At 31.9% G+C, this 57,671-nt stretch carries 52 protein-coding genes (2 of these 52 running past the window's edge); 34 read left to right on the top strand and 18 right to left on the bottom strand.

The window, feature by feature from the left end:
• Positions 1–55, top strand: partial view of a thymidylate synthase gene (locus tag OD917_RS14170; protein ID WP_263524106.1) — the final stretch only. Its footprint begins 797 nt before the window's first position; 55 of the gene's 852 nt are visible here — the last part of the coding sequence; its start codon lies off the left edge, out of view; its stop codon occupies positions 53–55.
• Between the two features lie 37 nt (positions 56–92).
• Here the strand turns inward: OD917_RS14170 and OD917_RS14165 are convergent, their stop codons facing one another.
• A complete protein-coding gene (locus OD917_RS14165) occupies positions 93–389 on the bottom strand; it encodes an isoamylase early set domain-containing protein (protein WP_111288288.1) in 297 nt (98 codons plus the stop codon).
• 239 nt (positions 390–628) lie between these two features.
• Here OD917_RS14165 and OD917_RS14160 point away from each other — a divergent pair, with 239 nt between their 5' ends.
• The 4 genes from OD917_RS14160 (at position 629) to OD917_RS14145 (ending at position 3,504) form a co-directional block, all read left to right on the top strand.
• Positions 629–973, top strand: coding sequence for a 2TM domain-containing protein (locus tag OD917_RS14160; RefSeq protein WP_263524105.1), 345 nt, complete (start codon positions 629–631; stop codon positions 971–973).
• A gap of 12 nt (positions 974–985) precedes the next feature.
• Positions 986–1,468: a dihydrofolate reductase gene (locus OD917_RS14155; protein ID WP_263524104.1), complete on the top strand. Its 483-nt coding sequence runs from the start codon at positions 986–988 to the stop codon at positions 1,466–1,468.
• Between the two features lie 580 nt (positions 1,469–2,048).
• A complete protein-coding gene (ubiE, locus tag OD917_RS14150; protein WP_263524102.1) occupies positions 2,049–2,780 on the top strand; it encodes a bifunctional demethylmenaquinone methyltransferase/2-methoxy-6-polyprenyl-1,4-benzoquinol methylase UbiE in 732 nt (243 codons plus the stop codon).
• Position 2,781: 1 nt separating this feature from the next.
• Complete coding sequence (locus OD917_RS14145; protein ID WP_263524101.1) at positions 2,782–3,504, top strand: porin family protein; 723 nt, start codon at positions 2,782–2,784, stop codon at positions 3,502–3,504.
• Between the two features lie 9 nt (positions 3,505–3,513).
• Here OD917_RS14145 and OD917_RS14140 read toward each other — a convergent pair whose 3' ends face one another.
• The gene (locus tag OD917_RS14140; RefSeq protein ID WP_263524100.1) at positions 3,514–4,242 is read right to left on the bottom strand and encodes a TrmH family RNA methyltransferase; all 729 of its coding nucleotides are present in this window, start codon (positions 4,240–4,242) and stop codon (positions 3,514–3,516) included.
• A gap of 37 nt (positions 4,243–4,279) precedes the next feature.
• Between OD917_RS14140 and OD917_RS14135 the strand changes: the two genes are divergently transcribed.
• From OD917_RS14135 to OD917_RS14120, 4 genes are all read left to right on the top strand, one after another.
• Positions 4,280–6,853: an outer membrane protein assembly factor gene (locus OD917_RS14135; RefSeq protein ID WP_263524098.1), complete on the top strand. Its 2,574-nt coding sequence runs from the start codon at positions 4,280–4,282 to the stop codon at positions 6,851–6,853.
• Positions 6,854–6,913: 60 nt separating this feature from the next.
• The gene (gene fbaA / locus OD917_RS14130; protein ID WP_012023542.1) at positions 6,914–7,981 is read left to right on the top strand and encodes a class II fructose-bisphosphate aldolase; all 1,068 of its coding nucleotides are present in this window, start codon (positions 6,914–6,916) and stop codon (positions 7,979–7,981) included.
• A gap of 104 nt (positions 7,982–8,085) precedes the next feature.
• Positions 8,086–8,940: an acetyl-CoA carboxylase, carboxyltransferase subunit beta gene (gene accD, locus OD917_RS14125; protein WP_026728501.1), complete on the top strand. Its 855-nt coding sequence runs from the start codon at positions 8,086–8,088 to the stop codon at positions 8,938–8,940.
• Positions 8,941–9,037: 97 nt separating this feature from the next.
• Positions 9,038–9,574: an SMI1/KNR4 family protein gene (locus tag OD917_RS14120; protein WP_263524097.1), complete on the top strand. Its 537-nt coding sequence runs from the start codon at positions 9,038–9,040 to the stop codon at positions 9,572–9,574.
• 37 nt (positions 9,575–9,611) lie between these two features.
• On the opposite strand, the gene OD917_RS14115 is transcribed toward OD917_RS14120, so the two are convergent.
• Both OD917_RS14115 and OD917_RS14110 read right to left on the bottom strand, forming a co-directional pair.
• Entirely contained in the window at positions 9,612–10,496 is an 885-nt protein-coding gene (locus OD917_RS14115; protein WP_263524096.1) for a cupin-like domain-containing protein, read from the bottom strand.
• An 89-nt stretch (positions 10,497–10,585) separates the two neighbouring features.
• Positions 10,586–11,833: an ABC transporter permease gene (locus OD917_RS14110; protein ID WP_263524095.1), complete on the bottom strand. Its 1,248-nt coding sequence runs from the start codon at positions 11,831–11,833 to the stop codon at positions 10,586–10,588.
• A 165-nt stretch (positions 11,834–11,998) separates the two neighbouring features.
• On the opposite strand from OD917_RS14110, the gene purH reads away from it, so the two are divergent.
• From purH to rodA, 6 genes are all read left to right on the top strand, one after another.
• On the top strand, positions 11,999–13,525 hold the full coding sequence (gene purH / locus OD917_RS14105) for a bifunctional phosphoribosylaminoimidazolecarboxamide formyltransferase/IMP cyclohydrolase (RefSeq protein ID WP_263524094.1): 1,527 nt from the start codon (positions 11,999–12,001) through the stop codon (positions 13,523–13,525).
• Positions 13,526–13,581: 56 nt separating this feature from the next.
• Positions 13,582–14,610, top strand: a complete 1,029-nt coding sequence (locus tag OD917_RS14100) for a rod shape-determining protein (RefSeq protein ID WP_008466528.1) — start codon at positions 13,582–13,584, stop codon at positions 14,608–14,610.
• A 111-nt stretch (positions 14,611–14,721) separates the two neighbouring features.
• A complete protein-coding gene (gene mreC / locus OD917_RS14095; RefSeq protein ID WP_263524093.1) occupies positions 14,722–15,552 on the top strand; it encodes a rod shape-determining protein MreC in 831 nt (276 codons plus the stop codon).
• Positions 15,545–16,051 (top strand): rod shape-determining protein MreD, encoded by a 507-nt coding sequence (locus OD917_RS14090; RefSeq protein ID WP_111288314.1) that lies wholly within the window; start codon positions 15,545–15,547, stop codon positions 16,049–16,051. The genes mreC and OD917_RS14090 overlap by 8 nt, the downstream gene beginning before the upstream one ends.
• Entirely contained in the window at positions 16,048–18,021 is a 1,974-nt protein-coding gene (mrdA, locus tag OD917_RS14085) for a penicillin-binding protein 2 (RefSeq protein WP_263524092.1), read from the top strand. The genes OD917_RS14090 and mrdA overlap by 4 nt, the downstream gene beginning before the upstream one ends.
• Positions 18,022–18,036: 15 nt before the next feature.
• Positions 18,037–19,272 carry a rod shape-determining protein RodA gene (rodA, locus tag OD917_RS14080; RefSeq protein ID WP_263524091.1) on the top strand — a complete coding sequence of 412 codons (1,236 nt, stop codon included), beginning with the start codon at positions 18,037–18,039 and terminating at the stop codon, positions 19,270–19,272.
• 223 nt (positions 19,273–19,495) lie between these two features.
• On the opposite strand, the gene OD917_RS14075 is transcribed toward rodA, so the two are convergent.
• From OD917_RS14075 to xrtF, 6 genes are all read right to left on the bottom strand, one after another.
• Positions 19,496–20,176: a DedA family protein gene (locus OD917_RS14075; protein ID WP_263524090.1), complete on the bottom strand. Its 681-nt coding sequence runs from the start codon at positions 20,174–20,176 to the stop codon at positions 19,496–19,498.
• A 129-nt stretch (positions 20,177–20,305) separates the two neighbouring features.
• Positions 20,306–20,650 (bottom strand): heavy-metal-associated domain-containing protein, encoded by a 345-nt coding sequence (locus OD917_RS14070; protein ID WP_111288322.1) that lies wholly within the window; start codon positions 20,648–20,650, stop codon positions 20,306–20,308.
• 40 nt (positions 20,651–20,690) lie between these two features.
• Positions 20,691–22,697: a TonB-dependent receptor plug domain-containing protein gene (locus tag OD917_RS14065; protein WP_263524089.1), complete on the bottom strand. Its 2,007-nt coding sequence runs from the start codon at positions 22,695–22,697 to the stop codon at positions 20,691–20,693.
• Positions 22,698–22,815: 118 nt separating this feature from the next.
• Positions 22,816–23,214: an HYC_CC_PP family protein gene (locus OD917_RS14060; RefSeq protein ID WP_263524088.1), complete on the bottom strand. Its 399-nt coding sequence runs from the start codon at positions 23,212–23,214 to the stop codon at positions 22,816–22,818.
• Positions 23,215–23,261: 47 nt separating this feature from the next.
• Entirely contained in the window at positions 23,262–23,708 is a 447-nt protein-coding gene (locus OD917_RS14055) for an exosortase F system-associated membrane protein (RefSeq protein WP_263524087.1), read from the bottom strand.
• Entirely contained in the window at positions 23,698–24,234 is a 537-nt protein-coding gene (gene xrtF, locus OD917_RS14050) for an exosortase family protein XrtF (RefSeq protein WP_263524086.1), read from the bottom strand. Before xrtF ends, OD917_RS14055 begins: the two co-directional genes overlap by 11 nt.
• 70 nt (positions 24,235–24,304) lie before the next feature.
• On the opposite strand from xrtF, the gene OD917_RS14045 reads away from it, so the two are divergent.
• The 13 genes from OD917_RS14045 (at position 24,305) to rpe (ending at position 40,902) form a co-directional block, all read left to right on the top strand.
• Complete coding sequence (locus OD917_RS14045) at positions 24,305–24,760, top strand: GAF domain-containing protein (RefSeq protein ID WP_263524085.1); 456 nt, start codon at positions 24,305–24,307, stop codon at positions 24,758–24,760.
• A gap of 33 nt (positions 24,761–24,793) precedes the next feature.
• Positions 24,794–25,489 (top strand): hypothetical protein, encoded by a 696-nt coding sequence (locus OD917_RS14040; protein ID WP_263524084.1) that lies wholly within the window; start codon positions 24,794–24,796, stop codon positions 25,487–25,489.
• A 177-nt stretch (positions 25,490–25,666) separates the two neighbouring features.
• Entirely contained in the window at positions 25,667–25,933 is a 267-nt protein-coding gene (gene rpsO, locus OD917_RS14035; protein WP_111288334.1) for a 30S ribosomal protein S15, read from the top strand.
• A 179-nt stretch (positions 25,934–26,112) separates the two neighbouring features.
• A complete protein-coding gene (locus OD917_RS14030; RefSeq protein ID WP_263524083.1) occupies positions 26,113–28,257 on the top strand; it encodes a polyribonucleotide nucleotidyltransferase in 2,145 nt (714 codons plus the stop codon).
• A gap of 424 nt (positions 28,258–28,681) precedes the next feature.
• The gene (locus OD917_RS14025; protein ID WP_263524082.1) at positions 28,682–29,425 is read left to right on the top strand and encodes a hypothetical protein; all 744 of its coding nucleotides are present in this window, start codon (positions 28,682–28,684) and stop codon (positions 29,423–29,425) included.
• Positions 29,426–32,206 (top strand): TonB-dependent receptor, encoded by a 2,781-nt coding sequence (locus OD917_RS14020; protein ID WP_263524081.1) that lies wholly within the window; start codon positions 29,426–29,428, stop codon positions 32,204–32,206. It begins immediately after the preceding gene.
• Positions 32,207–32,210: 4 nt separating this feature from the next.
• Entirely contained in the window at positions 32,211–33,437 is a 1,227-nt protein-coding gene (locus tag OD917_RS14015; protein WP_263524080.1) for a DUF4249 domain-containing protein, read from the top strand.
• A gap of 15 nt (positions 33,438–33,452) precedes the next feature.
• Positions 33,453–35,246: a hypothetical protein gene (locus OD917_RS14010; protein ID WP_263524079.1), complete on the top strand. Its 1,794-nt coding sequence runs from the start codon at positions 33,453–33,455 to the stop codon at positions 35,244–35,246.
• A gap of 139 nt (positions 35,247–35,385) precedes the next feature.
• Entirely contained in the window at positions 35,386–36,702 is a 1,317-nt protein-coding gene (locus OD917_RS14005; RefSeq protein WP_263524078.1) for a DUF1566 domain-containing protein, read from the top strand.
• A 58-nt stretch (positions 36,703–36,760) separates the two neighbouring features.
• Positions 36,761–37,312, top strand: a complete 552-nt coding sequence (locus OD917_RS14000) for an RNA polymerase sigma factor (RefSeq protein ID WP_263524077.1) — start codon at positions 36,761–36,763, stop codon at positions 37,310–37,312.
• Positions 37,302–38,870: a porin family protein gene (locus tag OD917_RS13995; RefSeq protein WP_263524076.1), complete on the top strand. Its 1,569-nt coding sequence runs from the start codon at positions 37,302–37,304 to the stop codon at positions 38,868–38,870. The genes OD917_RS14000 and OD917_RS13995 overlap by 11 nt, the downstream gene beginning before the upstream one ends.
• Before the next feature lie 84 nt (positions 38,871–38,954).
• A complete protein-coding gene (locus OD917_RS13990; protein WP_007804760.1) occupies positions 38,955–39,818 on the top strand; it encodes an RNA polymerase sigma factor RpoD/SigA in 864 nt (287 codons plus the stop codon).
• 421 nt (positions 39,819–40,239) lie between these two features.
• On the top strand, positions 40,240–40,902 hold the full coding sequence (gene rpe / locus OD917_RS13985; protein WP_263524075.1) for a ribulose-phosphate 3-epimerase: 663 nt from the start codon (positions 40,240–40,242) through the stop codon (positions 40,900–40,902).
• Here the strand turns inward: rpe and OD917_RS13980 are convergent.
• Both OD917_RS13980 and OD917_RS13975 read right to left on the bottom strand, forming a co-directional pair.
• The gene (locus OD917_RS13980; protein WP_263524074.1) at positions 40,879–41,664 is read right to left on the bottom strand and encodes a DNA/RNA non-specific endonuclease; all 786 of its coding nucleotides are present in this window, start codon (positions 41,662–41,664) and stop codon (positions 40,879–40,881) included. The two genes, rpe and OD917_RS13980, sit on opposite strands and share 24 nt — an antisense overlap.
• A 94-nt stretch (positions 41,665–41,758) precedes the next feature.
• On the bottom strand, positions 41,759–43,942 hold the full coding sequence (locus OD917_RS13975) for a carboxy terminal-processing peptidase (protein WP_111288356.1): 2,184 nt from the start codon (positions 43,940–43,942) through the stop codon (positions 41,759–41,761).
• 213 nt (positions 43,943–44,155) lie between these two features.
• Here OD917_RS13975 and surE point away from each other — a divergent pair, with 213 nt between their 5' ends.
• The 5 genes from surE (at position 44,156) to OD917_RS13950 (ending at position 48,955) form a co-directional block, all read left to right on the top strand.
• Positions 44,156–44,935 (top strand): 5'/3'-nucleotidase SurE, encoded by a 780-nt coding sequence (gene surE, locus OD917_RS13970; protein ID WP_263524073.1) that lies wholly within the window; start codon positions 44,156–44,158, stop codon positions 44,933–44,935.
• Positions 44,928–45,197, top strand: a complete 270-nt coding sequence (locus tag OD917_RS13965) for a hypothetical protein (protein WP_263524072.1) — start codon at positions 44,928–44,930, stop codon at positions 45,195–45,197. The genes surE and OD917_RS13965 overlap by 8 nt, the downstream gene beginning before the upstream one ends.
• Before the next feature lie 67 nt (positions 45,198–45,264).
• A complete protein-coding gene (lpxB, locus tag OD917_RS13960; protein WP_263524071.1) occupies positions 45,265–46,383 on the top strand; it encodes a lipid-A-disaccharide synthase in 1,119 nt (372 codons plus the stop codon).
• A gap of 2 nt (positions 46,384–46,385) precedes the next feature.
• Positions 46,386–46,871, top strand: coding sequence for a C40 family peptidase (locus tag OD917_RS13955; RefSeq protein ID WP_263524070.1), 486 nt, complete (start codon positions 46,386–46,388; stop codon positions 46,869–46,871).
• Positions 46,872–46,921: 50 nt separating this feature from the next.
• Positions 46,922–48,955: a ComEC/Rec2 family competence protein gene (locus OD917_RS13950; RefSeq protein WP_263524069.1), complete on the top strand. Its 2,034-nt coding sequence runs from the start codon at positions 46,922–46,924 to the stop codon at positions 48,953–48,955.
• 2 nt (positions 48,956–48,957) lie between these two features.
• Here OD917_RS13950 and OD917_RS13945 read toward each other — a convergent pair whose 3' ends face one another.
• The 6 genes from OD917_RS13945 to OD917_RS13920 form a co-directional block, all read right to left on the bottom strand.
• A complete protein-coding gene (locus tag OD917_RS13945; RefSeq protein ID WP_263524068.1) occupies positions 48,958–49,407 on the bottom strand; it encodes a thioredoxin family protein in 450 nt (149 codons plus the stop codon).
• Between the two features lie 254 nt (positions 49,408–49,661).
• Positions 49,662–50,114: a thioredoxin family protein gene (locus OD917_RS13940; protein ID WP_263524067.1), complete on the bottom strand. Its 453-nt coding sequence runs from the start codon at positions 50,112–50,114 to the stop codon at positions 49,662–49,664.
• Positions 50,115–50,341: 227 nt separating this feature from the next.
• Complete coding sequence (locus tag OD917_RS13935; protein WP_263524066.1) at positions 50,342–50,809, bottom strand: thioredoxin family protein; 468 nt, start codon at positions 50,807–50,809, stop codon at positions 50,342–50,344.
• Between the two features lie 47 nt (positions 50,810–50,856).
• Positions 50,857–52,341, bottom strand: coding sequence for a peptide MFS transporter (locus tag OD917_RS13930; RefSeq protein WP_263524065.1), 1,485 nt, complete (start codon positions 52,339–52,341; stop codon positions 50,857–50,859).
• Between the two features lies 1 nt (position 52,342).
• Positions 52,343–54,211, bottom strand: coding sequence for a peptide MFS transporter (locus tag OD917_RS13925; protein ID WP_263524064.1), 1,869 nt, complete (start codon positions 54,209–54,211; stop codon positions 52,343–52,345).
• A 37-nt stretch (positions 54,212–54,248) separates the two neighbouring features.
• Positions 54,249–56,420 carry a S9 family peptidase gene (locus OD917_RS13920; protein ID WP_263524063.1) on the bottom strand — a complete coding sequence of 724 codons (2,172 nt, stop codon included), beginning with the start codon at positions 56,418–56,420 and terminating at the stop codon, positions 54,249–54,251.
• A gap of 182 nt (positions 56,421–56,602) precedes the next feature.
• On the opposite strand from OD917_RS13920, the gene OD917_RS13915 reads away from it, so the two are divergent.
• Positions 56,603–57,671: the 5' portion of a hydroxymethylglutaryl-CoA reductase, degradative gene (locus OD917_RS13915; protein WP_263524062.1), read on the top strand. 245 nt of this gene lie beyond the right edge of the window; only the first 1,069 of its 1,314 coding nucleotides appear in the window; it begins with the start codon at positions 56,603–56,605; its stop codon lies beyond the right edge, outside the window.

Raw genomic sequence — 57,671 nt, 5'->3', positions numbered from 1 at the left:
CACTCTTGTTGACTATGATCCGCATCCTGCTATAAAAGGAAGTGTTGCAGTATAAAAACAAAAAAATCCGCTTTATATAAAGCGGATTTTTTTTATACAACTAAAACACTGTTTTCACTTCCAGCAAAATCATTCCATTTATAAGAATCAGCTTCTGGGTCATTTACATAAGCCCCATCCACTAAATACTTAAATTCGTATATAGCATCTTTAACCAAGTCATAAGTAGCTTTAAAAGTACCGTTTTTCAATTTACTCAAAGCACCTTCTTCCGCATTCCAATTATTGAAATCTCCAACAACAGAAGCAGAACTTGCATCTTTAGCATCTATCGAAAACGTAACTTTACATACTGGTTTCGTTTTCACAAATTGTTTCTTTAAAGACATAACTATTTCGTTTTTAGATTTATACACCTAAAATTAATTAAATTCGACGAAACACTCGCTACTCCTCTAGCCGATTTATTATAATAACAAAAAGAGGGTGTAATTTTCGTTTAATCTGCAATTTAATGCGGTTAAAATTTTGTAATTCAAATTCTTACAATTTTTTAAAGCAAATATTCCACATCCAAAATATTGACTTTCGAAAATAAATTTTAACTTTATAATCTCATTTTTATCTTATGGAAAAAGAAGTACACGAACAATACGAATACGCAAGGCGCCGATTAAGACAAAAAAAGGTTTTATATTTTCATTTTGTTCTTTTCCTTTTAGGAAGTTTATTTTTATTTGTTGCCAATAAATTTTTTGGCTTTGGAGAAGGTACAACTCAAAATTGGTGCATCTGGGGTATTACAATCTGGCTTTTCCTTTTTATTCTGCATTTTATAAAAGTGTATATTACTGACCGCTTTATGAATAAAAAATGGGAAAGAGAACAAATCGACAGATTAGTTGCTTTACAGCAAAAAAGAATCAGTCAGCTTGAATCTTCTATTAATGAAGAGAATGAAAATAAAATTTAGTTTAAGCATACCATGATTATAATGATAGCGGCAGCAGCCGAAAATAATGCGCTTGGAAAAAATAATGAATTAGTATGGCATTTGCCAAATGATTTCAAAAGATTTAAATCGCTTACTACAGGTCATCATATTATTATGGGCAGAAAAACCTTCGAAAGTTTTCCCAAACCATTACCTGATCGAGTTCATATTGTAATTTCTCGCCAAGAAAATTATAACCCTGAAGGATGTATTGTAGTAGATAGCATTGAAAAAGCAATTGCTATTTGCCCTGAAAATGATGATAGCTACATTATAGGAGGCGGAGAAATCTACAATCTTGCTCTTCCGTTTACTGATATTATTGAATTAACAAAAGTTCACCACACTTTTGATGCAGATGCTTTCTTTCCAAAAATTAATAAAAGCGAATGGATTCTGGTAGAATCTGAAGAAAATTATAAAGACGAAAAACATCTTTATGATTATACGTATGAAACTTACATTAGAAAATAAATAAAAAACATCCTCTTATTAGGGAGGATGTTTTTAAAACGATTGATTTTTTTTAGACCTGACTCTCTCAAGAAAAAGTGTTTGTTTAAAAATCACAAATGTTAAGAACACTTGTAAAACTGAATAACATTTAATGTTATTGAGACCTAAATCTCAAAACGCCTTTAATAACAAATACCACTAAGATATTAAAGGCAGAAAATTAAAATTTCCAAAAACAAATTTAATCCTAAGAACGTACTTTGCACTTTAAAATAGTATTTCCCCCCAAGAACAATACTTTACAAAACTCTTTCATGAACAAATGAATTACCAGCGCAAAAAAAGTAATCATTTGTTTAAGTCATTGGCACTACCAATCATTAAAACTTTAATCATTTTTACTTTAGCAAAGTTGCTCATAAAAGACACGACAGGCAATACCAACTTTTAGTGATTTTGACAAAATACCTAGATTTAGGGATGCTTAAAATATCGTATTTTCTAACTTTAATATAAATCTTCCAAAACATTTATTTTACAAATTAAAAAACTCAATTACAGTTAAAGTAGATTGTTTATATTTGCCTAAATAAAAAAAATGTCTGAAAAAATAACTCCGTATAAAGACTCTTCCTTAGGTAAAAAAGAGCAAGTAACCCAAATGTTTGACACCATTTCTGGGAATTACGACAATTTGAATCGTGTAATCTCATTTGGTATTGACGTTAAATGGCGTAAAAAAGTATTAAAAATTGTATCAGACAAAAAACCAAAAGTTATTCTTGATATTGCAACAGGAACTGGAGATTTAGCAATTTTACTTTCACAAACCAATGCCGAAAAAATTATTGGATTGGATATTTCAGCAGGAATGCTTGAAGTTGGAAAAAAGAAAGTCGAAGAAAAAAAGCTTTCAAATGTTATTGAATTAGTTTTAGGTGATTCTGAAAATATGCCTTTTGAGGATAACTATTTTGACGCTATCACAGTTGGATTTGGTGTTAGAAATTTTGAAAATCTTGAAAAAGGTTTTGCAGAAATCTTAAGAGTTCTGAAGCCAAATGGTGTTTTTGTTATATTAGAAACTTCTGTTCCGGATAAATTCCCTTACAAACAAGGTTATAATTTCTACAGCAAAAATATACTTCCGTTAATCGGTAAATTATTTTCTAAAGATAATGATGCATATGGCTATTTATCTGAATCAGCTGCTGCTTTTCCTTATGGAGAAGCCCTGAACAATATTTTAAGAAAAACTGGGTTTATAGATGTTGTGGCAATGCCTCAAACTTTTGGTGTCGCAACGATTTATTCTGCATCTAAAAAATAGTATGAAAAAAGCTGTAATCTTATTTTTATTAGTCTTAGCGGCAAAAGGCCACGCACAATTTGCTAAAAATTTATTTAGTAAGGACCCTATTATTAACCTTGAAAACTGGCAAAAGCAGCGTATTTACTTTGGATATTATCTAGGTTTTAATAGTTTCGACTTTAAATTTGATTACAAAACCCCTGTACAACAAGATATTCAGGTAAAAAAAACTACGGGTTTTAATGTTGGTGTTGTAGCCGATTTAAGATTACAGGAATACATTAACCTTCGTTTTGAACCTGGGCTGTATTATACTAAACGTGATCTTTATTTTCCTGGCGTAGGAAGCTCAGAAACCGACTATTTAAGAGAAGTAAATAGTACTTATATTCACTTCCCTTTATTATTGAAATTTTCTGCCTTACGTACAGGAAACATCCGTCCTTACTTGGTTGGCGGTATGTCTACCACTTTGAATTTATCGAGCAATGCTAAATCTCAAGACGATAACTGGCAGCAAAAATTCAGAGTAAAACAATGGACCGCAGCTTATGAAGTAGGTTTTGGAATTGATATCTTTACTGAATATTTTATTTTTTCTCCTTCTGTTAGAGGTATGTTTGGTATTACAGATGAATTAATTCGTGATAACGTAACGCCAGAGCACCCTGTTAGCCCTTATACAGACAACATCGATTCAATGAAATCAAGAGCGATTTTAATAAATTTCACTTTTCATTAAAACAAAATCTCAACTATTTCGTTTAAATTCACTAAGAATAATTGCTGTTGCGGTAGCTACATTTAAACTTTCGGTTTTTTGAAGCTCTCCAAACCTAGGAATTGTAAGACGGCTGGTTACAGTTTTTTCAATCTCTTCTGAAATACCGTTGGCTTCATTACCCATAATAATGATACCATCGTTTGGTAATTTTGATTGATAAATATTTTCTCCATCCATAAAAGTTCCCAAAACTGGCAGTTTAGTTTGAGCAAGGAAAAGTTTTAAATCAACATAACTTACATTTACTCTGGTAATTGAACCCATTGTCGCTTGTACCACTTTTGGGTTGTAAATATCTACTGTTTCTTTAGAACAGATTACCTGCTTTATACCAAACCAATCACACAGACGCAAAATAGTCCCTAGATTCCCTGGGTCTCTAATATCGTCTAAAGCTAAAATTAAACCCGAATCGATTATTTTCTTTTCGGCTGGAATTTTAAAAACTGCCAAACAAGAATTTGGAGTCGACAAAGCACTTATTTTTTTCAGTTCTTGTTCATTAATAAGAGTTCGTTTTGAAGCGTGAACCGCCTCGAAATCATTTAATGTAGTGTATAAATGTTCTAATTCAAAATTGGATTGCAGCAATTCTTGAATTACTTTTACTCCTTCAGCAAAAAATAATTGATTAGCAAAACGCTGCTTTTTTTGATGTAAACTTGAGATAAGCTTTATTTGGTTTTTACTAACCATAAAATAATGTACTTTTGAATTAAATATTAAAAAACACTTGAAAAATAATTCCACAAAAATAATAGCATTTCTTCTAATAGCAATATTAATTTGCGCTTGTAATGCCGTAAAAAGAGTTCCCGATGGAAAAAGTCTTCTTGTAAAAAATAATATTTTAGTTAACGGAAAATCTACAAATGATGAAACAGCTTCTAATCAAATGTACCAAAAACCAAATGGTAAATTATTAGGTTACAAGCTTCGTTTGAATTTATACAATTTAGCCAATTTAAATCCGGATTCTACTTATCAGGCAAAATTCAAAAATAATCCCGGAAAGTATGAACGAATGTCCAAAATATTTTCTGCTAAACAAGTAGATCGCCTTGGACAGTCTTTTTACTATAAAGGAATTCACGAATTTTTGAAAAATACTGGTGAACCACCCGTAATTATTGACACTTCAAAAACCAGAAAATCATTATTGCGCTTAAAATATTATTATTTTAATAATGGCTATTTTAATGTTCAAACCGATTATACTATTGATACGGTTGGAAAAAAGAGAGCTGCAATAAATTATAATATCACTACAGGGCCAGCTTACAAATTAGATACTATTAGAACTAAAATAATGACTCCTGCATTAGACTCATTATATAGAACTAATAACGAACCTTCTTTATTAAAATCTGGAAATCAATACAAAACTACTGATTTTGAAGAGGAAAAAAACCGTATTACAACTTATTTTAGAAATCACGGTGCTTACTATTTTCAACCTACTTATGTGACTTATGACATTGATACCATTGGCAAAAAAGCAAAGGCAGATGTCACTTTGATTATAAACAACAACACCATACAAGAAAGAGATTCTAGCCGTACAGAACCTTTTAAATTATACACAATAAGCGATGTAAATATTTATACCGATTATTCTGCTGCAAATTCTAAGAAAAAACCAACTGATAGTGTTTCCTACAACAACTTTAATTTATACAGCTATAAAACACTAAAATACAAACCACGCGCTATAACCGATGCTATTTTTATTACAAAGGGAAGTACTTATGCCGATTTTAGAACAACACTTTCTTCTCGATATTTAAATAATTTAAGAATCTTCAACTACCCTTCTATACAATATGAAGTAGACAAAAGAGATTCTACAGCGCAATCACTTATTGCCAATGTTTATTTAACGCCAAGAAAAAAATACAGTTTTGGTGCTACGCTTGACTTGACACATTCTAATATTCAGGATTTCGGAATTGGTGCTAGTGTTTCTGAAACCATTCGAAATGTATTTAACCGTGCTGAAACTCTCGAAATTTCAGCTCGTTTAAACGTGGGTTCTTCTAGAGATATGGCAAATCCAAACAATAATTTTTTCAATGTTTCTGAATATGGTCTAGATTTAAAACTGAATTTTCCAAGAATTCTACTGCCTTTCGGAACAGAAAAAATTATTCCAAAAAGTATGATTCCTTACACCTCGATTACTTCAGGTTTTTCTAAGCAGCGAAATATTGGTTTGGATAAAGAAAACTTTACGGGAGGTATTTCATATAACTGGACTCCAAAGCGCCATAATACAGCGAAACTAGAATTATTAAATGCACAATTTGTTCGCAACTTAAATCCAGACAATTACTTTAATGTCTATACATCTTCTTATGATGACTTGAATGGAATTGGAAAAGATTACAATGTTAACCCAATTAACTGGGGAGATACAACAGAAGAACAAGCGAGAAAAGATCTTACTATACCTAAAGGAACAACAGGATTTACTAATGATGTTTTAACAGGACAAACCGCTTTAACATCTGCTGATTCACAATATCAAGAAGTTGAAAGCATTGAAGAAAGAAGGGTTCGTCTGACTGAAAATGATTTCATTCTAGCAACCAGTTATTCTTTTACCAAAACAACTAAAAAAGATTTGGCCGATAATAATTTCTACCAATTCAGAACAAAAATAGAATCGGCAGGTACATTATTATCTGTGGTTTCGGAAATTGGAAACCTTCAAAAAAATTCTAAAGGAAATTACGAAATCTTTAACCTAGAGTATTCAGAATATATAAAAACTGAATTTGATTATATCAAGCATTGGGATTTTGGGAAAGAAAAAGTTTTAGCGGTTCGAAGTTTCTTTGGAATTGCAATTCCGTTTGGAAATTCAAATTATATTCCGTTTTCACGAAGTTATTACGGAGGAGGTTCTAACGATAATCGTGCTTGGCAACCTTATGCTTTAGGACCTGGAAGCACAAATGCTATAAACGACTTTAATGAGGCCAATATGAAAATAGCGGCGAGTTTAGAATATCGCTTCAAAATTTTCGGAGATGTGAAAGGAGCGCTCTTTGCAGACGCCGGAAATATATGGAATGTACTCGATAATGTCATAGATTCGAAAGCAAGATTTGACAACTTAAACGATTTAGGTGAAATTGCTTTGGGTACAGGATTTGGTTTAAGATACGATTTAAGCTTTTTTGTTGTTCGTTTAGATTTAGGCTTTAAGACCTATAATCCAGCGCATGAGAAGGGAGATAGATGGTTTAAAGAATACAATTTTGGACACTCTGTTTTAAATTTTGGAATAAATTATCCATTCTAATGCTAATTAATTCTTATTTTTGCAACCTAAAAACTAAAAACAACTATAAAAAAAATTACAATGGCACACAATATCAAACCCGGAGTAGCTACAGGAGATCAAGTTCAAGAGATTTTTAACTATGCGAAAGAAAAAGGATTTGCATTACCTGCAGTAAACGTTACAGGATCTAGCACAATCAATGGAGTTCTAGAAACTGCAGCTAAATTAAATGCGCCGGTTATCATTCAATTTTCTAACGGAGGAGCACAATTCAACGCTGGAAAAGGATTATCAAATGCAGGTGAAAAAGCAGCAATCGCAGGAGGAATCGCGGGAGCAAAACACATTCATACATTAGCAGAAGCTTACGGAGCAACCGTAATTTTACATACAGACCACTGTGCAAAAAAACTTTTGCCTTGGATTGATGGTTTATTAGATGCATCTGAGAAACACTTCGCAGAAACAGGAAAACCATTATTCAGTTCTCATATGATCGATTTGTCTGAGGAGCCAATCGAAGAAAACATCGAGATCTGTAAAGAGTATTTAGCTAGAATGAGCAAAATGGGTATGACATTAGAAATCGAACTTGGTATTACAGGTGGTGAGGAAGATGGTGTTGACAACTCTGATGTTGATAGCTCAAAATTATACACTCAACCAGAAGAAGTAGCTTACGCTTACGAAGAATTATCTAAAGTGAGCCCTAAATTTACAATTGCTGCCGCTTTCGGAAACGTTCACGGTGTTTACAAACCAGGAAACGTAAAATTAACTCCAAAAATCTTAAAAAATTCTCAAGATTTCGTACAAAACAAATTCAACACAGGACACAATCCAGTTGATTTCGTTTTCCACGGAGGTTCAGGTTCTACACTTGAAGAAATTAGAGAAGGAATTAGCTACGGAGTTATCAAAATGAACATCGATACAGATTTACAATTTGCATACACTGAAGGAATCCGTGACTATATGGTTAAAAATTTAGATTATTTAAAATCTCAAATTGGTAACCCAGAAGGTCCAGATGCTCCAAACAAAAAATATTATGACCCAAGAAGATGGGTTCGTGAAAGTGAAGTTACATTCAACGCAAGATTGGAACAAGCTTTTGCTGATTTGAATAACGTAAACACGTTATAAAAAAGTATTCAGCTTACAGTTTTAAGTATTCAGTATCTGAGTACTTAAAACTGAATACCACTGAACACTGAAATTTTTATTACTGAACACTGAATACTAGAAAAATGGCTTGGTTTAAAAGACAAGAAAAAGGGATTACGACCGCGACAGAAGACAAGATGGACGTTCCGAAAGGATTGTGGTACAAATCTCCTACTGGAAAAATTATTGATGCTGACGAATTAGCGAGAAATTTATTCGTAAGCCCTGAAGATGATTTTCATGTTCGAATTGGAAGCGCAACCTATTTTGAAATTTTATTCGACAACAACGAATTTGTTGAGTTAGATAAAAACATGACTTCTAAAGATCCTTTGCATTTTGTGGATACAAAAAAATATGCAGAGCGTTTGAAAGATGTAATGGAAAAAACTCATCTTAAAGACGCTGTACGTACGGGAGTAGGAAAATCTAAAGGAAGAGAACTTGTAATCTGCTGTATGGATTTTGCATTCATCGGTGGATCTATGGGAGCTGTAGTAGGTGAGAAAATTGCAAGAGGCATTGATCACGCTATTAAAAACAAACTTCCGTTTGTAATGATTTCTAAATCTGGTGGAGCTCGTATGATGGAAGCTGCTTATTCTTTAATGCAATTAGCAAAAACTTCTGTAAAATTAGCTCAATTAGCTGAAGCTAAATTACCTTACATCTCTCTTTGTACAGATCCAACAACTGGAGGAACAACAGCATCATACGCAATGTTAGGAGACATCAACATCTCTGAGCCAGGCGCTTTGATTGGTTTTGCTGGTCCGCGTGTTGTTCGTGATACTACAGGAAAAGATTTGCCAGAAGGTTTCCAAACTGCTGAGTTCTTATTAGAGCACGGTTTCTTAGACTTTATCACGCCAAGAAAAGAATTGAAAGATAAGATCAACTTATATATCGATTTGATTCAAAATAATGATATTAGATAGTTTTAAAACTACTTAAAATAGAAATCCCAAGAAAATTGCTTCTTGGGATTTTTTTTGGTTGTATATTCGCTTATTGTAATATAAAACTTATTTTTTTATGTTTAAGATTAAATCTATAGAAAAATTAAAACATGAGCTTTTGGCTCAAAAACAACAATTAAGAAACTTTCCTAAATCTGCTCAATTTCCCTTTGACAATCTATATATAGAAATAGTTACTCAAATTAAAACTATCGAAATTTCCGCCGAATGTATATTATTAGACAGCGTTCAGTCTTTTAATGAAAATAAAGAATTTTCAGATGCAGAATATTGGAGAGTAAATTCGACAAATGAAGAAATTTCGAGCTACTGGTTTTTTGCAAATAATGGACAAGGTGACCTTTGGCTTTTTGATAAAGAAAATAAAATTTATTTTTACGATCATGACCAAGAAGAAATGAGTCCTGAAAATTTTTTAGATATGGGTTTAAACTTTGAAAAATGGCTACAATTTGCAGATCTCAACAATCAGCTTGATACTCTTTTCATAAATCTAGATAAAATTGACAAACATCTTATATTAAAATATGAAGAGAAATTAAAAGAAATTAGTATTACTCTATTTAACAATTACCCATTTAACTATTATTAAATCCATAATAGATTAAAATCTGAAGGGAAAACAATATTTATTTTTTCGGCTTGTTATTTCGAAGTTCTTTTTCTGCTATCGTAAAAGCTCTCTTTTCACGCCAAACAGCATAACGCTTTCTAAAAACCACTTTTATACCGCTGTCTACTGCGCCATGCATAAATAAACTCCAAACGCTGGCTACTTTTCTAGACCATGATTTGTCCCATGCGCGAAGTGTTAGAGAAAAAGAACCATCAATGTAACGCATCCAATGCCACATTCCTGTTGGCATAAATAACGTATCTCCGTGTTCAAGAAAAACTTCATACCCTTCTACTCCTTTTAGAGCAGGAAATTTTTCAAAATCGGGATTAGCCACATCATAATCTTCTAAGGCATAAGTGGTATTAGGAATACAATAGAGTCTTTTCTTCCATTTATTATCAAATAATATGATATGCTTTCTTCCACCAAAATGGGTATGAAAAAGATGCGGTAAATCGATATCATAATGCAAAAAAGTAATCGCTTTTGAACCTCCAAAAAACATAGCTGGCATACTTTCTATAAAACCTCCCATTAATTCTTTTGGAACTTTTACATCATTAACTAATTCTGGTCTGTGCTTAAAAAGATTAAAGAAAAAAATACGCAATTGTGTAGGTTCTCTTTTTATAAGATCTAAGTATTCGCCAAATTTCATGCTGGCGATTGAAGCATTAATTACTTTTGAAGGATCGGCTTTAGAATTATCTACCAATTTTACCTCAATATCTCCAGCAATTTCCTTAAAATATTCTGTCGACCATTTTTCTTTTGCAGGCCAATCGTTTGTGAGTCCTTTTATAATTAAGGGCTTCTTTTTGTCTAAATAATTTCTTTTGAAATCTTCTCTAGAAATAGATTCAACTGTATCGACAGATCTAAGATTAAAGCTCATTGGATTAATGGTTTAGGTTCTTGGTCTATCAAAAATATCTAATTATTTTGAGCCATCAAAATTTACAGTAAAATAACACAAAAACAATATTACATTCCTGTTCGAATTGCCTCAACCGGATCTAAATTTGCTGCCGAAACCGCTGGCAAAATTCCAGAAATTAAACCAATAAGAGCCGCTAAACCAGTTCCTAAAAGAATATTTCCTAAACTTAAAACAAATTCAAAGTCGAGAGCTTTTGTTAAGATTACAGCGATTCCCCAAACCATTAGCAGACCTATGATTCCGCCAATAACAGAAAGAATAATAGCTTCAAACAAAAATTGGAATAAAATAAATTTATTTTTTGCTCCCAATGATTTTTGAATTCCGATAAGATTGGTTCTTTCTTTAACTGAAACAAACATAATATTGGCAATTCCGAAGCCACCAACCAGAAGAGAAAATCCGCTAATGATCCAGCCAACAACATTCATTTGACCTAAAATTCCATCAATAAAATCAGTAAATCCAGAAAGTACATTTATAAAGAAATTATCCATATCCCCTGCTTTCATTCCACGAATTGCACGTAGTTTTTGCGCCACTTCTGCTTTGTACGCATCCATATCAACGCCTTTTTGAGGTTTTAAAACAATTACTGGCGTCATGGCGTCACTATCTCCGTACATTCTTCTTAAAAAGTTAGCAGGAAGATAAACTGAGGTATCATTGCTGTCTCCAAAAAAACCAGCTCCTTGTTTGGCAATTACACCAATGACCGTGAATCGTTGCCCGTATAAACGAATATTTTTACCAATTGGATCAAGATCTCCAAAAAGCCCCTGAGCAATTTCGTATCCCAAAACAATAACAGCTGTTCCTGAGTTAGATTCAGATTCATTGTAAAATCTTCCTTTATCAAAACTCAATCCGTCGATATCCACCATTTCGCTTGAGGACGGAATAATATTTACATCACTGACTGTTTTTGAATCGTATTTTAAAGTTTCTCTATTTACAAAAAGTTGGTATCCGACTTGATCGGTATTATTCATTGAATTTTTCAGTCCAACATACTCGTCGTATTTTACATTTGGGAATTGCTCTCTTTTCCATTGTGGAATTTCCGATGGCCCAAAACTGAATTTTATTAAATAAATCGTATTTTTATCTAAGCTACTCAAATCTTTAGTAATTTTTTTATCTAAAGAATCAACGGCAGCCAAAACAGCAATAATTGAAAAAATACCGATTGTAACACCTAAAAGTGACAATAAAGTACGTAATTTATTATTTCGCAAAGCATTGATGGCGAAGCTTAGACTTTCTTTTAATAATCTTAGATAAACGATCATATTTTTGTATTTTTCAATAAAGTAAAATTCAATAATTTAAATTCAATAACCTAATAAAAGTTAACTTACTCATCAGTAGATTTTTTTAGCATTTTGTTACACTATTTTTTTTTAATATAATATATAAAAAAACTACTTTTGCAGTCTCAAAATCATAACTACACAATGAGCACAACAAAAAAAATACAATCGGCATTAATTTCTGTTTTTTCTAAAGATGGATTGGAACCAATTGTTAGAAAATTACACGAACAAAATGTAACACTTTATTCAACTGGAGGAACTGAAGATTTTATCAAAAACCTTGGTATTCCAGTAGTTCCTGTTGAAGATATCACTTCTTTCCCTGAAATTCTTGGCGGAAGAGTAAAAACATTGCACCCAAAAATTTTTGGAGGTATTTTAAATCGTCAAGATAACGAAAGTGATGTTCAGCAAATGAAGGAATTTGACATTCCTCAAATCGATTTGGTAATTGTTGATTTATATCCTTTTGAAAAAACAGTTGCTTCTGGAGCAAGTGAACAAGATATTATTGAAAAAATTGACATCGGCGGAATTTCATTAATTCGTGCAGGTGCAAAAAATTTCAAAGACACTGTAATTGTTGCATCTGTAAACGAATACAGCTTGCTTTTAGATTTGATTACAGAGCAAGATGGAGCAACAACTTTAGAAAACAGAAGATTGTTTGCTACTAAAGCTTTCCACGTTTCATCTCACTACGATGGAGCTATTTTTAATTATTTCAATACAGACGAGACTATTTACAAAGAAAGCATTGCAAACGGTCAAGTTTTAAGATACGGTGAAAACCCTCACCAAAAAGGATTCTTCTTTGGAGATTTTGACGCAATGTTCAATAAACTTCACGGAAAAGAATTATCATACAACAACTTACTAGATGTTGATGCTGCAGTTAATTTAATTGCTGAGTTTAAAACTGACGGACCAACATTTGCTATTTTAAAACACAACAATGCTTGCGGATTGGCTTCAAGAAAAACAATCAGTGAAGCTTATTTAGCAGCTTTAGCTTGTGATCCTACTTCAGCTTTTGGAGGAGTGTTAATTTCTAACACAAAAATTGATTTAGAAACTGCACAAGAAATCAACAAATTATTCTGCGAAGTTGTTATCGCTCCTGCTTATGATGCTGAGGCAGTTACAGTTTTACAAGAGAAGAAAAACAGAATTATTTTAGTACAAAACGATGTTGAATTACCATCTCGTCAAGTAAGAACTTGTCTTAATGGTTTGTTAATTCAGGACAGAAACAATATTACGGATAATAAAGAGCATTTAAAAACCGTTACAATAACAGAACCTACTGCACAAGAGATCGAAGATTTGATCTTTGCTTCTAAAATCTGCAAGAATACAAAATCAAACACTATTGTATTTGCTAAGAACGGAACATTGATTTCATCAGGTACAGGTCAGACTTCAAGAGTTGACGCTTTAATTCAAGCAGTTGACAAAGCAAAAGCTTTTGGATTTGATTTAAATGGAGCTTCGATGGCAAGTGATGCATTTTTCCCATTTCCGGATTGTGTAGAATTAGCTAAAAAAGCAGGAATAACTGCTGTAATTCAGCCAGGAGGTTCGATTAAAGACGAATTAAGCATAAATTATTGCAATGAAAATAATCTTGCAATGGTATTTACAGGAACTCGTCATTTTAAACATTAATTTGTTTAACTTTGTTCGATAAATAATTTATAACATTTTAAACCCCTAAAAAACTTATGGGATTTTTTGATTTCATGACCGAGGATATTGCGATAGACCTTGGAACCGCAAACACTTTAATCATTCATAATGATAAAGTTGTCATTGATAGTCCATCTATCGTTGCACGTGATAGAGTATCAGGCAAAATCATTGCTGTTGGTAAAGAAGCCAACATGATGCAAGGTAAAACACATGAAAACATCAAAACTATAAGGCCTTTGAAAGATGGTGTAATCGCTGATTTTGATGCTTCGGAAAAAATGATCAATATGTTCATTAAAAGTATTCCCGCATTGAAAAAAAGAATGTTTACCCCAGCTTTACGTATGGTTGTATGTATTCCTTCTGGTATTACTGAAGTGGAGATGAGAGCGGTGAAGGAATCTTGTGAGAGAGTAAACGGAAAAGAAGTTTACTTGATTCATGAGCCAATGGCAGCTGCAATTGGTATTGGTATTGACATTATGCAACCAAAAGGAAACATGATTGTCGATATCGGAGGTGGTACAACAGAAATTGCTGTAATCGCTTTAGGCGGAATTGTATGTGACAAATCTGTAAAAATTGCAGGTGACGTTTTCACAAATGATATCGTTTATTACATGCGTACACAGCACAACTTATTTGTTGGAGAAAGTACTGCTGAAAAAATTAAAATTCAAATTGGAGCTGCAATCGAAGATTTAGATGGCCCACCAGAAGATATGTCAGTTCAAGGTAGAGATTTGCTTACTGGTAAACCAAAACAAGTAGATGTTTCTTACCGTGAGATTGCAAAAGCATTAGACAAATCTATTCAGCGTATTGAGGATGCAGTAATGGAAACATTATCTCAAACTCCTCCTGAATTAGCAGCAGATATCTACAACACTGGTATCTATTTAGCTGGTGGAGGATCTATGTTGAGAGGACTTGACAAACGTATCTCTCAAAAAACAGATTTACCAGTTTATATTGCTGAAGATCCATTAAGAGCTGTTGTTCGTGGTACAGGAATGGCACTTAAAAACATTGCAAAATTTAAAAGTATCTTAATCAAATAAGATTCAAAATAACAATCAATTTACTTTTATAAGGGTCAAATTTTTAATATTTGACTCTTATAAAAACTGAAACCTTTAAGCATATCCTGAAACAAAATAACCAGACAAGAAATGCAGCAAATATTTAATTTCATTATAAGAAACAGTAATCGATTACTGTTTTTGCTGCTTTTAGGTATTTCGTTGACGCTCACAATTCAATCGCATTCCTATCATAGAAGCAGAGTAATCAGTTCAGCTAATTTTTTAAGCGGAGGTGTTTATGAAAGAATTAATCGTGTAAACGAATATTTGAATTTAAGAGCCGAAAATGACGAACTTGTATTAGAGAATGCAAGGTTAAAAAGTCTTTTGTTTAACAAAGAAGACACTACCAAAGCACCATTGCCAGATAGCATTAAAGGTGTAAAACCTGCTGATATAATTGTATCTAAAGTAATTCACAATACATACAACACACACGAAAACTATATCACTTTGAACTCTGGAAACAATGAAGGAGTAAAACAAGATATGGGAGTAATTAATAGTTTAGGAATTATTGGAGTTGTTGATAATACTTCTGCAAATTACTCAACTGTAGTAAGTATTTTGAATATGAAGTCGCGTATTAATGCCAAAATAAAGAAATCAAATCACTTTGGTTCTTTAACTTGGGATGGTAAAAGCACTGGATTTGTACAATTAGAAGACGTTCCTAGATTAGCTTCTATCAGAAAAGGAGATACTATTGTTACTGGTGGACAATCTTCTATTTTCCCTGAAGGAATCAATATCGGAACTGTTGAAAATATATACAAGAAAAACAACACCAGTTTTTATGTCATAAAAGTGAAACTATTTAATGATATGACCAATCTCGGGCACGTTTATATTATCAAAAGTAAAGACAGAGAAGAAATTATTAATCTAGAAAACCAAAGCAAGGAAAAGAATGAGTAGCGCTGTTTTAGTAAATATTTTTAGATTTATTATGCTGCTGGCAATTCAGATTGTTATTTTCAATAATATGAATTTCCTGGGATACATAAGTCCTTTTCCATATATCCTGTACATTATTTTGTATCCGGTAAATAGTAACAAAGCTGGTTTAATAATTTCAAGCTTTTTGCTTGGACTTACTATGGATATGTTTTGTAATTCGGGTGGTATACACGCAACAGCTTGTGTGATCCTAGCATATTACAGACCTTATATTTTCAAATTTTCTTTTGGACTGAGTTATGAATATCAAACGATAAAACTAAACGAGTCTTTAACTCCAGAACGATTCTCGTTTATATTGGTTTCCGTCTTAATGCACCACATTGTATTGTTTGTTCTTGAAGCATTTCAATTCAAATTTGTCTGGGACATTTTACTCCGAACCTTGTTTAGTTCTATCTTTACTATAATTACCTCAATAATAATAATTTATCTTATTAAGCCCAATAAACGATGAGAAAAGTCTTGCTGCCCACTATAATTATTATTGCAGCGTCTTTGCTAGTGATCAGGATCTTTTATCTGCAGATTATCGATGATTCATTCAAATTGAAATCGGAAAATAATGCGATTAAGAAAGTTTACGACTATCCTGAAAGAGGCTACATCTATGATCGTAACGGAAAACTTCTTGTTGCCAATCAGGCTTCTTACGATATTATGGTTATCCCTAGAGAGGTAAAAGAAGATTTAAATATTGCAGAATTCTGTACACTTCTAAACATCACACAAGAAGAATATCATAAACGTATTGAAAAAGCAAAAGTGTATAGCCCAAGGCTTCCTTCGGTTTTTTTATCTCAGTTAAATAAAAATGAGTTTGCTGCCTTTCAGGAAAAAATCAGAAAATATGATGGATTCTATTTCCAAAAAAGATCTTTACGTGATTACGAAGTAGATTATGGTGCAAATATATTTGGTTTTATTACTCAAGTAAATGAAAAACAAATTGCCAAGAATCCATACTACAATAGCGGAGATTTAATTGGAAAACAAGGTGTAGAACAAAGTTATGAAGAAATTTTACGCGGAATAAAAGGTGTAAAATACATTCAGAAAGACAAATACAACCGAGAAATCGGTCCTTATAAAGAAGGAAAATACGATACGATTGCCGTAGCTGGAGAAGACATTAATTTAACTATTGATGCTGAACTTCAAAAATATGGCGAGGAATTGATGATTAATAAAAGAGGTGGTATTGTAGCAATTGAACCTAAGTCAGGCGAAATTCTTGCTTTAGTTACAGCTCCTTCCTATGATCCAGGCATTTTAGTAGGACGCCAAAGATCTAAAAATTATACACTTTTATATAACGATTCGATTTCAAAACCTTTATATGACAGAGGTCTTTTAGCAGAGTATCCTCCAGGTTCTCCATTCAAAATCCTGACTGGTTTAGTTGCACTCCAAGAAGGCGTAATAAACGAACAGACTACTTTTATGTGCCATCACGGATTTAGTTACGGTGGAGGTCGATTCATGAAATGTCACGGTTTTGGTCCGCATCAGTTGCATAACGGAATTTACAATTCTTGCAACACTTATTTTGGACAAGCCTATATGCTTACAATCAATAAGTATAAAGACCCTGGCCAGGCTGTTGATGTTTGGAGTGGCCACGTAAAAAGTTTCGGTTTAGGACAATTTATGGGATATGATTTACCTATTGGGAAACGAGGAAATATCCCAACTTCTAAAACCTATAAAAGAATTTACCCTAATGGCGGATGGAGAAGTTCAACTATTGTATCAAATGCAATTGGACAAGGAGAGGTTTTAATGACACCTATTCAATTGGCCAATATGATGGCAACTGTTGCGAATCAGGGTTATTATTATACTCCTCATATCATTAAAAAAATTGAGGGAGAAAAAATAGACGAAAAGTTTACGACAAAACACGTAACTACTATTGATCAAAAATATTATCCGCCTGTTATAAGCGGACTCTTTGATGTATACAACAAAGGTACAGCTTACGCTCTTAGAGTTGAAGGAATTGACATTTGCGGAAAAACTGGAACAGCTGAAAACTATGCCAAAATAAACGGTAAAAGAGAAAAACTTAAAGATCACTCTATTTTTGTGGCTTTTGCACCAAAAGACAATCCGAAAATTGCTATTGCCGTTATGATTGAAAACGGAGGTTTTGGAGCAACAGTTGCGGGACCAATCGCCAGTTTGATGATTGAAAAATATCTAAGAAAGAAGATTACGAGAACAGATCTAGAAGTAAGAGTATTAAACAAAAGCTTACTGTCGGAATATGCTAAATTAGGAGGAATAAGTGAGGCTCTTAAAATTGAATCTGTTCCAAAAGACTCTGTTTTACAAGCAAAAATTGTAAAACCAAAAGCTCCTGTTACAGCAACAACAAAAACTGAAGTTAAAAAAACAGCGGTAGACACTACTAAAGAAAATTAAGAAAGATTATTTCAAATGAAAAATCAAAGTGTAAAAAATAATATCGATTGGATAAGTGTTTTTATCTACATTGCGCTGGTAACTTTAGGTTGGCTGAATATTTATTCGTCGTCTTTATTATCAACTGATGGCACTTATCAAAAACAGTTTATTTTTATTTGCTGTACAATTCCTTTAATATTTGTAGTGCTTTTTGTTGATGGTAAGTTTTATGAAAAATATGCCAGTATTATATTCATTGTCTCTTTATTATCTTTAGCAGGATTATTTCTCTTTGGAAAAACAATTGCCGGACAACGATGCTGGTATGCGATTGGAAGTTTTACTTTACAGCCTTCTGAGTTTGCAAAGGCCGCGACCTCATTAGCTTTAGCAAAATATTTAAGTGATACACAAATCAACCTAAAAGAAACCAATAGGCAAATTCAGGCTTTGGCCATTATGTTGTTGCCTGTAATGTTGATTTTACCACAGCCAGACCCTGGAAGTGCTTTAATTTACAGTGTTTTCATCCTTGTTTTATACAGAGAAGGTTTGCCTTCTTGGTACGTATGGACTGCTTTTATAACCATTGCTCTTTTCGTTCTAACATTAGTTTTAGAGCCGTATGTGGTTATAGGAATATCATTTATTGTGCTGGCAATTATATATTTCAAAGGTAGGGTTGTTGATCGAAATATTCTTCAGAGCGGTATTTTGCTGCTTTTAATTTCGGGATTTGTTTTTTCTGTTGACTACGTTTTTGATAACGTTTTTAAACAGCACCACAGAGATCGTTTCAATATTTTATTAGGTAAAACTGTTGATATGAAAGGTATTGGGTACAATACCAACCAATCTGAAATTGCAATTGGATCTGGAGGATGGATTGGAAAAGGTTTTCTTGAAGGAACACAAACTAAAGGAGGATTCGTTCCCGAACAGCATACCGACTACATCTTTACAACTGTTGGTGAAGAATGGGGATTTGCTGGTTCTTTAGTAGTGATTTTGCTTTTTGTAAGCTTACTACTTAGAATTATTTATTTAGCAGAAAGACAAAAAACAAAATTCAGCCGGGTTTACGGCTATTGTGTTGCGGGAATTCTCTTTATACACTTCTTTGTAAACATTGCAATGGTAATTGGAATTTTCCCAACAATTGGAGTACCTCTTCCATTCTTTTCGTACGGAGGTTCTGGACTCTGGGGATTCACTATTTTGCTATTTATTTTCCTTAAAATGGACGCGAATAAAGTGAATGAATGGTAATATTTAATTGTTAATTGTTAATTGTTAATTGTTAATTGTTAATTGTTAATTGTTATCTGAAATTTTTCTAAGATTATTTCGTCACTCGCAATTTGATAACGTACATTTTTGAGTTTCGGTAAATACTATAAAACTTATTTCTACAAATTAAATTCTACTGAATTATAGACATAAAAAAAATCCGAAGTTTAGGCTTCGGATTTTTTTTTATGCTTTTATTAGATTATATCTGTTCGTTTGGTCTCTTTTTCAATAGTTTTAATAAAACTGGGAATGTTGAAATAACGATGATAATTATAATGATATATTCAATATGTTTCTTTAAATCTATTCCTTGTTTTAAGAAGACGCCATATAAATAATGTCCTGCGAAAATTAATATGAATGACCAAAGGAAAGAACTCAAGATATTATAAAACATAAATTTCTTTTTGTCCATTGAAACGATTCCTGCAACGATTGGAGCAAATGTTCTAAAAATAGGTAGGAAACGTGCATAAATAATTGCTTTACCTCCATACTTCTCAAAGAAATCTTTTGACTGAAGCAGATACTTTTTCTTAAACCAAAATGTATCTTCTTTTTTGAATAAATAATAACCGCTTTTAGCACCAAACCAGTAACCCGTCATGTTTCCTAAAACTCCCATTATAGCTACTGCAGTTGCAAGCAGAAATACGTTTAAGAAATCGTTTGGGATATATAAAACATTCTCTATTAAGTCACGGCTGTAAATCCCTGCTAAAAAAAGCAAACTGTCTCCAGGTAGAAAAAAACCTGCAAAAAGTCCTGTTTCAGCAAAAACTATAAACAGCACAATAAATAACCCAATCTGAAAACCTCCGACGCTTAAAGTAATATAAAATTCAGGGTTTAGTAACTGGGTCCATTCAAAATTATTCATAAAACGAGATTGGTTATCTTTATAGTTCGTGAAAGTAACAATAATTTACCTTAACCGCAATAAAATGCAGTATTTTAAACATAAATTAACTATTAAAAAAAGCCCAAACTAGTCGTTTGGGCCTTCCTATTATTCTTCTCTCACATATTTACAACAGCTGTGAAGGTTGTCATAATCTGCTGCTGCAGCTTTAACTTCCTTAGTATCATGACCTGCCTTTGCAATTGCTTTATTCAAATCCGAAGGAGAACATTTCTCTTCATTTAAAATTACAGAAAGTTGGTGCGAGCTAACATCCCAAGTTGCTGTTTTTACACCTGGAACACCATAAGCCGCTTTTTCAATTCGTTTCTTGCATTGTTCACAGTTTCCATTTACTTCAGTTGTATATTTTAAATTTTTATTTTTTTTGGTTTGAGCCTGAACTGAAAAACCTAAAAAAATCATTATTGCGATTAAAACTATTTTATTCATTTTGCTTACTATTTATTGTTATTGAAATTATCTTTATTCTTTATTTAATTTTAAATCTTAATCCAGCATAATACATTTGCCCAAAAATTGGAGCGTATGCAATTGATGCATCAAAATTAGATCCAAAAGGATCATTTGCTCCTAAAATTGCTTTTTGCTGTTTGTAGTTCCCAATATTTTCTCCTCCTATGTATACTTCAAAAACTGAAGAAAAAACACGAGTTACTTGTGCATTCATTACAGCATAAGCTGGTGAAAAATCAGGAAACTGATCCTCTGTTGGGTTTGTGGCCGTATATGGCAATTGTTGTTTCCCTGACCAATTATAGGTAAAATCAAATTTCCATTGTTTATCATCATTCATTGTTGTTTCATACTCTAAATTTCCCAAGAAACGATGTTTTGCTTGAAGCGGACGCTGGAATGTTCCTCTTAAATAATCCGTTTGAATATCATAATATTTGTAAGCTGTTCTCAAATTTAAGTTATGAACCAATTCATAATTAAATTCAACTTGAAGACTGTTAGCAAATGAACTTCCTTTTAAATCATAAAATAAAACTTGCTGCGGACTCTGCATCACATCTACAACTGCCTGATTTTGGAAATCGGTACGGTATAAATCGAAACCTGCATCCGCGTTTCTATTGAATAGACGGAATTTCTGCGAAAAACTCACGCCATAATTCCAAGCAATTTCTGGATTTAATCCGTAGACTTTTCCATTAGAATCTAAAATTGAAAACGTTCTTGAACTAGCAAAAAGCTGCTGATTCTCTGCAAAAATATTAGCAGAACGTTTTCCTCTTCCTGCAGAAAAACGAATTACTCCATTTTTCCAAGGATTATATCGCATGTGTAATCTTGGCGTAACAAAGAATCCTAATCGGTTATGATTATCTACCCTTCCTCCTAAAATTAAACTAAAATTATCTGTATTGTCATAGGTATATTCAAAGAAAGCTCCAACCGAATTATCGATTCTGCTTACATCTGTTAGATTCACAAATTCCTGATATTGATCGTAAGTAAAATTCAAACCAGTTGTAAACTTGTTCATAGTATTATTAATGATAGAATTGAAAATCAAATTAGAATAAAAACTATTCTGTTTGATATCGTATTGATTCAAACCATAATAAGAATCTTGTTTATGGCTATTAAAAGCATTTTGAAATCCAATACTTTGATATGGCATATCCTTGAATACGTATCCAATTTTTGTTGAAACATCAAAACGTTCGGTATTGATTTCTGAACCCCAATAATTTGTCGTACCACGATCACGATCTTTGTCAAAGTCAACTTCTCCAGTTTGTTTCTTATCATTCATATATCTGAAATTGATAAAGCTAACCAAACCGCTTTCTGGGTCATAATATTGATAACGATTTAAAACATTGATTTGTTTTCCTAAAGGATTATCTAAAAATCCGTCATTGTTCATATCATTTTTTGCTACACGCGCATTTCCATGAACAAATAAACTCGTAGCCCATTTATCTGATAATTTTTTATTGAAATGCGTGTTTAATTCAAAACGAGAGTCGGTTGAACCATATGCATTCAGAAAGAATGGAATATCGCTTAAGGGTTTTAGAAGTTCTGTATTAATTTGGCCCGAAATACTTTCATAACCATTTATAACACTCCCCGCGCCTTTTGTAATTTGAACACTTTCGATCCAAGTTCCAGGAGTAAATGACAATCCATAAGCTTGTGAAGCTCCTCGTACAGAAGGAATATTCTCTTCTGTAATCATTAAATATGGACTAGTCAGTCCAAGCATTTTAATCTGTTTTGTCCCTGTTAACGCATCAGAAAAATTGACATCGATTGATGGGTTTGTTTCAAAACTTTCGGCTAGATTACAGCAAGCCGCTTTAAGCAATTCTTTGCTGGTAATAACAGAAGTATTGGCAGTTAACGTATAGGATTTTTTAATTCCTTTTTGCTTTTTAGTGATTTTTACTTCCTCTAAATCTTCTTGTGAAAACATAGAAACAGAAAGTAAAAACGCTGCAAAAAGCATTATATTTTTTTGCATAAAAAATGATTTTAATGTTGAATAGAATTACATTTTTGATGTTTGTTCAAAGCGAAAACAATCAAAATGTAAATGCATAGCCTTAATCAAGACTTGCACTGCATCTTAACATTAAAAATCAGGAATAGAAGATATACTGATGATATAACTTGAATAAGGGGGGTGCATTCGCATCAGCATAATACGAAAGAACTTCTTTCTTTTTAAAATTTGGAAGTTCTAAAAAGACAAGAGGTTTATAATCCTGTATAACTGCTGGGAAAGCAAATTGAAAAAAGAAGAATTTGATAGTTGCGTCGTCTGATTTCTTTTCGAAATGAACAACTTTATCTTTACAGCAAGAGTTCTTTTTCTCTTTAGAAGCACAACATTTTTTTTCAACGACAGGTTCTGCAGTAGTTTTTAAAGAAACCGAAGCAATTTTTCCACCACAATAATGTACGTCAAAAGCAAACCCAATATTGGAAACCAATAGTAGGAGCGCTAAAAAGAGACCTGTACATTTTTTCAAATTCATACTGCAAAGCTATTCAAAAAACCAGTGATAAAAAACTAAACCAAATGTTATTTTTTAGAATTTTGAAGCTGATAGTAAAATCCTGGAATAAATAATAGCACTAAAACAGGCTGAATTATAAATCTTCTAACGTAGAAAAGAAGCCAGCTACCGTCTGGGAAAAATTCGAGAATTATAAAAAATGCCCCTAAAAGTATTACCAGAAAAAAGACATACATAAACAAACTGACTTTCAAAATATCTTTATCTCGAAATAATGTATAAATCAACAAAAGAGATAAAGCCGAATTTAAAAAGTAACGAGAAAATAATCCGAAGAAAAGTTTAAGATTTTCAACTGGAGGATAAGGAAGAGAAAGAAAATCAGCGCTAAAATAAGTCACAAAAGGGTCATAAAACAACTTCTTTTCAAACATCCTGATTATAGCAAAACATATTACAACAATTACAGCCGTAAGGATTTTAAACTTATTATCTTTTAATTTATTTAGCATATTTTGAAAATCTATTGATCCAGAAAATCCATAAAATAAAAACATATCCGTAAATAATCAATGGAAATAAAACACCGTGAAGAAACTTATTCTTTTCTGGGAAATAATACATTAGCACAATCAAAAGTGCAATTCTAATAATATTAAGGATATAAAGAGACACAAGCCCTAAAGCTATAAACAGTAAAGTCTTTTTAATATTTCCAGAAAAAGCCGCTACAAACGACACAAAGAGAATCATTACACTTACAGCATTGCATCCTTCAGTGATTCGGGCAATATATCTACTGTTTAAAAGAATATCCAGCCAAGGATTTTGAGAGTTTTTTTGAATTATTATATCATAATTAAAAAGCCCTAACAGTTGTTCTGTATTTCTTCCAGCAATTACAGTTATGCCATCAAGATCTTCTGCTTGATAACTATTCAAATAAAATTTGTAAAGCAAAGTTAGGACAATATATGTCAGGAAAAAGATGCTTACAAAAATCAAAAATGGCTTAAACTGAACTAAATATTTTTTCAAGAGATTTTTTTTTCAAATTTATATATTTTTTGAGTTCAGCTTTAAATACTTTTGTATAAAATTTTATATCATGACATTTCAAGAATTACAACCAAAGATAAGTACAATTGTCGCTGACAATGAAACAAATAGAGACGAAAAATTATTAGCAATCTGCCAGCTTTTAAACGAAAATGTAGAGTATTACAACTGGGTAGGCTTTTATTTTGCCAATCATGAGGCCAAAACTTTACACTTAGGACCATATGTTGGTGCAGAAACAGATCATACTGTTATTCCATTTGGAAAAGGTATTTGCGGTCAAGTAGCAGAAAGTAATGCTAATTTTGTTGTGCCAGATGTTAAGGCGCAAGACAACTATATTGCTTGCAGTTTGACTGTTAAATCAGAAATCGTAGTGCCTCTTTTTGTGAATGGAGTAAATATCGGACAAATCGATATTGACAGCCACGTTATTGATCCGTTTACAGAAGCTGACGAAAGATTTTTAGAATTTGTAAATCAAGAAGTTGCTAAATTATTCTAAAAACGTTAAATTTAGAATAAAAAATAGAACTGAATGAAAAGAAACATCTTCATCTTTTTGCTTCTGATAATTTCAGTTAATCTGCCTGCGCAAATTAATATGGTCTCTAAAAAAATCTTTTTAGATTCTTTAAATCGCGAATGCACGCCAGACAATTATGCTTATACAAGAGTAATTACCAATTACTCTCAAAAAAGTGTACGTTATGTTGTGACGGACTTTTATAAAAATGGCAGAAAGAAAATGACCGGCTCAACTTTAGATCGCGATGTTCTAAAAAAAGACGGAGAGTTTATTTGCTACTTTAAAAATGGAGGAAAAGAGTCTGTCATAAATTATTCTGAAGATCATAAAACCGGGAAAGAGATTACTTGGTATGAAAATCAGACTAAAAAGTGTGAAAAGCAGAATATTTGGGATCCGAAGACAAAAAAACTGCAAACTCTAATTCTTAACTGCTGGGATGAAAATAATAGTCAAACCGTAGTTGATGGAAATGGAGATTATGAAGAATCAGATAAATTTGGAACCCAAAAAGGAACTCTTAAAGACGGCTTAAAACAAGGAGTTTGGGAAGGAAATGATATTTTGCGAAAAATTACATTTGTTGACAATTATAATAAAGGAATGCTAATTTCTGGCGTAAGTACAGATGAAAACAATGTCAAATTTTCTTATTCTTCTTTAAGTGAAAAGCAATCAGGAAAAAAAAATCAGAAAGTAAAGTAACAAACAATTGGAATCAGACAGAAAAAAGCGAATGTAAATTGTTAAAAATAAATTTCTTAGCCCTAATTTTTAGATTCTTTTATTTTTTTTTGATTTTTCTGATTTTTTAATCTAATTTTGCACCCGTCTTACAAAAGTTGTATTGACATACATAAAAATCATTAAAATAATATTGGAATGTATTTAAGCAAAGAAAAGAAAGAAGAGATTTTCGCACAACACGGTGGTGCAACAAACACTGGAAGCGCAGAAGGTCAAATTGCATTGTTCACTTATAGAATTTCTCACTTAACTGAACACTTGAAAAAAAATCGTCACGATTACAACACTGAGCGTTCTCTTGTCCTATTAGTAGGTAAAAGAAGAGCTTTGTTAGATTACTTGAAAAAGAAAGATATCAACAGATATCGTGAGATTATCAAAGTATTGAATATCAGAAAATAATCAATATAGAAAAGAGGTGCGAAAGTGCCTCTTTTTGTTTTTACATCACAGCTATTTATAATAAGCATATTACAAGAAAAAAAGTTTGGTTTTTCATTGGGTTTTAGATAACAACAACTACACACAACAACAACTACAACACAACTAAAACCCATTGTATAATCAAAAAGGAAAAATTTATGATTCCACAAGTTTCACAAGAAATTATCGATTTAGGAGATGGAAGAAGCATCTCAATCGAGACTGGTAAATTAGCAAAACAAGCCGATGGTTCAGTTGTTGTACGTTTAGGAAACTGTATGCTTTTGGCAACAGCAGTTTCTGCAAGAACATCTAACCCAGGTGTTGACTTTTTACCATTAACGGTAGATTACCGTGAAAAATTTGCTGCTGCAGGACGTTTCCCAGGAGGATTTTTCAAAAGAGAAGCAAGACCAAGCGACAGCGAAGTATTAACAATGAGATTAGTTGACCGTGTATTACGTCCTCTTTTCCCAGACGATTACCATGCTGAAACTCAGGTTATGATTCAATTAATGTCTCATGACGATAACGTTATGCCAGATGCATTAGCTGGTTTAGCAGCATCTGCAGCATTAGCTGTTTCTGACATTCCATTTTACAATTTAATTTCTGAAGTACGTGTTGCACGTATCGACGGAAAATTAGTTATTAACCCAAGCAGAGAAGAGTTAGAAAAATCTGATATCGACATGATGATCGGAGCTTCTATGGATTCTGTTGCAATGGTTGAAGGTGAGATGAAAGAAATCTCAGAAGCTGAAATGGTCGAAGCAATTAAATTTGCTCACGAAGCTATTAAAGTTCAAATTGTTGCTCAACAAAAATTAAGAGCAAAATTAAACTCTCAAGAATACAGAACTTACGAAGGCGAAGTTGAAGACGAAGCTGTTTACGCTAAAGTAAAAGCTGCTGCTTACGATAAATGCTACGCAATTGCTCAAGAGGCTTCTGGAAAATCTGAAAGAGGTGAAAAATTCGCAGCTGTTAAAGAAGAGGCTAAAGCTTTATTTACTGAAGAAGAATATGCTGAAAATGCAGATCTTGCAGGTTTAGTTGGGAAATATTTCTACAAAACAAACAAAGAAGCAGTTCGTAACGTAATTCTTGAAAAAGGAATTCGTCTAGACGGTAGAAAAACTACAGAAATCAGACCAATCTGGTGCGAAACTGACTATTTACCATCTGTACACGGATCTTCTTTATTTACACGTGGAGAAACTCAAGCTTTGGCAACAGTAACTTTAGGAACTTCTAAAGAAGCTAACCAAATCGATTCTCCATCTGAGCAAGGTGAAGAGAAATTCTACTTACACTATAACTTCCCTCCTTTCTCTACTGGTGAAGCAAAACCATTAAGAGGAACTTCAAGAAGAGAAGTTGGGCACGGTAACTTAGCTCAAAGAGCTCTTAAAAATATGATTCCTGCAGATTGTCCTTATACAATCCGTATTGTTTCTGAGGTTTTAGAATCTAACGGTTCTTCTTCTATGGCAACAGTTTGTGCTGGAACAATGGCTCTTATGGACGCAGGAGTTCAAATGACCAAACCAGTTTCTGGTATTGCTATGGGATTAATTACTGACGGTGAGAAATTTGCTGTATTGTCTGATATCTTAGGAGACGAAGATCACTTAGGAGATATGGACTTTAAAGTAACTGGAACTGCTGACGGTATTACTGCTTGCCAAATGGATATCAAAATCGAAGGATTACGTTATGACATTATGGAACAAGCTTTAGCACAAGCTCGTGATGGACGTTTGCATATTTTAGGAAAATTAACTGAAACTATTGCAGCGCCAAGAGCAGAAGTTAAAGCTCATGCACCAAAAATTATTACTAGAACTATTCCTGGAAACTTTATTGGAGCATTGATTGGACCTGGCGGAAAAGTAATTCAAGAATTACAAAAAGCTACTGGAACTACTATCGTAATCAATGAAGTAGATGAGCAAGGTGTGGTTGAAATCTTAGGAACTAATCCAGATGGAATTAAAGCTGTATTAGCTAAAATTGATGCTTTAACTTTCAAACCTCAAGTTGGAGAAGCTTACGAAGTAAAAGTAATTAAAATGCTTGATTTTGGAGCTGTAGTTGAATATACTGCTGCACCAGGAAACGAAGTATTGCTTCACGTATCTGAGTTAGCTTGGGAGCGTACAGAGAATGTTGCTGACGTAGTTAAAATGGGAGATGTATTCCAAGTGAAATACTTAGGAGTTGACCCTAAAACTAAGAAAGAAAAAGTGTCTAAAAAAGCACTAGTTCCAAGACCTCCACGTGAGGATAAAAAAGAGTAATCAGATCTTAGTTTACTAAAGGTTTATTCATAGAAAACCCCAATTCTTAATCGAATTGGGGTTTTTCAGTTTAGTTAAAAAGCTTGTTTTTTTTGAATGGGATACCTTTTCGAATCAAATAGGCATGATAACAACTTGGCACATCAAATGTCCATTTGGGCAAAATTAAAATGATTACTAAAACATCAACATACCCCAAAATTCCAAAAATAACTGCTAGTGAAAAAGTTATTGCATCGAAAAAATAAACTCGCAAGTAGATTTGCACTTTTAACGTAAAATATACTTTAAGTATAATTTTCACCCAATTCAACCTAATAAAATAAAATTTTTATTACATTTTAACACTATAAAGTGATTTTTATAACATATTTTTAATACTTTTGGAACCAATCAATCCAAAAAACAAAAAATCACATTTCCTTTGAAAAATTACCAAAAAAAAGCGATTTACGTGTCGCTATTTGCAAGCCTATTAAACATATCGTATCTGTACTCTCAATCTGCTGAAAAATCTTCATTATACGATTACTTCGACCAAACAGTCGGAAAAGACAATTTAAATATTAATAACGGAATAGTTCATAGCGAACCTTTTCGCCCAATTGCTGGTAAAAGCAGGTATTATGCTGAAGAGTTTAATATTGGTGACATCAGTTTTGAAGGCCAAATTTATTCTAATGTTAATCTTAAGTACGATATTTTAACCGACCAAGTTGTTTACAAACAAACTGGATCTTCTGAAAACTTACCGATTAATCTAATCAGCGAAAAAGTTGATTATTTTTTCATTAAAAACAAAAAGTTTGTCAACATAAAATCTGACCTAAGTAAGGTTAATGGTCTTGCTCCAGGTTTTTATGAAGAAAACTACGCCGGCGACAACGTCTCTTTATATATTAAACATTATAAAGAAAAAGTAAAAGTCTTCCAGTCTGACGGTGTTTACTACAATTTCATCTATAAAATCAATTACTTCCTAAAGTACAATAACCATTTCTACAAAGTAGAATCGGAGAAAGATTTCAAGAAAATTTTCCCTGACTATAAAAAAGATATTAGTACCATTTACAATACTGATAAAAAATTAGAACGTTCCGATAAGATGAAATTCATGGAAAATCTAACAAAACAAATCAATGGTCTTTTAAAAAAAAGTTCTAATTAAATGAAAAAAATTACTCTTATTCTATTTTTAATTGCCTTTCAACAAATAATTTATTCTCAAGTAATCAGCGACAAAATAACGGTTGAATTTAAAAATGCAAATATAAAAACTGCCATTCAAGACATCGAAAAAGTATCTTATTTCAAATTCTATTTTGATGAAAAATGGCTGGAAAACGACAGTACTGCAATATCTAAACAATATAAAGAAGTTAGAATTGGTGAAGTTTTGGAAGATGTTTTTCAGAACACAAGCTTCAACTTTTACGTTTCGGAAAACAAAGTTATAGTTACAAATAACAGTATCATCTACAGTCAATTGCCTGATGATTATTTCGGAATTCCTCTTGAAAGAGACGAAAACGGAATGATCAGCCCTATTTTCTATCAGCAATATGATTCGATCAAAAAAACCAATTCAAGAAACCCAAATAAAAATATTAGGGATATTGTTTTGATTGGTAAAGAAGTGAAAAATCAGAAAAAGAAAACTTATACCTTATCTGGTATTATTAGAGGCGGAAAAAATAATGCTGGAATTGCTAATGTTTTAGTAAAAATACCAAACACAGAATATTCTGCCACTACTGATAAAAAAGGGTATTATAGCTTACAAGTTCCTGGAGGTTTAAATGTTATTGAAACGGACACGTTCTCATATAACAAAGTGACTAAAAATATCATGGTTTACAATGATGGATCGTTGAACTTTTCGTTAACCGAAGATATAAATCAGCTTGATGAAGTTTTAATTAAAACAAACAAAAGTAAAACTGCAAAATCAGCAATTACCGGTGTAACTACCATTGATGCTGAAGGAATTAAAAATGTTCCTTTGGTACTTGGCGAGCGCGACATTCTTAAAGTAGCTTTGACAATGCCTGGAATAAAAACTGCTGGTGAAGGTTCTGCTGGATATAATGTTAGAGGCGGTAAAGAAGATCAAAATTTATTTTTGTTGGACAATGCTACGTTATACAATCCGTCACATTTCTTCGGTTTCTTTACAGCTTTAAATCCTTATACAACTAAAAAAGTTGATATTTATAAAGGTAGTATTCCATCTGAATTTGGAGGAAGATTATCTTCTGTTTTTGACATTACTTCTAAAACTGGAAGTTTTGATGAGTTTCAAGGTGAAGGCGGTATTGGTCCAGTAACCAGCAATTTAATGCTTTCTACTCCTGTGGTAAAAGGAAAATCTAGTTTGGTAGTTGGAGGAAGAGCAACTTATTCTGATTGGATTTTAAAAAGCTTAGACGATGAGAACTTGAAAAATAGTCAGGCTTCTTTTTATGATTTCATCCTAAAATACAATCATAAAATAAATGCGAAGAATGATATCGAATCTACTCTTTATTATAGCCATGATAAATTTAGTGTGTCATCAGATTCATTGTATAAATACAGCAATAGATTAGCGACTTTAAAATGGAATCATACTTTCAATGAGAAAAACAAAGGTTCTTTGATTGTTACTAATAGCGAATACAAATTCAACATTGACTACGAATCTGAAGGGGTTAATAATTTTGATTTTGGCTATAAAATCAATGAAACTCAGGCGATGCTGAAAATGAATTATTTATATAACGAAAAGCATAAATTCAGTTATGGTCTTTCGACAAAATTATATTCTGTGGATCCTGGATATTTGAATCCGACAAATCCTGAATCGACATTAGTTCCTGTTGATGTTGAAACAGAAAAAGGACTAGAATCTGCAGCATATATTGGTGACAATTTTAAAATAAGCGACAAATTCTTGCTTGATTTTGGTTTACGATATTCCACTTTTGCTGCTTTAGGGAAATCTACTCAGAGAATTTACGAAGACAATGTTCCTATTAGTGATGCAACTGTTATAGATACAAAAACATACGGCAATAACGAAGTAATTAAAAGATATGGAGGTTTAGAACCTAGAATTGCGGCTAGATATTTCCTTGATGATGATTTTTCGGTAAGAGCAAGTTATGATAAAACTTATCAATACATTCATTTATTATCAAATAATACTACACAATCTCCAACAGATATTTGGAAACTTTCAGATTTAAATGTTAAGCCAGAAAGCGCTCAGCAAGTTTCTTTAGGTTTTTACAAAAATTTAAAAGGTGGCGATATCGAACTTAGCTTAGAAGGATATTATAAGAGATCTAAAAATATCTTAGACTACAAAGTTGGTGCTGAATTATTATTAAATGATAATATCGAAACGGAACTTTTACAAGGAGAAGGAAAAGCTTACGGAGTCGAAGTATTAGTCAAAAAACAAGTCGGTAAATTAAACGGATGGCTTGGATATACGTATTCAAGATCTTTAATAAAACTTGACAGTCAGTTTAACGAAGAAAAAGTAAACAATGGAAAGTATTTTGCTTCAAACTTTGACAAGCCACATGATTTTAGTGCTGTTTTAAATTATAAAATTACAAAGAGATACAGTTTTTCAAGTAATTTTACTTATCAAACTGGTAGACCAATTACGTATCCAATTGGTAAATACGATTATGGAAACGAGCAATATACAGTTTACAGTGATCGCAATAAATACAGAATTCCTGATTATTTTAGACTTGATATTGGCTTGAACATCGAAGGAAATCATAAAATTAAAAAGCTTGCTCATAGCTTTTGGAATATTTCAGTTTATAATGTGTTAGGAAGTAACAATCCTTATTCTGTATTCTTTGTTACAAAAGAAGGACAAATCAAAGCTTATAAAACATCTATTTTCTCTATTCCAATTCCAAGTATTACTTATAATTTCAAGTTTTAAAGTCATGAAAAATTTTACATATAAAATCTCCCTTTTCTTAATTCTGGCATTTGCAGCGAGCAGTTGTACAGAACAATATGTGTTTCAGAATAATGATTTTGAAAGCGCTCTAGTTGTTGAGGGAACTATCACGAACGAACTTAAAAATCAAACAATAAGACTTTCTCAGGTTTATCAGCTTGAAGAAAGCGGTCCAAAATTAGAAAAAGGAGCAAGCGTATCTATTTCTGATGATCAAGGAAACGTGTATCAATTTGAGGAAAAAGACACTTTATACGCATCTATAACTCCTTTTAAAGCAGAACCTGGTAAAAAATACCAATTGAAAATTAGAACAAGTACAGGAAAAAACTACACCTCTGACGAACAAGTTTTAACAACCGAAACTAAAATTGATAATCTTACAGCAACTGTTGCAAACGTAGATGGTCAAAAAGGTGTACAGATTAACGTAAATGGTTTTGATCCAACAAATACATCTAAATATTATCGTTACGAATACACCGAAACGTATAAAATTGTAGCTCCAATGTGGGACTCTAGAGAAACTACAATTGTGAATGTTCCTGCAGTTCCTGCCGATCCGATCGAAGGAACTGAGGGAGAACCAGCTCGACAAGATATTGTGGTAAGTCTTAGAAAATATGAAACTAAAACTTGCTTTTCTAGCAAAAACTCTAATGAAATAATTCTTAATAACACCAATAGTCTTAGTGAAGACCGTGTAAATTTCCCTGTACGTTTTCTTAGCAATCAAAACTATATCATCTCGCACCGCTATAGTATTTTTGTAAAGCAATATGTTCAAAATTTAGCAGCATATACTTACTATAAAACTTTAAAAGATTTATCAAGTTCAGGAGGAGTTCTTTCACCAAAACAGCCTGGTTTTTTCTATGGAAACATAAAATCTGTAGAAAATCCAGCTGAAAAAGTAATTGGCTTTTTTGAAGTTTCAGCTGTTTCATCAGAAAGACTTTTCTTCAATTATTCTGATTTATTTCCTGGCGAACCACTTCCTCCATATTATGAAAGCGACTGTGAGGTTAGACAATTTGTAGATTGTTTAGGAGACCCTCCTTGTACTGGCACGCAATTACGTTCTGCTATTCTAAGCCGCTATTTAGTTCACTTATCTTCTAGCCCACCTTCTTATTCTATGGTAAAAGCAGCTTGTGGAGATTGTACTTCATTTTCATCTAATATTGTCCCTCCTTTTTGGATAGATTAATCTTTTATAAAATTCATGAAACACTTTTCAATATATAATCAGACTAATATTCTAGGCAGAATTAAACATTTGATGCTTTTGATGTTTTTATTAATTCAAAGCGGATTTATCTATGCTCAGAATTCACAAACAAAAAAAGATATACCAACTACTTCAACGCAAGAAACTATTTTTCTTCATTCGAACACAACTAGCTTTTTGACTGGAGAAACACTTTATTTTAAACTGTATTGCTTAAATCCTTTAAACAACAAAGCTAGCCAAATAAGTAAAATTGCTTATGTTGAATTAATTGACAGTGAGAAAAAATCGCTTCAAAAAAATAAAATATACCTTGATAACGGAATTGGAACTGGAGAATACTTTATTCCAACGACTTTAAAAACTGGAAATTACAAAGTCATTGCTTATACAAAATGGATGCTGAATAATCCAAATTCTCAAAAGCATGAAATAGATATTTTCATTATCAATCCGTTTCAAACACAAGAGCCAAATGATAATATTACATTTGACCTTGTTAACCCGCAAAATACTGCAACAGCAATTCAAACCATAAATTCAAACACAGGAAATGACAAAAGAATTGATTTTGAATTTGACAAAGAAAGTTATTATACGAGAGAAAAAGTCAATTTAAAATTGAAGTCTTTAACCGAAACTATTGAAAAAGGAAATTATTCTGTTTCTATTAGAAAAACAGATCAAATTCCAACTTTAAAACAGCTTACTCCTGCAGAATTTGCTAAGAAATCTGCAGAAAGCTATGTTAATTTTACGCCAGGATCGTTTACTTATATTCCAGAAGTAAGATCTGAACTTATTACAGGTTATATTACTTCAAGCAGTAATCAAAATGTTGGTGACAAATCGATTGCTTTATCATTGCCTGGAAAAGAATATGTTTTAAAAATTGTAAAGACAAATGCTCAAGGAAAATTTGCGTTTTTACTAGATCAATTTCCTAATTTTTCTAATGCGATTTTACAGGTAATTGATGAAAAAAGAGGTGATTATACTATTAATTTAGATTCTTTTCCAAAATTTGACGCATCTTCATTACAGTTCACTTCAAAACTTAATTTATCACCAGAACTTAAAAAAGATATTGAAGAAAGATCTACGGCTAGTCAAATTCAAAATGCTTACTATCAAATCAAAAAAGATAGTTTAGTTACTGAAGCAGTTATGAATCCGTTCTTCAGTACAATCGAAAAAGCGTATATTTTAGACGATTACACAAGATTTCCCACTTTAAAAGAAAATATTGTAGAAGTTCTTGTTGAACTTTATTACAGAAGAAATAACGGAAAATATGAACTTCATATTAGAAATGACCAAAAAGATTTAGAAATGTACGGCCCGCCAATGGTACTTGTTGATGGATTATTAATTCAAGATCCAAGCGACCTTTTTGAATACAATATGGGGAACGTAAACAGAGTAAGCTTAATTTCTGAGCCTTATGTTTATGGTCCGAATCTATATGGAGGTTTGATTAGTTTTGAAACTAAAAACAATGAATTTTCAGAAAATTATGCCAAGAAATATTTGAAAACAATGGAAATTCAGCGTCCAAATCCTCAGAAAGTATACAACAATCCCGAGTATGCTGCTGGAAATAAATTACAGCGTATTCCAGATTACAGATATCAATTACTATGGAAACCTGATGTAAAATTACAAACTAAAGAAGATCAATTATCTTTTTACACTTCAGACATCAAAGGAAATTTTGAAGTTGTTTTAGAAGGTTTTACCGAAAATGGACAGCCAATTTACGTTTCAAAAAACATTACTGTAAAATAATTATTCTTCATTTATAACATATTATAAGCCTTGATCAAAGCATTTTTTGATCAAGGCTTATTTTTTTATTCAATTTGTACGCAACCTTTTTAACTTCTTGAGACTATTATTTAGAACCGAATTTAAAAAGTCAGATACAATGAAAAACTTTCCGAAAATAGCAACAGTGCTTCTACTATTCATTTTTATTTTTTACGGATGCGAATTTCAAGACAATCCGCGTGAAGCTGTTAATTTAGAAACTGGAGAATTTGGAAAACTAATTAAAAAAGATTCCGAGTTATACAATACATTAGAAAATACAACTTCTGAAAAAACACTTGAAGAAGGAGAAACGCCTCCATGTGTAGAATTTATTTATCCGTTATCTTTAAAGGTTTACGACAGCAACCAGAATCCTATTGGAATACAATATATAATGAGTGACAGCCAATTCAGTAAAATTTTAGAAAATCTTTCTACTGATCAATCTTTAAGCATTAGTTATCCTATTTCAACAACTTTAGCAGATAATACTGTTTATTCTGTAAATAATAATTCAGAGCTGAATATCGCTCTTAAAAACTGTACTAGAGAAGATATCATAGCGTATTGCAACGGAATTATTTCTCCGCCTTTGGATAAACCATTAGATTATTACTGGAAAGTAACCTATTCTCAAACCAATGAAAACACTTATTTAAGCGGCCGATTTTTGATAAACTCAGATGGAACTTTAGTTTTTTATTTTAATAATCAAGAATATAACGGAACATGGTTCTTCTTATTTGTAGATGATAAGTTACACCTAAATATAAATTTAGATAGCGAATCTGATTTAGCTAAATATTGGAGCATTGATGGTGAAGTTGAAATGAACGGCACAAACATGACCATAAAAATGTTGGATAAAAACATAAAACTAGAACTTCTATACGAGACTAAATATCCATACAAAATAGGTGATATAGGACCCGCAAATGGAATTGTTTGTTATGACAAAGGCCAATATAGTTTTGGGTGGCGTTACATAGAAGTTGCATCAAAAGATTTAAAAGATTTAGAATGGGGATGTGCGGCTTCATCCATATCAAAAGCAAGAAATAACGAAATTGGAAGCGGTTATTATAATACAGCGCAAATTGTAATTTATCATGATAATCTAACCAACTACTATGCAAATCCAGCGGTTTGTAGCAATTTAAATAACGGAACTCTTTTGGCTAAAGATGCTTTATTCTTTAATCAAGATATTTATAGCGATTGGTTTTTGCCTTCATCTAATGAATTAGAACTAATATATAAAAATCTATATTTAAGCAATTTAGGTAATTTTACAGAGTCAATTTATTGGAGTTCAACAGAAATTGATCAAAATGCAGTTTCGACAATTAATTTTAAAACAGGAGAAAAAACTTCTACATCAAAAATTCCAGAAAAAAGTACAACTAAAGCTAGAGTTGTAAGATATTTTTAATTTACCTAAAAAGGATTTTTGATTCTTATATTTAAAATAACATAAAAACGTTTCATTTTTGAATTTAGACCAAATCATAAAAGGCTGTATTAAGCAGAACCGGAAATCACAAGAAGAACTTTATAATCTTTATTATAAAAGTCTTTTTGTGATAAGTCTAAAGTATTGCCAAAATGATTCTGAAGCCGAAGACAATCTTCATGATGCTTTTATTGAGATATTCATCAACATAAAAAACTTTAAAGCAACAGGAAGTTTTGAAGGATGGATGAAACGGATTCTAATAAATAAAGCAATCAGCAGATATAAAAATTCCTTTTTCCTCACCCCCATTAAAGATGATAACATTCCTGAGATAACAATTAGTGAGGCTGAAATGGATTATCCTATCGATTATTTGCTGTCATTAATACAAGAATTGCCGCATCAATATCGGTTAATTTTTAACCTCTATGAACTTGATGAATACAGCCATAAAGAAATTGCCGAAATGCTTTCTATAAGCGAAAGCACATCAAAATCTAATTTGCATAGAGCAAAATTAATTCTAAAAGAAAAGATCACTTCAACAAAGTCATTCCATAATTATCAAGCAAACCATGGAAAATAAAAAAGAAATAGGTAAAATATTTAAAGACAAATTAGAGCTGTTGGACAAAAGTCCGAGCAATAATTTATGGGCTTCAATTGAAAGTGATTTAAACAAAAAAAGAAAAAAACGTCTTTTATTCTGGCTTATTCCAAGTTTATTACTAATGGGACTTGCAAGTTCGATTTTGATTTTAGAATTAAAACAAAATCAAAATAAACCATTAGATTTTGAAAAAGATAAAACCGTTATCAATCAATCAAAAACAGCAAATGACCAAAAGCAACCTTTGGCAATTAAAAACAATACACCGCAAGATTCTGTAAACAAATCAGTTTCTACAAATCAGCCAATTGCAAAAAAAACAATTCAAAACTCAAGCGAAACCAAAACAACTATTAAAAAAAGCAGAACAGAAAAGCTAATCAAACAATCTTCAAAATTGGTAGCCACTACAGACGAATATGAAGAATATGAGGTAGTAAAAAAATATAAAGTAATCATTAAAAAAAATAAAACTGTTACAACTACTAAAAAGCCTAATCTTGCTTTAGGAAAACCAGAAAAAACTCCAAAGAAATCAAATAATACTACTAAAAAAGCATCTGTAGTTTCTAAAAAAGCAAGTTCCAAAACCGCATTAAAAAATCCAAAAAATAGTATTCCGAAAAACAACATTTCAAAAAGCAAAAAGAAGAAATCGACAATTCAAAAAAGACAGGATGATTCTATTGTTTCCAAACAAAATGAGCCAATAAAAACTGAAGATTCAGAAAAAAACAATGCAAAAACCAGCAAAGAAAGTTTAGAAGATTCAGAGAATCCGAAAACAATTAAACAAGACAGCATTATTCTCAAACAAGAGAAAAAAACAACTCCTAAAAGAGAATATATTAAAAGAGAATATCCTGAGCAAAAAAGAGAAAACGAACCTGAATTTTCAGTTTCAGTTTTTTACGGACCAGCGATTTCTGGTTCATTATCAGGAAAATCAACAATAAATGAGTCTTTTGATGATGTCTCAAAAAGCCATCCGATAACATCTCATTATGGCGTTTACTTTAAAACTATGTACGGGAAATATGGTTTTAAGGCAGGTATTTCTAAAATAAATTTAAAAATATCCAATCATTTAAATAATCAGTCTCCAATCAATTATGAAAATATGGTTTTGACTAATAATGATATTTATAATGTTATGGGTAATGATGAAGATATTCGGTTAGTGCAAAAAATATCTTATTATGAAGTACCATTAGAATTCAATTATGCCATTAAAAAAGATGAAACTCCATACGGAATTGACGCTTTTAGCGGATTCAGCGTATTAATCTCAGATGCAAATCAGCTTTATCTTTCTTCAAATAATTTGAAAAGCGAAGGAATTGGTTCCACTAAAGACTTAAATAAAATGAATTTATCATTTAATTTAGGAATGGGTTTTTATTATAAATTAAACGATAAATTTCAATTAGATTTCAATCCGATTTTTAAATATTATTTAAAAACTTTTAAAGATTACAGTGCACCAAAACCTTATAGTTTCTCGATTCAATCTGGGGTTACCTATAAATTTTAAAAAAAATAAATAATTATTGTAACTTTTTTGATACTCCTTACGTATAACCATTTGTACACTTTAAAAAAATAGGGAGACAACAACATGAGACAACTTAAAATCACCAAGCAGGTAACTAATCGTGAAACTGCATCGTTAGATAAATATCTACAAGAAATTGGAAAAGTTGACCTAATTACCGCTGATGAAGAGGTAGAATTAGCACAAAGAATAAAGGCTGGTGATCAAAGAGCTTTAGAAAAACTAACAAAAGCCAACCTACGTTTCGTAGTATCTGTGGCTAAACAATATCAAAATCAAGGATTAACTCTTCCTGACTTAATTAATGAAGGAAACTTAGGTTTAATTAAAGCGGCTCAACGTTTTGATGAAACTCGTGGTTTTAAATTCATTTCTTACGCTGTATGGTGGATTCGTCAATCGATTCTTCAAGCTTTAGCTGAACAATCTCGTATTGTACGTTTGCCATTAAATAAAATTGGTTCTATCAATAAAATCAACAAAATGTATGCGTTATTAGAGCAATCTAACGAGCGCCCGCCTTCTGCTGAGGAAATTGCAAAAGAACTTGACATGACTGTAAACGACGTAAAAGAGTCTATGAAAAACTCTGGCCGTCACCTATCTATGGATGCACCTCTTGTTGAAGGTGAAGATTCTAACCTTTATGACGTATTGCGTTCTGGTGAATCTCCAAATCCTGATAGAGAATTAATTCACGAATCTCTTCGTACTGAAATCGAACGTTCTTTAGAAACATTAACCCCAAGAGAGGCAGATGTTGTTCGTTTGTATTTTGGCCTTGGCGATCAACACCCAATGACTCTTGAAGAAATTGGTGAAACTTTCGACCTTACTCGTGAGCGTGTTCGTCAGATTAAAGAAAAAGCAATCCGTAGATTGAAACACACTTCTAGAAGTAAAATCCTTAAAACTTATTTAGGATAAAACAATATTTGTTTCAGGTTTAAAGTTTCAGGTTGCTTCGTGTAACTTGAAACATGAAACATGAAACCTTTGTAAAGCAAACAACAGTTTGATTGACTGTTCGTTTTTTGATTGATGATTGAAACTCCGGCTGATTACCGGAGTTTTTTATTTTTCTTTGTTTAATTTTTTTAACGCAAAGAGCGCTAAGATTTTTCGCAAAGTTCGCAAAGTTTTTTGTTTGAGATTATTCAAGAATAGAAAGTTCACAAAGCTTTGTGTTCTCTGTATACTTTTAAAATAAAGGTAAAACTTTGCGAACTTTGCGAAAATTCTCTGTGCACTTTGTTATAATTAATTTTTAAAAAAACTCTTTGCGAACTTTGCGTAAATCTTAGCGAACTTTGCGGTTAAACTTTATCTTTGCTAAAAACAACACACAATGAAAAATACATTTATTGCTCCTTCTGTTCTTGCAGCCGATTTTGGTAATTTACAGCGTGATGTCGAAATGATTAACAACAGTCAAGCTGATTGGTTCCATATCGATATTATGGATGGAGTTTTCGTTCCGAATATTTCTTTTGGAATGCCAGTTTTAGAAGCTATTTCAAAGCATGCAAAAAAATACATAGATGTGCATTTAATGATTATTGATCCAGATCGATACATTAAAACTTTTGCTAATTTAGGAGCAAATGGACTAACGGTACATTATGAAGCTTGTACACATTTACACAGAACACTTCAAGCAATAAAAGCAGAAGGAATGAAAGCTGGAGTAGCGATGAATCCGCACACAAATACTGACTTACTAGAAGACATTATAAACGATATTGATGTTGTTTGCATTATGAGTGTAAATCCTGGTTTTGGTGGACAATCATTCATCGAAAACACTTACGATAAAGTACGTAAACTAAAAGCTTTAATTACACGCAAAAATGCTTCAACATTAATTGAAATTGACGGTGGCGTGACCAGTAAAAACGCCAAACAACTGGTAGAAGCAGGCGCAGATATTTTAGTTGCTGGAAGCTTTGTTTTTAAAGCTGAAAACCCAACAGAAACAATTGCAGATTTAAAAGTCCTTACTACTTTTTAAATTTTTAAGATTTGGAAAAAAGTCAATTCCAGTCATTTTTTCTAAAGTTTCAATTGGAACAACAAAATCGTAAATAGATTTATCGCTTTCTTCGTTTGGAACTAAAAAAGCAACTGCTTTATGTTCTTTACCTGTTTTAGCTAAAATGATTTTATAGAAATATTTAGGAACAGCAACTTTTTCTGTTCCTATTTTTTTATCCGAATCTTTCGGAATTCCACCAGTAACAACATAAATATCATTGTATTTTCCTGCCCAATAACGTGTCTTCTGCTCTAGTCTATTCCAAATTCCAGCATTAAATTCTTTCTTTTGCGGAGAAATATTCGAAGTATAAAAAGTATCATTATAAGCATCTTTATTAAATTCCATGTCACCCGCAGGACAAAGATGCCCTTTATCATAACCTGATTTTTTATAGTTTCTCCAATCTGCAGAACCTGTTGTTACTTTTGGATCTTCTATAAAATAAGGTCTTTTATAATCGTGATTCTTTAGATATTCTTTTTTCAATTCGTAAGCAACCCATTCGGCTTGTTCAAACTTTTCATTATAAGATAAAGTATAATATTGATGTTTTACAACCTGATCTGTTGTCGAAGTAGGAAGATAGGCAATCGTATATAAAGAATCTGTGCTATTTGATTTTCCTGAGAATGAAACCGCTTTGGTATCAGTTATATTTTCTTTGTTTTCAACGTTCTCTTTTTTACAAGACAACAACGCAAAACTCATCAAAACCAGACTTAGAAAACCTTTCATAAACAATAATTTTAGCCGATAAACTTACAAAAAAAACGCTCCATAAATTCAAAATTTACAGAGCGTTTTTAAACAAATTAAATTCATTTAGAATTTAAGACTTCACTAGTTTATCCTTTTTCATTTTAGGATTAACTGTACTTTTTACAACACTTTTAGTTTGTAAATCATCTAATACATTTAAAGCTTCTTCTACATAAACATCTTTAGACAATGCTTGATGCCATGCTTCTCTTTTTTCTTTTAAAGTAGCATCATTTGCCATTTCAACTTGTTCATAAGGAAGAGATTCAAAAATTAAACTGTTTTTATAATCTAAAATTGGTTTATATTTTTTTCCTTCATTTTCTACTTGCTCTTGAGTTTCTTTAAAACTCTTAATGTTTAAGCTATATGTATTCTCTTTGTTTTTAACATCGATCCATTTAGCGTTATCATCAATCAATTTGAATTGAGCATTTTGAGCAATTCTGTTTTTACTGTTAATAATTGCTCTAGTAAAATTCTCATTAGAATTCCAAGTGCTGTAATCAGCTGGATCGATTTTATCCCAAGGCATTGCATTGTCAATATCTCTCTCACCCATTTTTAGATAAGCATAACGATCTGGCATAACAACATCACTATGAACCCCTTCTAATTGAGTAGAACCTCCATTGATTCTATAGAATTTTTGCCCTGTAATTTTCAATGCACCTAGATCTCCATAGTTTGCATTTCGTACAAACTGATTTAAATCTAACACATTTTGTACAGTTCCTTTACCGTAAGTTTGTTTGCTACCGATAATTACACCACGTTTGTAATCCTGAATTGCAGCTGCTAAAATCTCAGACGCAGAAGCAGAAAAACTGTTTACCATGATAACCAATGGACCATCCCATTCGATTTTCTTATCTTTATCGTATAAAACTTCTTTCTTTTTACCAGCAGATTTCACCTGAACAATCGGACCTTGTTCAATAAATAAACCTGCAATATCAACAACTGTAGAAAGAGATCCTCCACCATCATCACGAACGTCTAAAACAATACCGTTAATATTTTCTTGTTTCAATCTTTCTACTTCACGAGCAATATCTTTTCCTGCATCGCGTCCGTCTTTATTTTCAAAATCAATGTAAAATTTAGGAAGATAAATCACTCCATATTTTAAACCATTTTTCTCAACAATACTAGATTTAGCATACGTTTCTTCAATTTCAACAACATCTCTAATAATTGAAATTACTTTAATAGAACCGTCAACTTTTTTAACTGTCAATTTTACTTCAGTGCCTTTGTGACCTTTAATTTTCTTCACAACATCATCCAAACGCATTCCAACAACATCAACAGGCTCCTCATTTCCTTGAGCAACTTTCAAGATTAAATCTCCTGCTTCTAATTGTTTTCCTTTCCAAGCTGGACCTCCAGAAATTAATTCATCGATTTGAGTAAAATCATTTTTCTTAGTTAAACGAGCTCCAATACCTTCCAATTTACCACTGATATTTACATCAAAACGATCTTTTTCTTCTGGCGCAAAATAACTTGTATGCGGATCAAAACGAGCCATAATAGAATTCAAATACACTGAAAACCAATATTCTCTATTTAAATCTTTAATTACGCTGAAGTTATCATCTAAAGATTTTAATGAGCTTTCACGAGTTTCTTTTTCTAAAGTCTCAAAAGATTTTTCTTTGTAAGCAGGATCTTTTTTCTTCTTTTCTTCCTCGATTTTTTGTTTTGTTACCAAAGAAGAAAGAGTAGATAATTTAATTTGTTTTCTCCATCTTTCGTTGATTTCAGTTAGATTTTTAGCATACGGAATGTGCTCATAATCTGCATTAAAAGTCTCATCAACATTATAATTAAAAGGCTGAGCTAAAATCGTTTTGTAACGTTTTTTACTTTCTTCCATACGTTTCATTAACCTTGTATAAGTTAGGTTAAAGAAAGTAATATCTTTATTCAAGAATTGATCATCAAGCATTAATTCATATTGCTTAAACTCATCAATATCAGACTGTAGAAAAAATCTTTTTGATGGATCTAACGCATCAATATAATCTTTAAAAATACCTTTCGAAAATTCATCATTTATTTCTGCTGGGCTATAATGTCCTTTATCAATAACAAATGCTAATAATTCTAAAAGTGTCTTGTCTCTATTTGGATCTGGGTCGATTGTCCTATCGGCATTCATCTTAAATGCAAACAAGGTAAGCGATAAGCACAATACGGCTATGAGTATCTTATAATTTCTTTTCATAAACTTTATAATAGCATTCATCAATTTTTTTATCTAAGTTACGTTAAAAACCATGCCACGAGAGCTAACGTCACGATAATTTTTTGTTAAAGATATAAAAATGTTTAATTCGTAAAAAAGTTCTTTACCTTAGTTGACAAATTTTACAATATTTGTGACTTATCTTGAAAAATCTGTCACTACATTTGTTTTTAAAATCTTACAATTGTTAAAATTACACATAATATTTATAAAATGAAAGCTGAGAAACCGCTAATATTGGTAACTAACGATGATGGTATTTTGGCTCCTGGAATTAGAGCTCTTATTAGTGTCATGGAAACGATCGGCGATGTAATTGTCGTTGCTCCAGACAAACCTCAAAGCGCAATGGGCCACGCTATAACAGTCAATAACACTTTATTTATTGATAAAATCTCTAAAGACAATGACACAATTGCAGAATACAGCTGCTCTGGAACTCCAGTAGATTGTGTAAAACTGGCAGTAAACGAAATATTAAAACGTAAACCAGACCTTTGTGTTTCTGGCATTAACCATGGATCAAATTCGTCGATTAATGTCATTTATTCTGGAACAATGAGCGCTGCCGTTGAAGCAGGAATAGAAGGAATTCAAGCAATTGGTTTTTCTCTTTTAGATTTTGATTGGAATGCCGATTTTGAACCTATAAAGTCATTTGTCAAAAAAATCACCTTAGAAACTTTAGCCAATAAACTTCCGCCTGGAGTAGTTTTAAATGTGAACTTTCCAAAATTGAAGGAATCAGAAATTAAAGGAATTAAAGTTTGTCGTCAAGCGAAAGCCTATTATGCACAGAAATTTGACAAAAGACAAACTCCTTTCGGGAAAGATTATTACTGGCTTGCCGGAAAATTTGTAAACGAAGATAAAGGCGAAGACACTGATGAATGGGCTTTGGCAAACGGCTATATTTCTGTAGTTCCTGTTCAATTTGATTTGACTGCCCACCACTCTATTCAACAACTTAATACTTGGAAATTAAATGACTAAAGAAATACTAATCGGTTTTTTAATCGGAATTTTTACGGCGCTTTTAGGAAGTTACCTGTTTATCACTTTTTTCACAACATTCGATATTTCAGCAGGATTTCAAATGATCAGAGAGCAGGGATATATGGGAAAAATAATCACTCTTGGAACACTTTTAGATCTTGCCGTATTTGCTATTCTTTTAAAAAGAAATAAAGAATTAATGGCTCGAGGTGTAATTTTAGCAGTGATTGTACTGGCAATTTCTACATTAGTTATTTAAATCTTATCTTTGCTAAGTTACCGTTATTAAGGACTTACAACTTTAGCATATTTTCAAAAAAACCAACATGAAATATTACATCATTGCAGGAGAAGCCTCTGGAGATTTACATGGTTCCAATTTAATGAAAGCTTTATACGTTGAGGATCCTCAAGCAGAAATTAGATTTTGGGGCGGAGACTTAATGCAAAAAGTGGGCGGAACTCTAGTAAAACACTACCGAGATCTGGCTTTTATGGGCTTTATTGAAGTAGTTTTTAACTTAAAAACCATTTTAAACAACATTAAAATATGCAAAAAAGACATTACAGAATTTCAGCCTGATGTGATTATTTTTATTGATTATCCTGGTTTTAATATGCGAATTGCAAAGTGGGCAAAAGCATTAAACTATAAAACTCATTATTATATTTCTCCTCAAATTTGGGCTTGGAAAGAAAACAGAATTAATGCCATAAAGCAAGACGTCGATAAAATGTTTGTAATTCTACCTTTTGAAAAAGGATTTTATGAAGACAAACATCACTTCCCTGTAGATTTTGTTGGTCATCCGTTAATTGATGCGATCCAAAATCAGCCTGATTTTGACGAAGTTTTATTTAGAAAAGAAAATCATTTAGGAGAAAAACCAATCATTGCTGTTCTTCCAGGAAGCCGTAAACAGGAAATTACCAAAATGTTGAGCGTAATGCTAAGTGTTGTTGATGATTTTCAGGATTACGAATTTGTTATTGCTGGCGCACCAAGTCAAGATTACGAGTTTTATCAGCAATTTATAAAAAACAAAAACATAGCATTTGTTTCGAATAAAACTTACGATTTGCTTCGTTCATCAACAGCTGCTTTAGTTACTTCTGGAACAGCAACTCTCGAAACAGCACTCTTTAAAGTGCCTGAAGTAGTTTGCTATAAAGGAAGCGAAGTTTCCTATCAAATTGCAAAACGCATCATTACTTTAAAATACATTTCTCTTGTAAATCTAATTATGGATCAAGAAGTTGTAACCGAATTGATTCAAGGAGAATGCAATAAAAAGCGAATTAAAGAAGAGCTTCAAAAGTTATTAGATCCTGAATATCGCAATAACGTGCTTCAAAACTATGATATTTTGGAGCAAAAACTTGGAGGAGTTGGTGCAAGCAAAAACACTGCAAAACTTATTGTTGCAGATTTAAAACAAAATTAATTTTGAAAAAAATAATCATTTTTCTGCTTTTGACAGTTGCTTTTACTTCATGTAAATCGACTTCTTCGGTGGCAAACAAAAGCGAATCGAAAAAGGAAAACAGATCACTGGTTAATAATCTTGTAGAAAAAGCAACTGAAAATATTGGAGTTCGTTACAAAGCAGGCGGAACCACAAAAAGCGGATTTGATTGTTCTGGATTAGTTTATACTACTTTTGAAAGTGAAAATATAAAACTTCCTAGAAGTTCTTACGATCAAGCTAAAGTTGGAAAAGTGATTCCTTTAAATGATGCTAAAAAGGGCGATTTAATTTTCTTTAAAACCAATAAAAGCAGACAAATCAATCACGTCGGGTTAATTACAGAAGTTAATTCTGATGAAATAAAATTCGTTCACTCATCTACATCCAAAGGCGTAATCATTTCATCGACAAAAGAACCGTACTATAAAAGTTCGTTTGAACAGGTAAATAGAGTTATTCCTTAAATTATATTTTTTTATTATTTTTCTTACAAAATATTTAATACTTTTAAGCCATGAAAGTATTAGATTTTCCGTTAGTAAAAATTACAATCGCCTTTGTACTTGGCGTTATCGCTTCTTATTATTTGCATTTCTCTATTTCAACGATAATTTTTCCGTTGTCATTCTGCTTTATATTATTTTGTATAGCTTATTTCCTCAATTTAAAGCATTATAATAAATCTATTCTTTTCGGACTTTCTATTTATTTTTTATCCTTCTGTATTGGCGCGCTAACACTTCTGAGTCATACTGAAAACTTTCAGAAAAACCATTATTTTAATTGTAAAGTTGCTTTTGAAAAACCACAAATTGTTACTTTAATTTTAAGAGAAAAATTAAAAAGCAACGATTATGCTGATCGATATATTGGTCTAATAAAAACAATTTCTGGAAAGACTTATTCTGGAAAAATAATTGTAAACGTGCAAAAAGACAGTAGTAAAAATCATTTAATCATCGGAAATAATATTAAAGTCAAAAACACTTTACAGCGAAACAAATCAAGTAAAAACCCGAATCAATTTGATTACAGCAAATACTTAGCAGACAAACAGATTTATGCTCAAATCTATTGTCAGAAAAATGAAATTCTTGTAAATAAAACTATTCAAAAAGACATTTGGTATTACTGCGCCAAACTGCATTCACGAATAATTTCAAATCTCGAAAAATCAAAATTTAATACAGCTGAAATGAATGTTGCATTGGCACTAATTCTGGGTCAGCAGCAAGAAATTTCACAAGATATAATCCAAGATTATCAATATTCTGGAGCTACACATATTTTGTCTGTTTCGGGTCTCCATGTGGGCTTTATAATGCTTTTTATCACTTTTATCCTTAAACCGATTCCCAATACTAAGAAAGGATCTTTTTTTAAACTTGCTTCAATTCTAATATCCTTAGCAGGATTTGCCATTATTTCCGGTTTATCACCTTCTGTTCTAAGATCTGTAGTTATGTTTTCTTTTGTTGCAATTGGAAATCATTTACGCAGAAACGGCAATATCTATCACACTTTATTAGTTTCAATTTTATTAATATTGCTCTTCGAACCTTATTTTTTATTTGATGTTGGTTTTCAATTAAGCTACATAGCACTATTTTTTATTCTTTGGCTACAGCCAATTCTCAAAAACATTTACAAGCCAAAAAATAAATTAACGGTTTACATTTGGGAAGCATTGACAGTTTCTTTCGCGGCGCAAATTGGCACTTTGCCGCTATGTTTATATTATTTCCATCAATTTCCAGGCTTATTTTTCGTGACAAATATTATCATACTTCCTGTTTTATCGTTTATAATGATAGCCGGAATTGTGGTTATGATTATTGCAATTTTCACCAGTCCACCGCTTTTTATAACTATGATCTTTGAGAAAAGCATTTACCTCTTAAATCTGATGATTCACGCAGTTGCTTCGATCGATTCTTTTGTAATACGAGATATCAGCTTTAATTTTTATCATTTAATATCCATTTCATTCTTTATAATATTCTCTATTATTTGGATTAAAAAGCCAAACTACAACAGACTAGTATTTACGTTTGTCTCCATTATGACTGTTCAACTTGCTTTTATTTTAACTAAAATACAAGTCGAAAACGAAGAAGAATTGATTGTTTATAATGAGAAAAAAAATACACTCATTTCTGAACGTATCGGAAATAGCTTAACACTTTTTACCCGAGATACTATTTCTAATAAAAAAGAAAACAGTAGAAATGTGAATTCATACCTTGTAGGCAACTCAATTACTTTAAACAAGGTAAAAGGACTTAAAAATTTACTCTATTTTAAGAAATCAAGAATTTTAATTATTGACAGCACTAAACTTTATTCAAATAAAATAAAACCAGACATTTTAATTCTTACTCAAAATCCTAAAATCAATTTGGACAGATTATTAAACGACATACAGCCAAAAATTGTTATTGCCGATGGTTCTAATTCAAATGCAATTCAGAAAAGCTGGAAAAATAGCTGTTCTAAAAAAAATATCCCTTTTCATGCAACGAATGAAAAGGGATATTATAGATTATAATTTTATTCTGGATTTAAAATCGAATTTGATTCGGAGATCCAGGCTTTGACCCCTGAAGATACATAAGCAATGAGTCCTAATTTATTAAAATTAGTTTTCCCTTTTCTAACTGTAACTTCGGAAAAACACACTTGCGGAATTTCTTCAATGCCTAAAGCATTCTTTAACATTAAGTTTTGTTCCTTTGTTGCATCCGGAATTGAAGGATCGGATAAGTCCAATTTTACTAAAATAACATTTTTACGGGACCACTCTTCAAAATCACGAGTAGAAAAAATCTCATTTTGGAGTTGTGGACTAACGCCTTGACCAGTGAAAAAGATCAATAAGGGCATTCTTTTTTCTGCACTTACAGCAACAGCATCATTAATATCTGTTCTCCAAGTTACAGTTTGCGCATTGATAAAAAAAGGACTTAAAAATAGTAGTAGGATAAGTAGATTTTTAGGCATATAATTTTGGTTTTGGTTATGTTAATAAAGTCTAAAATAATACAAAAACAGCATCCGATGAACTTTTTAATCAATTAAAAACCAATATTTAAGCATTAAAATTAAATTGACAATAAATTGACGTTTTTTTAATAAATGTGAAATAAACACTAATTAAAATAATCAAATTTTCGATAGTGTTTAAAAAAAATCCCTTTCTATTAAAACAGAAAGGGATTAAAAAAATTAAAATAAAAGTCAAATGAAATCCTTAACTATTCTGCTGGATGCAAAATCGCGTTCGATTCTGCTATCCAAGCTTTTGCTCCGCCAGGTTTATAGGCAATTTTCCCTAAAGCACTGAACGTTGTTTTATTTTTTCTGATAGAAGCCATTGCGTAGCAAACTTCTGGAAGATCTTGAACTCCAAATGCATTTTTCAATTTTGCATTTTGTTCACGGTCACTATCTGAAGCATTCATGTCAGATAAATCTAATTTTACTAAGACCACGTTATCACGCGACCAAACAGCAAAATCAGGCGTTTTAAAGATTTCGTTTTGGAGATTTTCTGGTACACCTGAGGCAGTGAATAAAATCAACATTGGCTTTTTCTGTTCATTACTTATAGCAATAGCATCTGTCATGTTTGTTCTCCATGCTAAATTTTGTGCTTGCATCATAAATGAACCTAAAAAAAACAGTAGGATAAGTAATTTTTTAGACATATAAATTTGGTTTTGGTTAGATTAGCAAGACGAAATTAACATTATATTTTAATTATCCAATTTTTATTGACACAAAAAATACATTATGTGTTTTTTTATCTATAATAAAATACAAAATACGCAAACAGCCCAGTAAAACCAAAGAAATTTTCTTACTAAACAACAAAAAAGCCTCTTACGAATTGTAAGAGGCTTTTTTTATTTTTATTTTTATTTAAATTCTAAACTTATGATTTCTTCGGATGAACTATTCCTTCTGCAACAGTCAACCAAGCAGATGGTCCGCCTGCAACATATCCTGTTTTACCTAGACCTTTAAAATTAACTCTTCCATCTTTAGTTTCTGCACTTGTGAAGAAAATAGTTGGAAATCCTTGAATTGCAAAAGCTTGCTGCAATTCGTTATTCTGACTTTTAAGTTCTGGAGTTTGAGGAACAGATCTTGGATAATCTAATTCTACTAAAACTACATTATCTGTTGCCCATTTTTTAAACTCAGCAGTTTTTAAAACTTCATTTTGCAAACGAATACACCAACCACACCAATCGCTTCCTGTAAAGAACATTAACATCGGTTTTTGTTCTTTATTACTTACAGCAATCGCTTCTCTTACATCTGTGTACCATTTTAATTCTTGCGCTTGAAGATTAGCTGCGCCAATTAAAAATAAAGTAATAAGTACTATTTTTTTCATAATGAGAAATTTTCCACAAATTTATGCAAAAACTGATTACAATCTAATTATTTAACTTCTTGCATTAATTTTTTAATTACAGGCGAAAGCGTAATTAAAATAACTCCTGCTACAAGAGAATAAATAGCAAGTTGGTAGTAACCTTCTGTATAAGATTGTAATTTAGACAATAAAGTAACCCCAGTATTTGATCTTGAAATTTCAGCTCCTAGCTTTCCAGCAAACAATTGCCCGAATGCTGCAGCTAAGAACCACAATCCCATCATCATTCCAAATAATCTTTTTGGAGATAATTTTGTAATAATAGACATCCCGATTGGTCCTAAACAAAGCTCACCAATTGTTGTTACTAGATATGCAAATGTAAACACATTTAGAGAAGCAATTCCTTTGGCATTAGCAAAAAATCTAGTCAAATAGAAAATGTAAAATGAAGCTGCTAAAAACAAAAATCCAATTCCGAATTTGATCAATGTATTTGGCTCAATTTTTCTTTTTCCCATCCAAATCCATAATAAACCAATCAGTGGACTTAATACAACAACAAAGAAAGTATTAGAACTGTTGTTAATTATATTTGGATCGATTGTAAAAAACAGTAATTTGCTATCTAAATTATCTTTAGCAAAAAGAGATAAAGATCCTCCACTCTGCTCGTAAATTGCGTTAAACAATAAATAGAAAAAGACAAATAAGAAAGCTGCAAAAAGTTTCTTCTGAAGCTTAATGTCTCCTAATTTTATTAATTCATACGAAAAATACGTAACTGCAATTATACCAATCGTATACATGAAGTAATCTGTATAGTCAGTATTTTTAACCATTATGAAGATAAACGGAATACTTAAAAGTGAAAGGACATATACCGCAATTTCACGGATTTTTCTTGTAGATGGTTTTAAATCTAATAATGGAGAATCTCCAATTGGACCCAAATATTTTTTAGTAAACAAGAATGTGATCAATCCCAAAAGCATTACCAAAGCTGCCGATAAAAAGCACAATTGCCATGAATAATATTTTCCTAAATAAACACATAAAGCGCCTCCAAAAAGACCTCCAACATTGATTCCCGCGTAAAACATTCCGTAACCCGCATCTCTTCTTCCATCATCTTCCTTGTACAACTCTCCAACCATTGATGAAACGTTTGGCTTAAAAAAACCTGTTCCAATAATAGAGAAAGCAATTCCGTAGTAAAACATTTCCTGTGGAGAAAAAGCAATCAAAAGATTTCCAAGAATCATGACGATTGCTCCGAAAAATAATGATTTTTTAAATCCTAAAACTTTATCAGCAAAAATACCTCCGACAAAAGTAAAAGCATATACAAAAGCCTGAATAGCTCCGTATTGCAAATTGGCATGTTCGTCTTTTAAGAAAAGCTGATCTACCATGAAAATTGTAAGAACACCACGCATTCCGTAGAAACAGAAACGCTCCCACATTTCAACAAAAAACAAGTACCACAATTGTTTTGGGTACTTGCCTTCGAAATTTTGAATTTCCTCTAGAGTAATTTTGTTTTCCATATTATCTAACACCGTGCATCATTCTCTTCAACAATGGAGTTAATGCAAACAATACAATTGCCGCAATACCTGTAAGTACAACAAACACCATAAAGAATTCGTAAAGATTGTGAATAACAAATCCTGCAAAATTTGGATATGATACAGTAATAACTTGTTTGTCTTTAATAAGATCTAATTCTTGTACAGTAAAAGTCGTATCCTTTGCCACGAATTTATTCACAAACTCTGTGTTATTTCTTTTAGCAAAATCTTTTTGATTTTTTAATTCAGCAATATTTTCAATTTTCTTTTCAATATCTAAATTAAATTCTTTTGCTTTTTCTTTGTCTATTTTTGCAATTTGAAGTTTTGCTAATGTAAATAACTCAGCTCCATTTGCAACAGTTTTATTATCTAACAAAGACTGTAAGTCAATATTTGCTTTTTCTGCAGCGATATACTTATCACCAGTTGGAGGCAAAATCGATCCTAATGTTCCTCCTAATGCGTAACCAGATGCATTTGATAAGAAGAAAACACCAAACAGTAATGAAGCAAAACGTTTTGGAGATAGTTTTCCAACTAAAGACAATCCAATTGGAGATAAACACAATTCAGCACATGTATTTAAGAAATATAATAAAATAAGCCATTTTACCAATAATAATCCAGATGTCCCTAAACCAGCAACTTGATTTGCAATCATGAAAAAACTTACTGTAATAACAACAAGCCCAACAGCTAATTTCACAGGAGAAATAGGTTCTTTATCTCTAGCTCTTAAGTAATCCCATAACATACTGAAAGGAACTGCAAGTGCTACAACAAATAAACCATTAAAAATTTGAACCATTGAAGGCGGCATTTGCCAACCAAAGAAATTCCTATCCGTTTGGTTATCTGCAATAAAAGTCAACGAAGAACCTGCCTGCTCAAATGCAGCCCAGAAGAAAATAATAAAGAATGAAACAATGTAAATCACAAAGATTCTATCACGTTCTACTTTTGTCAAAGATTTATCAGAAATAATCAATCCTGCTAAAGCTAAGCCACTTGAATAAATTAAAGTGTAAATTAAATTCTGCCCTACTACATAATGAAAAAAGAATCCTAAAGCGATAAATGCAAGACCAGCAATCACTAAAGCTTTAGTAGAAAAATTAGCTTTTTGCGCCTCACCTTCTTCAAAATCTTCAGCTACATTTTTAGAAGGCAACCCCCCTAATGGTCTTCCTTCTGGAGAAACTACATATTTATTTTTTAAGAAATAAAATAAAATTGTTCCTAAAAGCATCGCAATAGCCGCAGCCAAGAATCCCCATTTGAAAGCGTGTACATCCCTAATACCACCAGCATCTTTTACATCTCCTAACAGAGGACAAATTGACTGACCTAAGAAAGCACCAATATTGATACCCATGTAAAAAATAGTAAAAGCAGTATCTAATTTTGTTTTTTCTTGTTTAGGATACAAACTTCCAACCATACTTGAAATGTTTGGTTTGAAAAATCCATTACCAAAAACAATAGAACCTAAACCACAATACATAACTGTTTTGGCAAAAGGAACATTACCTTCAAAAATACTTCCGCTTGTAAACAAAAGCAACTGACCAATTGCCATTAGCAATCCTCCTAACAAGATACAATTTCTATTTCCAAAATACCTGTCAGCAATAAAACCACCTAACATTGGCGTTAAATAACAAAGTCCAAGGAAACCTCCATAAATTAGAGAAGCTTCTTCTTCTTTCATTAATAATGAATTCACAAGAAATAAAGTCAATAAAGCCCGCATTCCATAAAAATTGAACCGCTCCCACATCTCCGTTCCAAACAATACCCAAAGCCCTTTTGGATGTGCAGTTTTTACTTGAGTTTCTCCCATATTATTCGCTTATTTAATTAAGTATAAAAGATTTAGATTATAGATTTTCTTTGATGAAATTAGTCATTTTATTGTATAGCTGAACTCTAGTTTTTCCGCCATAAATACCATGATTTTTATCTGGATAAATTTGAGAATCAAATTGCTTATTTGCCTGGATTAAAGCTTCCATCATTTGCATCGAATTCTGAACGTGAACGTTATCATCAGCAGAACCATGAATCAATAAAAATTTACCTTTCAGTTTATCAACGTGATTGATTGGTGAGTTTTGATCGTATCCGCTAGCATTTTCTTGCGGAGTCTGCATGTATCTTTCTGTGTAAACACTATCATAAAAACGCCAGTTTGTTACTGGAGCTACCGCAATTGCCATTTTGAAAACATCATTTCCTTGGAAAATACAGTTTGATGCCATAAAACCTCCAAAGCTCCATCCGAAAATTCCAATTCTAGAAGGATCAACATAAGTATAAGAACCAATTACTTTAGCAGCATCGATTTGATCTTCTACCTCATATTTTCCTAATTCTTTTTGAGTTACTTTTTTGAAATCTGCTCCTTTAAAACCAGTTCCTCTTCCGTCAACGCAAGCTACGATATAACCTTGCTGAGTAAGAGATACAAACCAATAATCATCAGAATTGTTCCAATCGTTATTTACTTGCTGAGATCCTGGACCAGAATATTGATACATTAAAACTGGATATTTTTTTGATGGATCAAAATCTTTTGGCTTTAAAATCCATGCATTTAATTCGTTTCCTTTTGCAGTTTTTAAAACAAAAAATTCTTTTGCAGGAAGGTTATAATCTTTCAATTTATCAGCAAGAGCTTGATTGTTTTCGATAACCTGAATTTCTTTTCCTGTTTTTGACTCATTTAAAGTATAAGTCGTAGGCACTAAATTACTTGAGAAAGTTGTAATGAAATATTCGAAGTTAGGGCTGAAAGTTGCAGCACTTGTTCCTGTTTTTTTAGATAAACGTAATTTGTTTTTTCCGTCTAAGCCAATTCTGTAAAGATCTCTATTAATTGAACCATTTTCTGTAGATTGGAAGAAAATAGTTTTTGTTTTTTCGTCGAAACCGTAGTAATTGGTTACTTCCCAGTTTCCTTTTGTAACTTGATTTTTAAGTTTTCCTGTTTTGTCATATAAATAGATATGATTAAAACCATCTTTTTCGCTTGTCCAGATAAAACTGTTGTCTTTTAAGAAAGTTAAATTATCTGTTACATCAACGTAAGCTTTATCTTTTTCATTTAAAACTACTTTTGCAGCGGCAGTATTTCCATCAACAAACAATAAATCTAAATTATCTTGATGGCGATTTAAAACTTGAGCAGAAAGAACATTCGCATCATTTGTCCATTGTAAACGAGCAATGTAGAAATCATTATAATTACCTAAATCAACTTTTTTTGTTGCTCCAGCAGCAACATCATATATATGTAATGAAACTTCAGAGTTTTTCTCTCCTGCTTTAGGATATTTAAAAGTTTCAATTGTTGGATACAAATCTTTCTGAAATATTGACATTGAAAACTCAGGAACCTGACTTTCGTCAAAACGAATATAAGCTACTTTTTTACTGTCTTTGCTCCAGTCAAAAGCACGAACAAAAGCAAATTCTTCTTCATAAACCCAATCCGTAATACCATTTATAACAGCATTCTTTTTACCATCTGTTGTAATTGCCACAGCTTTTTTAGAAGCTACATCGTAAACATATAGGTTATTTTGTTTTGCGTAAGCTATTTTTGTTCCGTCAGGCGAAAAAGTTGGTTCTTGAATTTGAGAATCCACCAATTTTGTCAAAGTTTTTCCTGCGATATCATAAACAAAATAATCAGCAGTGAAAGAATGACGGAAAATTTTATTTGAATTACAAGCAATTAGCATCTTTTTTTCAGAAGCATCAAAAGTATAACCATCAATTCCGCTTGCAAGTGCTGCAAAGTTTTTTGTATCAATTAAATTCGAAACTTTCTTTAAAGTTGCAAAATCATACAAATCGACCTGCACACTTCTGCTTGCCTGATCAACATTTAAAACAGTATATTGATTCGTATTTTTTAAGGATTGCATCTGGTCCATCCCTTTTGCTCGAAATGTTCCGCCGTAAATATTGTCGATAGTGATTTTTTGTTGACCAAAAACGGTCGCGACTAGAAATAAAAGTATTACAGTAATTCTACTTGTACTCATTACAATTAATTTAAATATAAAAAAGAGCCCAATTTTAGTAAAAAAAATAAACATAATACACATTTTAAGTGTTAAATGTTAAAAAAAATAACGATTGCGGAGTTCTGTATTTTAAAATAGATTTTAAACAAATCTCTTAAAATGGTATATTTGCCGCAACATTATTATTTAATATACTGAGAATGAACAACGCTGTTGCCGGATTTTCTAAATTATCCAAAAAAGAAAAAATCAACTGGATTGCAAATGAATATTTTTCGAACCCTGAAGAGGCTCAAAATATTATAAGAAATTACTGGAATTCAGACGAAAAGCTTCAACAGCTTCATGACGAATTTATCGAAAACACCATTACAAACCTTTATATCCCACTTGGAGTCGCTCCTAACTTTTTAATCAACGGAAAATACAAAACTATTCCGATGGCAATTGAAGAAAGTTCTGTGGTTGCCGCAGCTTCAAAAGCCGCAAAATATTGGTCTACAAGAGGTGGTTTTAAAGCTACAATCATCAATACCGAAAAAATTGGTCAGGTTCATTTTAATTACAGTGGAGACGCAGAAAAACTTACTCAGTTTTTTGACCAAATAAAACCTAAATTCTTTTCAGAAACCCAAAGCATTACTAAAAATATGCAACAGCGTGGCGGAGGAATTTTAGACATTAAACTAAAAGACAAAAGAAGTTTACTTGAAAATTATTATCAGCTTCATGCTACTTTTGAAACTAAAGACAGCATGGGTGCGAATTTCATAAATTCTTGTTTAGAGCAATTTGCAACTACCTTAAAAGAAGAGGCTCAAAATTCTGACTTATGCGAAAATGGGGAAAAGCTAGAAGTAATTATGAGTATTTTATCTAATTATGTTCCGCATTGTCTTGTTAGAGCTGAAGTTTCTTGTCCTATTGAAGAATTGGCTGAAAAACACATTACAAATCCTCAAGAATTTGCTGAACGTTTTGTTCAAGCTGTTCAAATTGCAGAAGTTGAACCTTTTAGAGCTGTTACACATAATAAAGGAATCATGAATGGTGTGGATGCTGTAATTCTAGCAACTGGAAATGATTTTAGAGCTGTAGAAGCTGGAGTTCATGCTTATGCCGCAAAAAATGGCCAATATGCAAGTTTATCGCATGCTAAAATCGAAAATGGCATTTTTACTTTTTGGCTTGAAATTCCGCTTGCAGTGGGTACAGTTGGAGGATTAACCTCTTTACATCCATTGGTAAAATTATGTTTAGATATTCTAG

The organism is Flavobacterium sp. SH_e, from assembly GCF_025717045.1.
Taxonomy (GTDB): domain Bacteria; phylum Bacteroidota; class Bacteroidia; order Flavobacteriales; family Flavobacteriaceae; genus Flavobacterium.
This window is presented reverse-complemented; position numbering and strand designations above follow the sequence as displayed.

Excerpts from the sequence above, each read along its gene's own strand:
- OD917_RS14145 (WP_263524101.1), top strand. The coding sequence starts at position 2,782 with ATGAAAAAAGCTGTAATCTTATTTTTATTAGTCTTAGCGGCAAAAGGC.
- OD917_RS13990 (WP_007804760.1), top strand. The coding sequence starts at position 38,955 with ATGAGACAACTTAAAATCACCAAGCAGGTAACTAATCGTGAAACTGCA.
- OD917_RS14155 (WP_263524104.1), top strand. The coding sequence starts at position 986 with ATGATTATAATGATAGCGGCAGCAGCCGAAAATAATGCGCTTGGAAAA.
- OD917_RS14070 (WP_111288322.1), bottom strand. The coding sequence starts at position 20,650 with ATGAATAAAATAGTTTTAATCGCAATAATGATTTTTTTAGGTTTTTCA.
- OD917_RS14065 (WP_263524089.1), bottom strand. The coding sequence starts at position 22,697 with ATGCAAAAAAATATAATGCTTTTTGCAGCGTTTTTACTTTCTGTTTCT.
- OD917_RS13930 (WP_263524065.1), bottom strand. The coding sequence starts at position 52,341 with ATGGAAAACAAAATTACTCTAGAGGAAATTCAAAATTTCGAAGGCAAG.
- surE (WP_263524073.1), top strand. The coding sequence starts at position 44,156 with ATGAAAGCTGAGAAACCGCTAATATTGGTAACTAACGATGATGGTATT.
- mreC (WP_263524093.1), top strand. The coding sequence starts at position 14,722 with ATGCAGCAAATATTTAATTTCATTATAAGAAACAGTAATCGATTACTG.
- OD917_RS14100 (WP_008466528.1), top strand. The coding sequence starts at position 13,582 with ATGGGATTTTTTGATTTCATGACCGAGGATATTGCGATAGACCTTGGA.
- OD917_RS14020 (WP_263524081.1), top strand. The coding sequence starts at position 29,426 with ATGAAAAAAATTACTCTTATTCTATTTTTAATTGCCTTTCAACAAATA.
- OD917_RS14010 (WP_263524079.1), top strand. The coding sequence starts at position 33,453 with ATGAAACACTTTTCAATATATAATCAGACTAATATTCTAGGCAGAATT.
- purH (WP_263524094.1), top strand. The coding sequence starts at position 11,999 with ATGAGCACAACAAAAAAAATACAATCGGCATTAATTTCTGTTTTTTCT.
- OD917_RS14060 (WP_263524088.1), bottom strand. The coding sequence starts at position 23,214 with ATGAATTTGAAAAAATGTACAGGTCTCTTTTTAGCGCTCCTACTATTG.
- OD917_RS13980 (WP_263524074.1), bottom strand. The coding sequence starts at position 41,664 with ATGAAAGGTTTTCTAAGTCTGGTTTTGATGAGTTTTGCGTTGTTGTCT.
- OD917_RS14115 (WP_263524096.1), bottom strand. The coding sequence starts at position 10,496 with ATGAGCTTTAATCTTAGATCTGTCGATACAGTTGAATCTATTTCTAGA.
- accD (WP_026728501.1), top strand. The coding sequence starts at position 8,086 with ATGGCTTGGTTTAAAAGACAAGAAAAAGGGATTACGACCGCGACAGAA.
- OD917_RS13925 (WP_263524064.1), bottom strand. The coding sequence starts at position 54,211 with ATGGGAGAAACTCAAGTAAAAACTGCACATCCAAAAGGGCTTTGGGTA.
- OD917_RS14120 (WP_263524097.1), top strand. The coding sequence starts at position 9,038 with ATGTTTAAGATTAAATCTATAGAAAAATTAAAACATGAGCTTTTGGCT.
- OD917_RS13965 (WP_263524072.1), top strand. The coding sequence starts at position 44,928 with ATGACTAAAGAAATACTAATCGGTTTTTTAATCGGAATTTTTACGGCG.
- mrdA (WP_263524092.1), top strand. The coding sequence starts at position 16,048 with ATGAGAAAAGTCTTGCTGCCCACTATAATTATTATTGCAGCGTCTTTG.
- OD917_RS14045 (WP_263524085.1), top strand. The coding sequence starts at position 24,305 with ATGACATTTCAAGAATTACAACCAAAGATAAGTACAATTGTCGCTGAC.
- OD917_RS14165 (WP_111288288.1), bottom strand. The coding sequence starts at position 389 with ATGTCTTTAAAGAAACAATTTGTGAAAACGAAACCAGTATGTAAAGTT.
- rodA (WP_263524091.1), top strand. The coding sequence starts at position 18,037 with ATGAAAAATCAAAGTGTAAAAAATAATATCGATTGGATAAGTGTTTTT.
- rpsO (WP_111288334.1), top strand. The coding sequence starts at position 25,667 with ATGTATTTAAGCAAAGAAAAGAAAGAAGAGATTTTCGCACAACACGGT.
- OD917_RS14140 (WP_263524100.1), bottom strand. The coding sequence starts at position 4,242 with ATGGTTAGTAAAAACCAAATAAAGCTTATCTCAAGTTTACATCAAAAA.
- ubiE (WP_263524102.1), top strand. The coding sequence starts at position 2,049 with ATGTCTGAAAAAATAACTCCGTATAAAGACTCTTCCTTAGGTAAAAAA.
- OD917_RS14030 (WP_263524083.1), top strand. The coding sequence starts at position 26,113 with ATGATTCCACAAGTTTCACAAGAAATTATCGATTTAGGAGATGGAAGA.
- OD917_RS13935 (WP_263524066.1), bottom strand. The coding sequence starts at position 50,809 with ATGAAAAAAATAGTACTTATTACTTTATTTTTAATTGGCGCAGCTAAT.
- OD917_RS14005 (WP_263524078.1), top strand. The coding sequence starts at position 35,386 with ATGAAAAACTTTCCGAAAATAGCAACAGTGCTTCTACTATTCATTTTT.
- OD917_RS14090 (WP_111288314.1), top strand. The coding sequence starts at position 15,545 with ATGAGTAGCGCTGTTTTAGTAAATATTTTTAGATTTATTATGCTGCTG.
- fbaA (WP_012023542.1), top strand. The coding sequence starts at position 6,914 with ATGGCACACAATATCAAACCCGGAGTAGCTACAGGAGATCAAGTTCAA.
- OD917_RS14055 (WP_263524087.1), bottom strand. The coding sequence starts at position 23,708 with ATGCTAAATAAATTAAAAGATAATAAGTTTAAAATCCTTACGGCTGTA.
- OD917_RS13975 (WP_111288356.1), bottom strand. The coding sequence starts at position 43,942 with ATGAATGCTATTATAAAGTTTATGAAAAGAAATTATAAGATACTCATA.
- OD917_RS13920 (WP_263524063.1), bottom strand. The coding sequence starts at position 56,420 with ATGAGTACAAGTAGAATTACTGTAATACTTTTATTTCTAGTCGCGACC.
- OD917_RS14040 (WP_263524084.1), top strand. The coding sequence starts at position 24,794 with ATGAAAAGAAACATCTTCATCTTTTTGCTTCTGATAATTTCAGTTAAT.
- OD917_RS13940 (WP_263524067.1), bottom strand. The coding sequence starts at position 50,114 with ATGTCTAAAAAATTACTTATCCTACTGTTTTTTTTAGGTTCATTTATG.
- OD917_RS14015 (WP_263524080.1), top strand. The coding sequence starts at position 32,211 with ATGAAAAATTTTACATATAAAATCTCCCTTTTCTTAATTCTGGCATTT.
- OD917_RS13945 (WP_263524068.1), bottom strand. The coding sequence starts at position 49,407 with ATGCCTAAAAATCTACTTATCCTACTACTATTTTTAAGTCCTTTTTTT.
- OD917_RS14110 (WP_263524095.1), bottom strand. The coding sequence starts at position 11,833 with ATGATCGTTTATCTAAGATTATTAAAAGAAAGTCTAAGCTTCGCCATC.
- lpxB (WP_263524071.1), top strand. The coding sequence starts at position 45,265 with ATGAAATATTACATCATTGCAGGAGAAGCCTCTGGAGATTTACATGGT.
- OD917_RS13995 (WP_263524076.1), top strand. The coding sequence starts at position 37,302 with ATGGAAAATAAAAAAGAAATAGGTAAAATATTTAAAGACAAATTAGAG.
- OD917_RS13950 (WP_263524069.1), top strand. The coding sequence starts at position 46,922 with ATGAAAGTATTAGATTTTCCGTTAGTAAAAATTACAATCGCCTTTGTA.
- OD917_RS14160 (WP_263524105.1), top strand. The coding sequence starts at position 629 with ATGGAAAAAGAAGTACACGAACAATACGAATACGCAAGGCGCCGATTA.
- rpe (WP_263524075.1), top strand. The coding sequence starts at position 40,240 with ATGAAAAATACATTTATTGCTCCTTCTGTTCTTGCAGCCGATTTTGGT.
- OD917_RS14075 (WP_263524090.1), bottom strand. The coding sequence starts at position 20,176 with ATGAATAATTTTGAATGGACCCAGTTACTAAACCCTGAATTTTATATT.